General features: G+C 74.5%; 45 protein-coding genes and 1 pseudogene (2 of these 46 cut by a window edge). 21 read left to right on the top strand and 25 right to left on the bottom strand.

Annotated features, from left to right (window positions below):
- The 3 genes from CG736_RS11660 to CG736_RS11670 form a co-directional block, all read right to left on the bottom strand.
- Positions 1 to 5,340, bottom strand: the 5' portion of a protein-coding gene (locus CG736_RS11660; RefSeq protein WP_157815526.1) for a type I polyketide synthase. It extends 708 nt beyond the left edge of the window; only the first 5,340 of its 6,048 coding nucleotides appear in the window; the start codon lies at positions 5,338 to 5,340; its stop codon lies beyond the left edge, outside the window.
- Between the two features lie 17 nt (positions 5,341 to 5,357).
- Positions 5,358 to 8,318 carry a type I polyketide synthase gene (locus CG736_RS11665; RefSeq protein WP_100586116.1) on the bottom strand — a complete coding sequence of 987 codons (2,961 nt, stop codon included), beginning with the start codon at positions 8,316 to 8,318 and terminating at the stop codon, positions 5,358 to 5,360.
- A gap of 129 nt (positions 8,319 to 8,447) precedes the next feature.
- The gene (locus CG736_RS11670; RefSeq protein WP_100586117.1) at positions 8,448 to 9,455 is read right to left on the bottom strand and encodes an acyltransferase domain-containing protein; all 1,008 of its coding nucleotides are present in this window, start codon (positions 9,453 to 9,455) and stop codon (positions 8,448 to 8,450) included.
- A gap of 204 nt (positions 9,456 to 9,659) precedes the next feature.
- On the opposite strand from CG736_RS11670, the gene CG736_RS11675 reads away from it, so the two are divergent.
- The 6 genes from CG736_RS11675 to CG736_RS11700 all read left to right on the top strand — a co-directional run bounded on the left by CG736_RS11675 (position 9,660) and on the right by CG736_RS11700 (position 14,196).
- On the top strand, positions 9,660 to 10,718 hold the full coding sequence (locus tag CG736_RS11675; protein WP_232733940.1) for a ketoacyl-ACP synthase III family protein: 1,059 nt from the start codon (positions 9,660 to 9,662) through the stop codon (positions 10,716 to 10,718).
- 2 nt (positions 10,719 to 10,720) lie between these two features.
- A complete protein-coding gene (gene ccrA / locus CG736_RS11680; RefSeq protein ID WP_043910465.1) occupies positions 10,721 to 12,058 on the top strand; it encodes a crotonyl-CoA carboxylase/reductase in 1,338 nt (445 codons plus the stop codon).
- A gap of 6 nt (positions 12,059 to 12,064) precedes the next feature.
- Entirely contained in the window at positions 12,065 to 12,298 is a 234-nt protein-coding gene (locus tag CG736_RS11685; RefSeq protein WP_100586118.1) for a DUF6059 family protein, read from the top strand.
- Positions 12,295 to 12,609: a hypothetical protein gene (locus tag CG736_RS11690; protein WP_100586119.1), complete on the top strand. Its 315-nt coding sequence runs from the start codon at positions 12,295 to 12,297 to the stop codon at positions 12,607 to 12,609. Before CG736_RS11685 ends, CG736_RS11690 begins: the two co-directional genes overlap by 4 nt.
- Before the next feature lie 323 nt (positions 12,610 to 12,932).
- Positions 12,933 to 13,700, top strand: a complete 768-nt coding sequence (locus tag CG736_RS11695; protein ID WP_232733966.1) for an AfsR/SARP family transcriptional regulator — start codon at positions 12,933 to 12,935, stop codon at positions 13,698 to 13,700.
- Positions 13,701 to 13,755: 55 nt separating this feature from the next.
- Positions 13,756 to 14,196, top strand: coding sequence for a nuclear transport factor 2 family protein (locus tag CG736_RS11700; RefSeq protein WP_100586121.1), 441 nt, complete (start codon positions 13,756 to 13,758; stop codon positions 14,194 to 14,196).
- A gap of 34 nt (positions 14,197 to 14,230) precedes the next feature.
- Here CG736_RS11700 and CG736_RS11705 read toward each other — a convergent pair whose 3' ends face one another.
- Positions 14,231 to 15,322, bottom strand: a complete 1,092-nt coding sequence (locus CG736_RS11705) for a winged helix DNA-binding domain-containing protein (protein ID WP_100586122.1) — start codon at positions 15,320 to 15,322, stop codon at positions 14,231 to 14,233.
- Positions 15,323 to 15,355: 33 nt separating this feature from the next.
- On the bottom strand, positions 15,356 to 16,321 hold the full coding sequence (locus CG736_RS11710) for a YafY family protein (protein WP_100586123.1): 966 nt from the start codon (positions 16,319 to 16,321) through the stop codon (positions 15,356 to 15,358).
- 254 nt (positions 16,322 to 16,575) lie between these two features.
- Between CG736_RS11710 and CG736_RS11715 the strand changes: the two genes are divergently transcribed.
- Positions 16,576 to 18,048: an MFS transporter gene (locus CG736_RS11715; protein ID WP_198520453.1), complete on the top strand. Its 1,473-nt coding sequence runs from the start codon at positions 16,576 to 16,578 to the stop codon at positions 18,046 to 18,048.
- A gap of 73 nt (positions 18,049 to 18,121) precedes the next feature.
- Here the strand turns inward: CG736_RS11715 and CG736_RS11720 are convergent, their stop codons facing one another.
- The 6 genes from CG736_RS11720 to CG736_RS11745 form a co-directional block, all read right to left on the bottom strand.
- Positions 18,122 to 19,270 (bottom strand): epoxide hydrolase family protein, encoded by a 1,149-nt coding sequence (locus CG736_RS11720; protein ID WP_198520454.1) that lies wholly within the window; start codon positions 19,268 to 19,270, stop codon positions 18,122 to 18,124.
- A gap of 131 nt (positions 19,271 to 19,401) precedes the next feature.
- Complete coding sequence (locus CG736_RS11725; RefSeq protein ID WP_100586125.1) at positions 19,402 to 20,601, bottom strand: NAD(P)/FAD-dependent oxidoreductase; 1,200 nt, start codon at positions 20,599 to 20,601, stop codon at positions 19,402 to 19,404.
- 72 nt (positions 20,602 to 20,673) lie between these two features.
- The gene (locus tag CG736_RS11730; protein WP_100586126.1) at positions 20,674 to 21,870 is read right to left on the bottom strand and encodes a cytochrome P450; all 1,197 of its coding nucleotides are present in this window, start codon (positions 21,868 to 21,870) and stop codon (positions 20,674 to 20,676) included.
- Between the two features lie 154 nt (positions 21,871 to 22,024).
- Positions 22,025 to 23,197: a CapA family protein gene (locus tag CG736_RS11735; protein ID WP_100586127.1), complete on the bottom strand. Its 1,173-nt coding sequence runs from the start codon at positions 23,195 to 23,197 to the stop codon at positions 22,025 to 22,027.
- Between the two features lie 145 nt (positions 23,198 to 23,342).
- The gene (locus tag CG736_RS11740) at positions 23,343 to 24,419 is read right to left on the bottom strand and encodes an SDR family oxidoreductase (RefSeq protein WP_100586128.1); all 1,077 of its coding nucleotides are present in this window, start codon (positions 24,417 to 24,419) and stop codon (positions 23,343 to 23,345) included.
- Positions 24,420 to 24,470: 51 nt separating this feature from the next.
- Complete coding sequence (locus tag CG736_RS11745; protein ID WP_100586129.1) at positions 24,471 to 25,658, bottom strand: wax ester/triacylglycerol synthase domain-containing protein; 1,188 nt, start codon at positions 25,656 to 25,658, stop codon at positions 24,471 to 24,473.
- 418 nt (positions 25,659 to 26,076) lie between these two features.
- On the opposite strand from CG736_RS11745, the gene CG736_RS11750 reads away from it, so the two are divergent.
- Genes CG736_RS11750 through CG736_RS11760 form a run of 3 tightly spaced genes read left to right on the top strand, consistent with a single transcriptional unit; the run spans position 26,077 to position 29,534 of the window.
- Positions 26,077 to 27,822: an acyl-CoA dehydrogenase gene (locus CG736_RS11750; protein ID WP_157815527.1), complete on the top strand. Its 1,746-nt coding sequence runs from the start codon at positions 26,077 to 26,079 to the stop codon at positions 27,820 to 27,822.
- Entirely contained in the window at positions 27,819 to 28,676 is an 858-nt protein-coding gene (locus CG736_RS11755; RefSeq protein ID WP_100586131.1) for a 4'-phosphopantetheinyl transferase superfamily protein, read from the top strand. Before CG736_RS11750 ends, CG736_RS11755 begins: the two co-directional genes overlap by 4 nt.
- A 42-nt stretch (positions 28,677 to 28,718) precedes the next feature.
- Positions 28,719 to 29,534 (top strand): AfsR/SARP family transcriptional regulator, encoded by an 816-nt coding sequence (locus CG736_RS11760; RefSeq protein ID WP_232733941.1) that lies wholly within the window; start codon positions 28,719 to 28,721, stop codon positions 29,532 to 29,534.
- Positions 29,535 to 29,587: 53 nt separating this feature from the next.
- Here the strand turns inward: CG736_RS11760 and CG736_RS11765 are convergent, their stop codons facing one another.
- From CG736_RS11765 to CG736_RS11775, 3 genes are all read right to left on the bottom strand, one after another.
- Complete coding sequence (locus CG736_RS11765; protein ID WP_043910482.1) at positions 29,588 to 29,896, bottom strand: acyl carrier protein; 309 nt, start codon at positions 29,894 to 29,896, stop codon at positions 29,588 to 29,590.
- A gap of 94 nt (positions 29,897 to 29,990) precedes the next feature.
- Positions 29,991 to 31,316, bottom strand: coding sequence for an acyltransferase domain-containing protein (locus CG736_RS11770; RefSeq protein WP_100586132.1), 1,326 nt, complete (start codon positions 31,314 to 31,316; stop codon positions 29,991 to 29,993).
- A gap of 21 nt (positions 31,317 to 31,337) precedes the next feature.
- Positions 31,338 to 32,162, bottom strand: a complete 825-nt coding sequence (locus tag CG736_RS11775; RefSeq protein WP_043910483.1) for an AfsR/SARP family transcriptional regulator — start codon at positions 32,160 to 32,162, stop codon at positions 31,338 to 31,340.
- Positions 32,163 to 32,391: 229 nt separating this feature from the next.
- On the opposite strand from CG736_RS11775, the gene CG736_RS11780 reads away from it, so the two are divergent.
- Together CG736_RS11780 and CG736_RS11785 are read left to right on the top strand one after the other, a co-directional pair.
- On the top strand, positions 32,392 to 32,928 hold the full coding sequence (locus CG736_RS11780; protein WP_157815528.1) for a DUF1772 domain-containing protein: 537 nt from the start codon (positions 32,392 to 32,394) through the stop codon (positions 32,926 to 32,928).
- Between the two features lie 35 nt (positions 32,929 to 32,963).
- On the top strand, positions 32,964 to 33,743 hold the full coding sequence (locus CG736_RS11785; RefSeq protein ID WP_100586134.1) for a cyclase family protein: 780 nt from the start codon (positions 32,964 to 32,966) through the stop codon (positions 33,741 to 33,743).
- 100 nt (positions 33,744 to 33,843) lie between these two features.
- On the opposite strand, the gene CG736_RS11790 is transcribed toward CG736_RS11785, so the two are convergent.
- Positions 33,844 to 34,317: a nuclear transport factor 2 family protein gene (locus CG736_RS11790; RefSeq protein WP_043910485.1), complete on the bottom strand. Its 474-nt coding sequence runs from the start codon at positions 34,315 to 34,317 to the stop codon at positions 33,844 to 33,846.
- Between the two features lie 163 nt (positions 34,318 to 34,480).
- On the opposite strand from CG736_RS11790, the gene CG736_RS11795 reads away from it, so the two are divergent.
- Positions 34,481 to 36,040 carry a class I adenylate-forming enzyme family protein gene (locus tag CG736_RS11795; RefSeq protein WP_157815529.1) on the top strand — a complete coding sequence of 520 codons (1,560 nt, stop codon included), beginning with the start codon at positions 34,481 to 34,483 and terminating at the stop codon, positions 36,038 to 36,040.
- A 2-nt stretch (positions 36,041 to 36,042) separates the two neighbouring features.
- On the top strand, positions 36,043 to 37,506 hold the full coding sequence (locus tag CG736_RS11800) for an MFS transporter (RefSeq protein WP_198520455.1): 1,464 nt from the start codon (positions 36,043 to 36,045) through the stop codon (positions 37,504 to 37,506).
- Positions 37,507 to 37,566: 60 nt separating this feature from the next.
- On the opposite strand, the gene CG736_RS11805 is transcribed toward CG736_RS11800, so the two are convergent.
- The 8 genes from CG736_RS11805 to CG736_RS11840 are packed head-to-tail and all read right to left on the bottom strand — an operon-like array spanning position 37,567 to position 45,074.
- Positions 37,567 to 38,313, bottom strand: a complete 747-nt coding sequence (locus CG736_RS11805; protein WP_232733942.1) for an SDR family NAD(P)-dependent oxidoreductase — start codon at positions 38,311 to 38,313, stop codon at positions 37,567 to 37,569.
- On the bottom strand, positions 38,301 to 39,299 hold the full coding sequence (locus CG736_RS11810) for an aromatase/cyclase (protein WP_232733943.1): 999 nt from the start codon (positions 39,297 to 39,299) through the stop codon (positions 38,301 to 38,303). The genes CG736_RS11805 and CG736_RS11810 overlap by 13 nt, the downstream gene beginning before the upstream one ends.
- A 26-nt stretch (positions 39,300 to 39,325) precedes the next feature.
- Entirely contained in the window at positions 39,326 to 40,120 is a 795-nt protein-coding gene (locus tag CG736_RS11815; RefSeq protein ID WP_100586137.1) for an SDR family NAD(P)-dependent oxidoreductase, read from the bottom strand.
- A 60-nt stretch (positions 40,121 to 40,180) separates the two neighbouring features.
- Positions 40,181 to 41,227: an acyltransferase domain-containing protein gene (locus tag CG736_RS11820; RefSeq protein WP_232733944.1), complete on the bottom strand. Its 1,047-nt coding sequence runs from the start codon at positions 41,225 to 41,227 to the stop codon at positions 40,181 to 40,183.
- A gap of 4 nt (positions 41,228 to 41,231) precedes the next feature.
- The gene (locus tag CG736_RS11825; protein ID WP_100586138.1) at positions 41,232 to 41,495 is read right to left on the bottom strand and encodes an acyl carrier protein; all 264 of its coding nucleotides are present in this window, start codon (positions 41,493 to 41,495) and stop codon (positions 41,232 to 41,234) included.
- Positions 41,492 to 42,730: a ketosynthase chain-length factor gene (locus CG736_RS11830; RefSeq protein ID WP_100586139.1), complete on the bottom strand. Its 1,239-nt coding sequence runs from the start codon at positions 42,728 to 42,730 to the stop codon at positions 41,492 to 41,494. The genes CG736_RS11825 and CG736_RS11830 overlap by 4 nt, the downstream gene beginning before the upstream one ends.
- Complete coding sequence (locus CG736_RS11835; protein WP_100586140.1) at positions 42,727 to 44,019, bottom strand: beta-ketoacyl synthase; 1,293 nt, start codon at positions 44,017 to 44,019, stop codon at positions 42,727 to 42,729. The genes CG736_RS11830 and CG736_RS11835 overlap by 4 nt, the downstream gene beginning before the upstream one ends.
- Positions 44,016 to 45,074, bottom strand: a complete 1,059-nt coding sequence (locus CG736_RS11840; RefSeq protein ID WP_100586141.1) for a ketoacyl-ACP synthase III family protein — start codon at positions 45,072 to 45,074, stop codon at positions 44,016 to 44,018. The genes CG736_RS11835 and CG736_RS11840 overlap by 4 nt, the downstream gene beginning before the upstream one ends.
- A 431-nt stretch (positions 45,075 to 45,505) precedes the next feature.
- Between CG736_RS11840 and CG736_RS11845 the strand changes: the two genes are divergently transcribed.
- Together CG736_RS11845 and CG736_RS37020 are read left to right on the top strand one after the other, a co-directional pair.
- On the top strand, positions 45,506 to 46,744 hold the full coding sequence (locus tag CG736_RS11845; protein ID WP_100586142.1) for a sensor histidine kinase: 1,239 nt from the start codon (positions 45,506 to 45,508) through the stop codon (positions 46,742 to 46,744).
- Positions 46,745 to 46,841: 97 nt separating this feature from the next.
- Positions 46,842 to 47,292: pseudogene (locus tag CG736_RS37020) on the top strand (transposase family protein); the annotation flags it as partial.
- 182 nt (positions 47,293 to 47,474) lie between these two features.
- Here the strand turns inward: CG736_RS37020 and CG736_RS11855 are convergent.
- Positions 47,475 to 48,029: an RICIN domain-containing protein gene (locus CG736_RS11855; RefSeq protein WP_157815530.1), complete on the bottom strand. Its 555-nt coding sequence runs from the start codon at positions 48,027 to 48,029 to the stop codon at positions 47,475 to 47,477.
- Positions 48,030 to 48,706: 677 nt separating this feature from the next.
- Here CG736_RS11855 and CG736_RS36115 point away from each other — a divergent pair.
- From CG736_RS36115 to CG736_RS11865, 3 genes are all read left to right on the top strand, one after another.
- Positions 48,707 to 48,916 (top strand): transposase, encoded by a 210-nt coding sequence (locus CG736_RS36115; RefSeq protein WP_157815531.1) that lies wholly within the window; start codon positions 48,707 to 48,709, stop codon positions 48,914 to 48,916.
- 353 nt (positions 48,917 to 49,269) lie between these two features.
- Positions 49,270 to 49,407 (top strand): hypothetical protein, encoded by a 138-nt coding sequence (locus CG736_RS36120; RefSeq protein ID WP_157815532.1) that lies wholly within the window; start codon positions 49,270 to 49,272, stop codon positions 49,405 to 49,407.
- 102 nt (positions 49,408 to 49,509) lie between these two features.
- On the top strand, positions 49,510 to 50,529 hold the full coding sequence (locus CG736_RS11865; protein WP_100586145.1) for a PQQ-like beta-propeller repeat protein: 1,020 nt from the start codon (positions 49,510 to 49,512) through the stop codon (positions 50,527 to 50,529).
- Positions 50,530 to 50,619: 90 nt separating this feature from the next.
- Here the strand turns inward: CG736_RS11865 and CG736_RS11870 are convergent, their stop codons facing one another.
- Positions 50,620 to 51,243, bottom strand: coding sequence for a DNA-binding response regulator (locus CG736_RS11870; protein ID WP_083462206.1), 624 nt, complete (start codon positions 51,241 to 51,243; stop codon positions 50,620 to 50,622).
- A gap of 216 nt (positions 51,244 to 51,459) precedes the next feature.
- Here CG736_RS11870 and mce point away from each other — a divergent pair, with 216 nt between their 5' ends.
- Positions 51,460 to 51,897: a methylmalonyl-CoA epimerase gene (gene mce, locus CG736_RS11875; protein ID WP_232733945.1), complete on the top strand. Its 438-nt coding sequence runs from the start codon at positions 51,460 to 51,462 to the stop codon at positions 51,895 to 51,897.
- A gap of 368 nt (positions 51,898 to 52,265) precedes the next feature.
- Positions 52,266 to 57,671: the 5' portion of a type I polyketide synthase gene (locus CG736_RS11880; protein WP_100586146.1), read on the top strand. Its footprint extends 3,333 nt past the window's final position; 5,406 of the gene's 8,739 nt are visible here — the first part of the coding sequence; its start codon is at positions 52,266 to 52,268; its stop codon lies off the right edge, out of view.

Below are 57,671 nucleotides of genomic sequence, written 5' to 3' on the forward strand. Positions count from 1 at the left end.
CGCCGCGTCCGCCTTAGGCCGCAGCACCCGGGCCAGCCGGGCCGCCGTCAGGCCGGTCAGCAGGCCGTCGTCCAGGACGCCCGCGGCATGCACCACGGCGGCGGGCGGGTACTGCGCCAGCAGCGCGCCCAGCGCGTCCCGGTCGGTCAGGTCGCAGGCCTCGACGACCACCTCGGCGCCGCGCGCCGCGAGGTCCGCGGCCAGCTCCCCGGCGTTCTCGGCGTTCGGGCCGCGGCGGCTCACCAGCAGCAGCCGCCGCACCCCGTGCCGGTCCACCAGGTGCCGGGCCAGCGTGCCGCCCAGCCCGCCCGTCCCGCCGGTCACCAGCACCAGGCCGTCCGGGTCGAGCCGGCGCGGCAGGGTCAGCACCATCTTTCCGCGGTGCCGGGCCCGGCTGAGGTGCCGCAGCGCCTTCGCGCCGTCGTGGACGTCCCAGGTGGTCAGCGGCGGATGCCAGAGCGCTCCCCGTTCGAACAGGGCGATCAGCTCGTCCAGCACCTCGCCGATCCGGTCCGGCGCCACCCCCAGGATGTTGTACGCCTCGTAGTGGACGCCGGGGTGGGCGGCCGCGGTCGCCGCCGCGTCCCGGATGTCGGTCTTGCCCATCTCGGCGAACCGGCCGCCGTCGGCGAGCAGCCGCAGCGAGGCGTCGATCGCCTCGCCCGCCAGCGAGTTGAGCACCACGTCGACGCCCCGGCCGCCGCTGGTGCGGCGGAAGTGCGACTCGAAGTCGAGGGTGCGGGAGGACGCGATGTGCGCGTCGTCCAGGCCGAGTCCGCGCAGCAGGTCGTGCTTGTCGGGGCCCGCCGTGGCGTACAGCTCCGCCCCCAGGTGACGGCAGAGCTGGATCGCGGCGAAGCCGACGCCGCCGGTCGCGGTGTGCACCAGGACCGACTCGCCGGGCTTCACCCCGGCGATCTCCACCAGGCACTGGTAGGCGGTGATGTAGGTGATCGGCACGCCCGCGGCCTGCGCGAACGACCAGTCGGCCGGGACCGGGCGGACCATCCGCGCGTCGGCGACCGCGACCGGCCCGAGCGAGCGCTCGAACACGCCGAACACCCGCTGACCGACCACCAGACCGGTGACGGCGGAGCCGACCTCGGTCACCACGCCCGCGCCCTCGCTGCCCATGGTCTTCTCGCTGGCGACCAGGCCCAGGCCGACCGCGATGTCGCGGAAGTTCAGCCCGGCGGCCCGCACCGCGATCCGCACCTCGCCCGCGCCCAGCGGCGCGTCGGCCTCCGGGTGCGGCAGCAGCGCCAGATTGTCCAGCGTGCCCTTCGTCGTCACGTCCAGTCGCCAACTCCCATCCCGCGGAGGATCGTTGAGGTCCGCCGGGGCCGGCTCGGCCAGCCGCCGGGCGTACAGCCGACCGGCCCGGACGGCGACCTCCGGCTCGCCGCAGGAGAGCGCCGCGGGCAGCGCCGCCGCCGACGCCGGGTCCGCGTCCAGGTCGACCAGCAGCACCCGGCCCGGGTGCTCGGCCAGCGCGACCCGCAGCAGCCCGGTGACCGCCGCCTGGGCGACCCCCGACACCGGCTCGCGGCCGACCACGGCCTGCGCGCCCCGCGTCACCACCGCCAGCACGGACCCGGCGAACCGGGGGTCCGCCACCCAGCGCTGCAGCGCCTCCAGCGCCGCCGCCGCGCCCTCGCCCGGCAGCGCGCCCGCCGACTCGAAGGACACCGCCACCACCGGCGGCACCGGATCCGGCAGCGCGTCCAGGTCCGGGTACGCCGGGCCGGGGCCCAGCCCCCGCCCGACCGCCGCCCACCGCAGGGGCTCCGGCGCCGGCCCGTCCTGCACCGGCCGCCACACCACCTCCAGCAGCTCCCCGCGCTCGTCCGCGACCGGCCGCAGCGACAGCGAACCCACCGACGCCACCAGGTCGCCCCGCTCGTCGGTGGCCACCAGCGCGCAGCGCCCCTCCTCGACCGTCAGCGCCACCCGCAGCACCGCCGACCGGGTCGGACGGAGCGTCACGTCCCGCCAGGAGAACGGCAGCCGCAGCCCGGTGGAGCGCAGCACGGCCGGGTGCAGCGCCGCGTCCAGCAGCGCCGGGTGCGGGCCCGCCCACTGCCGTCCGTCCCGCACGCCCGGACCGGCCTCGACCTCCGCGAACAGCTCGGAGCCGCGCACCCACATCGCGCGCAGCCCGGTGAACGACGGGCCGTACCGGTAGCCGCGGGCCGCCAGCGCCGGGTAGGCGTCCCGCAGGTCGACCGGGGTCGCGCCGATCGGCGGCCACACCGCCGGGGCCGGCCGCGGCGACCCGGCCCGGGCCGTGAGCACGCCGCCCGCGTGCTCCTGCCAGGACCCGTCCGGCGCGGTGCGGGCACTGATCGAGACCGTCCGGCGGCCCGCCGGGTCCGCGGGCCGCACGACCACCCGCAGGTCCGCCTCCGCCGCGGCGGTCACCGGCAGCGGCGCGGTCACCGTCAGCTCCTCGACGGCGGGCAGGCCGAGCCGGTCGCCGGCCTCGGCCAGCAGCTCCAGGAACCCGGTGGCGGGCAGCAGCACCGCGTCGCCGACCCGGTGGTCGGCCAGCCACGGCTGCCGGGCCGCGGACAGCGCCCCGGCCAGCACCGTGGAGCCGTCCGGCAGGTCCAGTGCGTCCGGCAGCAGCGCCGGGCCGGACGGCCGGGCCGGACCGGACGGCTCCAGCCAGTGCCGGGTCCGTTCGAAGCGGTACCCGGGCAGCGCGACCGGCCGCCCCGCGGGCTGCGCGGCCGTCCAGTCGACCGACACGCCGGCGCCGTGCGCGGCGGCCGCGGCCGCCAGGAACTGGCCCGCGCCGCCGCTGCCCCGGCGCAGCGTGCCCAGCACCGTGCCGTCCGCGTGCAGGTCGTCGAGGATCTCCTGGACGCCCAGGGTCAGCACCGGGTGGGGGCTCATCTCCAGGAACACCCGGTGCCCGGCCCGGGCGAGTTCGCGCACCGCCGGGTCGAACAGCACCGGGTTGCGCAGGTTGTCGAACCAGTACCCGGCGTCCATCGGGGCGCCGTCGAGCAGCCGCCCGGTCAGCGTGGAGGCCAGTGCGACCTCGGCGGGACCGGCCGTCACGCCCGCCAGGTCCTCGGCGAGGGCCTCGCGCAGCACGTCCATGTCGGCGGTGTGCGAGGCGTAGTCGACGTCGATCCGGCGGGCGTCCACGCCGTCCCGCTCACAGGCCGTCAGCAGCCGCTCCAGGGCGGCGCTCTCGCCCGCCACCACGGTGATCGCCGGGCCGTTCACGGCCGCCACCGACACCGCGCCGCCGAAGCCAGCCAGCAGCTCCCGGGCCCGATCGGCGGGGAGCGGCAGCGACACCATGCCGCCGGTGCCCGCCACCGCGCGCAAAGCCCGGCTGCGCAGCGCGACGATCCGCGCCGCGTCCGCCAGTGACAGCACCCCGGCGACGTGCGCCGCGGCGATCTCGCCCTGCGAGTGGCCGACCACGGCGGCCGGCTCGACGCCGACCGAGCGCCACAGCCGGGCCAGCGACACCATCACCGCGAACAGCGCGGGCTGCACCACGTCCACCCGGTCCGGCAGGGCGCCGGTCAGGGCGTCCGTCAACTCCCAGTCGCAGTACGGGGCGAGGGCCTCCGCGCAGGCCTCCATCGAGGCCCGGAACACCGGGTGGGAGTCGATCAGCCCGACCGCCATGCCCTGCCACTGCGAGCCCTGCCCCGGGAAGACGAACACCGGCCGCACCGGCCCGGCCGCCGCCTCGCCCCGGCCGACGGCCGGAGACCGGTAGCGGCCCGGCGCGGCCGGCGCCGGCCGACCCTCGGCCAGCGACTCCAGGCCGGCCAGCAGCTGCGCGCGGTCGTCGGCGACCACGGTGCCGCGGTGCGCGAACCGGGTGCGCAGCGCCAGCGTGTGCGCGACGTCCGCGGCCCGCAGCCCGGGCCGGCGGTGCAGGTGCTCGACGAGGGCCGCGGCCTGGGTGCGCAGCGCGTCGGGGGTCGGCGCGGAGACCGTCCACGCGTACGGGCCGGCGGCCTCCGGCGAGGGCTCCGGCTCGGCCTCGGCGGGCGGCTGCTCCAGCAGCAGGTGGGCGTTGGTGCCGCTGATGCCGAACGAGGACACCGCGGCGCGCCGCGGCCGCCCGGTCTCCGGCCAGGGCCGGGCCGCGGTGAGCAGCCCCAGGCCGCTGCCGTCCCACTCGACGTGCCGGCTGGGGGTTCCCACGTGCAGCGTCGCGGGCAGTCGGCCGGCCCGCATCGCCTGCACCATCTTGATCACGCCGCCGACTCCGGCGGCGGCCTGGGCGTGCCCGATGTTCGACTTCAGCGAGCCGAGCCACAGCGGCTCCGCGCCGCTCCGGCCGGCCCCGTACACGGCGGCCAGGGCGCGCGCCTCGATCGGGTCGCCGAGCGGGGTGCCGGTGCCGTGCGCCTCGACCGCGTCGACCTGGTCCGGGGTCAGGCCGGCCCGCCGCAGCGCGTCGCGGACGACCTGCTCCTGGGCGGGGCCGCTGGGTGCGGTCAGGCCGTTGCTGGCGCCGTCCTGGCCGAGCGCGCTGCCGCGCAGCAGCGCCAGCACCCGGTGGCCGCGGGCGGCCGCGTCGGAGGCCCGCTCCAGCAGCAGCAGGCCCGCGCCCTCCGCCCAGGCGGTGCCGTCGGCGGCGTCCGAGAAGGCCTTGCAGCGGCCGTCGGGGGACAGCCCGTGCTGGCGGCTGAAGTCGATGAACAGACCGGGGGTGGGCATCACGGCGACGCCGCCGGCCAGCGCCAGGTCGCACTCGCCCTGCCGCAGCGCCTGCGCGGCCAGGTGGATGCCGACCAGCGAGGAGGAGCAGGCGGTGTCGACGGTGACGGCCGGGCCCCGGAGGCCGAAGAAGTAGGAGAGCCGGCCGGAGGCGACGCTGGTGCTGCTGCCGGTGATCCGGTAGCCGCCGGCGTCCGCGCTGTCGTCGGCCAGCCGCGGGCCGTAGTCCTGGGCCATCGCGCCGACGAACACGCCGGTGCTGCTGCCGCGCAGCGCGCGCTGTTCGAGTCCGGCCCGTTCGAAGAGCTCCCAGGCGAGTTCCAGCAGGATCCGCTGCTGCGGGTCGATGCCGGCGGCCTCCCGGGGGGAGATGCCGAAGAACCGGGCGTCGAACCGGTCGGCGTCGGCGAGGAAGCCGCCGTGCCGGGTGATCGAGCGGCCGGGGGTGCCGGGGGTGGGGTCGTAGAGCGCGTCGAGGTCCCAGCCGCGGTCGGTCGGGAACGGCCCGATGGCGTCGCGGCCCTCGTCGGCGAGCTGCCACAGGTCCTCGGGGGAGCGCACGCCCCCCGGGTAGCGGCAGGCCATCGCGACGATCGCGATCGGTTCGTCGGGGGAGCGGGGTGCGGTGTCGGCGTCAGTCATCGCTGCAGCGGTGTCCTTCATCGGTGGGATGCCCGGGGGCTCTGGCTGGGTGCCGCGGCCCGCAGGGCTTCGATCAGCCGGGCCGGGGTGGGGTGGTCGAACAGCACGGTGGCGGGGACCTTCCGGCCGAGGTCGCGGGAGAGCCGGGTGCACAGGGCGAGCGCGGCGCGCGAGTCCAGGCCCAGGTCGTTGAACGAGGCGTCGAAGTCGAGCGGGGCGCCGGCCGGCCGGCCGAGGATCTCCAGGGTGTGCCGGGGCACCAGTTCGGCCGGGTCGCCGCCGCCGGCCGGCTCCGCAGGCTCCTGCGCCGCCGGCTCGGCGGCCGGGGCGGCGGCGTCCGCCAGCCGGTACGGCAGGCGCTGGAACGCGTAGCCGGGCAGGTCGACGGGCACCACCGTCGGGCCGAAGTACGCCCGCCAGTCCACCGGCCGACCGAACACGTGGGCGGCGGCGGCCAGTTCGGCCAGCCCCCGGCGCTCCTCGGCGGTCGCCAGCGGCGCGGCGAAGACCTCCGCGCCGCCCCCGGCGACCTCCTCGGCCATGGTGCTCAGCCCGTGCCCGGGACCGACCTCGACGAAGAACCGCCCGCCGAGGGCGTGGGCGGCGCGCACCGCGTCGCCGAACCGGACGGTCGCGCACAGGTGGTGCGCCCAGTACGCGGCGCTGCCCAGCTCCTCCGGTCCGGCGGGGGCGCCCGTGACGGCCGACACCACCACCGGGCCGGACGCCCGGTGGAAGGTCAGCTTCTCCGCGAAGGCCCGCAGCTCGTCCTGGATTGGGGCCATCAGCGGGGAGTGCCCGGCCCGGCTGATCCGCAGCGGCCGGGTGCGGCGGCCGAGCGCCGCGAACCGGGCGGCCAGCGCCAGCACCGGTTCCTCGGCGCCCGACACCACCAGTGAGCGGTCGCTGTTCACGGCCGCCACCCCGACCAGGCCGGACTGCTCGGCGATCGCCTCGCGCACCTCGTCCTCGGCGGCCTGCACCGCGACCATCGCCCCGCCCGGCGGCAGGCTCGCGATCAGCCGGCCGCGCTCGACCACGAACGCCGCCGCGTCCTCCAGCGACAGCACCCCGGCCAGATGGGCGGCGGTGATCTCGCCCTGCGAGTGCCCGACCAGCAGGTCCGCCGCGATGCCGCGGGACTCCAGCAGCCGGTACAGCGCCACCTCCAGCGCGAACAGCACGGGCTGCGCGTACTCCAGCCGGTCCAGCAGGTCCTCGCGGTGCCACGCCACCTCGTGCAGGCCGGTGCCCAGCAGCGGCCCGACGACCTCCGCGACCCGGTCGAAGGCCGCCGCGAACTCCGGGTGCGAGCCGTGCAGTTCACGGCCCATGCCGGTGCGCTGCATGCCCTGGCCGGGCAGCAGGAACACCGTGCCGCCGGTGCCGCGCAGCCCGGTGCGCACCCCGTCCGGGTGCGCGCCGCGGGCCAGCGCCCGCAGGCCCTCGGCGAGCTCCTCCGGGCCGGCGCCGACCACCGCGGCGCGGTGCCGCAGCCCGGCCCGGGTGACGGCCAGCGACAGGCCGAGCGCCGCCGGGTCCGCGGCCCGGGGGCCCGACAGGTGCGCGGCCAGCCGCAGCGCCTGGCCGCGCAGCGCCGCCGGGGTGTGCCCGGACAGCACCAGCGGCACCGGGCCGGCCGGCCGGTCGGCCCGGTCAGGACGGTCGGGTGCAGGTGCAGGGTCGGGCGCGGGCGCGGCTGCGGCTGCGGGCGCAGGGTCGGGCGCGGCGCCCAGCACCACGTGGCAGTTGGTGCCGCCCAGGCCGAACGAGGAGACGCCGGCGACCGATCCGGGCCACGCGGTGCGGGTGCGGCACACCGCCAGGCCGAGTGCCGCCGGGTCGATCGCCGGGTTGGGCTCGGTGTAGTGCAGGCTCGGCGGCAGTTCGCCGTGGTGCAGGCCGAGCGCGGTCTTGACCAGCCCGGCCAGGCCGGCCGCGCCCTCCAGGTGGCCGATGTTGGTCTTCACCGAGCCGACCAGCAGCGGGCGGTCCGCGGGCCGGCCCGCGCCGAGCACCGCGCCCAGCGCGGCCGCCTCGACCGGGTCGCCGCTGCGGGTGCCGGTGCCGTGCAGTTCGACGTGGCCGACCTGCCGCGGGTCGACGCCGGCGTCCGCGTACGCGGCGGCCAGTACCCGCTGCTGGGCGTGCTGCCCGGGGGCGGTCAGGCCCGCGCCCCGGCCGTCGTTGTTGACGGCGCCGCCCAGCACCGTGCAGTAGATCCGGTCGCCGTCGGCGAGGGCCCGCGCCAGCGGCTTGAGCACCAGCACCGCGGCGCCCTCGCCGCGCACGATGCCGTCGGCGCGGGCGTCGAAGGTGCGGCAGCGCCCGGTCGGGGAGAGCGCGCCGAGCGCCTCGACCACCGCGTCGCCCTCCGCGGTGGGGTTCAGCTGGACCCCGGCGGCCAGCGCCAGCGTGCTCTCGCCCGCGCGGATGCTGCGCACGGCCTGGTGGACGGCGACCAGCGAGGACGACTGGCCGGTGTCGGTCACCAGGCACGGTCCGTGCAGGCCGAACGCGTACGACAGGCGGTTGGCCAGGAACGCCCGGCCGGTGCCGGTGAGGGTGTACGCGGACAGCGCGGCCGGCCCGGCCGCCCGGGCGAGGAAGGCGTGTTCGTCCGCGCAGGCGCCGACGAACACGCCGGTGTCGGTGCCGTGCAGGGCGTCGGGGGCGATCCGGGCGTCCTCCAGGGCCAGCCAGGCGAGTTCCAGCAGCAGCCGCTGCTGCGGGTCGGTGGCGGCGGCCTCGCGGGCCGACATCCCGAACAGCTCGGCGTCGAACAGCTCGGTGTCCTCCAGGTAGCCGCCCGGCCGGCGGCCGGCCCGCGGGCCGGTGCCGGGGGCGACCGCGTCGCGGCCCTCGGCGAGCAGCCGCCAGAACGCCCGCCGGTCGGGGGCGCCGGGGAACCGGCAGGCGAGGCCGACGATCGCCACCGGCCCGTCCGGGGCCGGTGGTTGCTGCGGTGGTGCGGACATCTGTCTCCTCCGTTCGGCGGACCGCCGGGGCCGGGCGGGGACCGGTCCCGGCAGGCGGGTTCTGGGCGACGCGGGTCTCGGGCGGGCCCGAAGCGGTCGGGGCCGGGTCCCGGGCGGTCGGGGCGGGTCTCAGGCGGTCGGGGCCGGGGCGAGCGGGCCGAGGACGGTGCGGTGGACGGCGGCGACCGCGTCCAGGTCGGCGCGGTCCCCGGACGGGCGGTCCGGCAGCAGCGGCAGGATCCGGCTGCGGCCGCGCAGCACCCCGGGGTGCCGGCGGGCCAGGGCGCTCAGGCTGTTGCCGGGGCCGGCCTCCACCAGCAGGCAGTCGTGGTCGGCGAGCAGCCGGTCCAGGGTGGGGGCGAACAGCACGGGCTCGGCGGCCTGCCGGGCCCAGAACACCGGGTCGACGGCCTGACCGGCCGTCAGGACGCCCCGGGTGTAGGCGGAGTAGAGGGTCCGGCCGGGCGGGCGCAGCGGGGTCGCCGTCCAGTCCGGCATCGACTCCTCGACGGCGCCGTCGACCAGCGGGCTGTGAAAGGCCTGCCGGGCGAGGGCGTCCCGGCAGGCCACGCCGCGCTCCCGGAGCGCGTCGGCGGCCCGGTCGAGGTGGTGGCGTTCGCCGGCCAGCAGCAGCTGCCGGGTGGCGTTCAGCGCGGCCAGGTGGACGTGTTCGCCGAGCAGGTCGGAGACCTCGGCGAGGGAGGCGGCGACGGCGAGCATCCCGCCGGGCGGGGTGTCGGCGAACACCCGGATCCGGTTGCGCATCAGCCGGAAGCCGTCCTCGGCGTCCAGGACGCCGGCCAGCGTCGCGGCGGCGAGTTCGCCGACGCTGTGGCCGAGCATCGCGACCGGTTCGACGCCCCAGCCGAGCACGGTCCGGCCGAGCGCCAGGTTCACCGCGTACAGCAGGGGCTGGGCCACCGTCACGTCGTCGAAGGCGGCGGAGGGCTCGGCCGCCAGCCACTCGGCGCGCAGCCGGGGCCCGTCGGGGCCGAGCAGCTCGAAGGCCCGGTCCATCGCCGCGGTGAAGACCGGCGACTGGCCGTACAGGCCGGCGGCCATCCGGGGGTGCTGGGCGCCTTGCCCGGGGAACAGCAGGGCGACCCGCAGGCGGCCCTGGTCGGTCGGTGTCTCCATCGCATGCCTCTCGTCGCGCGTCGAAGGCATTGCAACGGGCCGGCATCCAAGCTGGTACGAGGATCGATCCAGGCGCTGACCTCGGGCGATCCTCGAACTCCCTTGGACGGGCGGCCTGCACACTCGGCCCCGACCGGCGGGAGGCGCCGTCGGCCGCAGTACGGCGGCCGGGCGGGCCCGCCATTGCCTGGGAGGAGGGCCGCAGTGAGGGTCGACGGGCTGTACGTGTCGGGGACCGGGGTGGAACTGCCGGTGCCGATGGCCGCGGAGGCGGCGCGGGACGCCGGGCTGTGCGACGACTGGACGGTGCGGCGCACCCGGATCCGCTCGGTGTGCGTGTCCGAGGAGCCGGGGCCGGAACTGGCGGTGCGGGCGGCCCGGCGGGCGCTGGCGGCGGCCGGGGCCGGACCCGACCGGATCGAGCTGGTGCTGCACGCGGACACCTACCACCAGGGCCACGACCTGTGGGCGCCCGCCTCGTACGTGCAGCGCGGCGCGGTCGGCAACGCCTGCCTGGCGGTCGAGGTGCGGCAGCTCTCGAACGGCGGGATGGCGGCGCTGGAGCTGGGCGCGGCGTACCTGCTCGCCGACCCGGAGCGGGATTCCGTGCTGATCACCACCGGCGACCGGTTCTGCCTGCCGGGCTTCGACCGGTGGCGGACCGACCCGGGAACGGTGTGCGGCGACGGCGGGACGGCGCTGGTGCTGTCCGCGCGGGGCGGCTTCGCCCGGCTGCTGAGCCTGGTGACGGTGTCGGCGCCGGAGCTGGAGAGCATGGGCCGCGGCGACGACCCGTTCGGCGACGCCCCGCTGACGGCCCGCGCGCCGATCAGCATCGAGGCCCACCGGGCCCACCTGCTGCGGGAGTTCGGCGCCGGTGCGGTGCTGGAGCGGCTGCAGGCCGGGCAGCGGGAGGCCTATGAGCGGGCGCTGAAGGAGGCCGGGCTGGCGGCCGCCGACATCGACCGGTTCGTGCTGCCGAACCTGGGCCGCCCCAAGATGGACTTCCAGTTCTTCGAGCCGCTGGGGATCGACCCGGAGCGCACCACCTGGCCGTGGGGCAGCGGGGTCGGCCACCTCGGCGCGGGCGACCAGATCGCCGGCCTGGACCGGCTGGCGTCCACCGGCGCGCTGGCCGTCGGACAGACCTGCGTGCTGATCAGCGCGGGCGCCTCGTTCGCCTGGTCCGTCGCCGTGCTCCAGATCGTCGGCGACCCGGCCGGCGCCCCGTTCCCGCACCGCCCGTCCCCGCGAGGAGTCTGACCATGGACCGGATCCGTGACGCCCTGCTGTCCGGCGAGCGCGACCGGGCGGCGCTGGCCGCGCTGCCGCTGCCGGAGCACTACCGGGCGGTGACCGTGCACCGCGACCAGGCCGCCATGTTCGAAGGGCTGGCCGGCCGCGACAAGGACCCGCGCAAGAGCCTGCACGTCGAGGACGTGCCGGTGCCCGAACTCGGCCCCGGCGAGGCCCTGGTGGCGGTGATGGCCAGCTCCGTCAACTACAACACCGTGTGGAGCTCGATCTTCGAGCCGGTCCCCACCTTCGGCTTCCTGGAGCGCTACGGCCGCACCTCCCCGCTCGCCCGTCGGCACGACCTGCCGTACCACGTGCTCGGCTCGGACCTGGCCGGGGTGGTGCTGCGCACCGGGCCCGGGGTGCACGCCTGGCACCCGGGCGACGAGGTGGTCGCGCACTGCCTGTCGGTGGAGCTGGAGCACCCCGACGGCCACGACGACACCATGCTCGACCCGGCGCAGCGGATCTGGGGGTACGAGACCAACTTCGGCGGCCTGGCCGAACTGGCCCTGGTGAAGGCCAACCAGCTGATGCCGAAGGCCGCCCACCTGACCTGGGAGGAGGCCGCCGCGCCCGGGCTGGTGCACAGCACCGCCTACCGGCAGCTGGTGTCCCGCAACGGCGCGGGCATGAAGCTCGGCGACGTGGTCCTGGTGTGGGGCGCGGGCGGCGGCCTCGGCTCGTACGCGACGCAGCTCGCGCTGGCGTCCGGGGCGACCCCGGTGTGCGTGGTGTCCGACCCGGGGAAGGCGGAGGCGTGCCGGGCCATGGGCGCCGAGCTGGTGATCGACCGGGCCGCGGAGGGCTACCGGTTCTGGAAGGACGAGCGGACCCAGGACCCGCGCGAGTGGAAGCGCCTGGGCGCGCGGATCCGCGAACTGACGGGCGGCCGCGACCCCGACATCGTGTTCGAGCACCCGGGCCGGGAGACCTTCGGGGCGAGCGTCTACGTGGCCCGGCGCGGCGGCACCGTGGTGACCTGCGCGGCCACCTCCGGCTACCTCCACGAGTACGACAACCGGTACCTGTGGATGCACCTGAAGCGGGTGGTCGGCTCGCACTTCGCGAACTACCGGGAGGCCTGGGAGGCCAACGAGCTGGTCCGGCGCGGGGTGGTGCACCCGACGCTGAGCCGCGCCTACCCGCTGGCCGAGGCCGCGCAGGCCGTCCACGACGTGCACCGCAACGTGCACCGCGGCAAGGTCGGCGTGCTGGCGCTGGCGCCCCGGGAGGGCCTCGGCGTCACCGATCCGGGGCTGCGGGAGCGGCACGCCGGGGCCATCGACCGCTTCCGGGCCGGCTAGCCGGACATGCGGTACCTCCTCGGACTGGTCGTCAGGTACCTGATGCGACCCGGCTGGCGGGCCCTGGTCGTCTACGGCGCGCTGCACGTCCCGCCGCCGCCGCTCGACCCCGGCCCCGACGGCGGCGGGCCGCCCCCCGGGCACCCCGAACGGCTCTGCGCCGACCGGCCGCCCGACCGCCAGGAACGGCTGCTGTGGCGGCAGTTGACGGAGGACCGCTGGTTCGGGGACGGCCCGTGACCACGGGCGCGGGACCGGCCGGCGGCCTGCCCCCCGACAGCGTCCGGGGCGCCCGGGAGCAGATCACCGAGGCGGTCGCCGCCCTGCTCGTCCACGGCCGGGGGCTGGAGCTGGCCGCCTGGCTGATGCTCGACTCGGGCCAGAACGAGAACGAGAACGAGAACGAGCGCGAGAACGAGGACGAGGGCGAGAACGAGCGCGAGGTCGGCGGCGGGCGAGGGCACGGCGGCGAGGGCGCGAACGCGGCTGCGGGCGGCGGCCGCGGGCGGCGGGGCGGACGGGCCGGGGCGCGGGCGGTGAAGAGGACGTGAACGCGGACGGAGCACCGGGGTCCCGGACGGCTCCGAACCCCGGGCCGGGCTGACCGGCCCGCCCGCCGGGGCCCGCTGCACCGTCCGTCCGCCTCTCAAACCTCGTTTCGCGGATCGATCGGTCCGCCGGGGAGGTCCGAAAGATGCCCGTCCGGGCCCGGTCGGGTCCGGACGGGTATCCGGCGGTCCATTCGGAAGGCCGTTCGGTGTCCGGCAATCGGTCCGAAACGGCGCCTTTCTATATTCGGTACCGCCGCGCCCCACCGTCGGGAAGTAATGAGGTTCCTGTGCTGAGTTTCCGCATTCTCGGGCCCTTGGAAGTCATGAACGACCACCGCTCCTGCGCCCCCACGGCACCCAGGACCCTTGCCACGCTCGCCCTGCTGCTCCTGCGTGCCAATCACGTGGTGCCGCTGGAGACGATCATCAAGGAGCTCTGGAACGACCAGCCGCCGCGCAGCGGCGCGACCACCGCCCAGACGTACATCTACCAGTTACGCCGCCTCATCGACGAGGAGACCGGCGGCGACGCCAAGCAGGTGCTGGTCACCAGAGCCCCGGGCTACCTGCTGTCCGTCGACCCCCAGCAGGTCGACCTCTTCCAGTTCCAGCGCCTCACCGCCGAGGCGCACACCCTGCTGGAGGCGGGCCGCCCCGACCAGGCCGGGCCGAAACTCCGCCGGGCGCTGGACCTGTGGTCCGGCCCGCCGCTCGCCAACGTGGACGCTGGGCCGGTCCTGGAGGGCTACGTGGCCGCCCTGGAGGAGCAGCGCATGCAGACGCTGAACCTGCGGATCGAGGCCGACCTGCGGCTCGGCCGGCACCACCAGATGGTCGCCGAACTGCGCGCCCTGATCGTCGAGCACCCGTACAACGAGTGGTACCACAGCCTGCTGGTGTTCACGCTGGCCCGGATCGGCCGCCGGCACGACGCGCTGCAGGCGTACGCCCGCACCCGCCGGGTGCTGTCCGAGGAGCTGGGGCTGGCCCCGTCGCACGAGTTGCGGCGGATCCAGCAGGCGGTGCTGCACGACCACGAGATCGAACCGCCGCAGCCGATCGCGCCTTCGATCGAGTCTCGAAGCGCGTGAGGCAGCCTCGGCACCCAGGCCGGGCGGGCCCGGCACCGACAGGAGGAGCAACCGCATGACCACCGATTCGAGCACCATCGAGGTCGACGCCGAACTGCGGGCGTCGGTCGAGCAGTTCTACGCGCACCACATGCAGCTGCTGGACGCCGGACGGATCCCCGAGTGGGCGTCGTTCTTCACCGAGGACGGCACCTTCGCGGTCGACTCGCACCCGGAGCCGGCCCGCGGCCGCGGCCAGATCACGGCCGGCGCCACCCGGACCGTGGAGCAGCTCCGCGGCCAGGGCATCGCCCGCCGGCACTGGCTCGGCATGGTCGACATCACCCCGGCCGACGACACCACGGTCCGGGTGCGCAGCTACGCGCTGGTGTTCCAGATCACCGAGGCCGAGGGCGCCGCCGTGCGCTCCAGCACCACGTGCGAGGACGAGCTGGTCCGCGCGGGCGACTCCTGGCTGATCCGGGCCCGCACGGTGCGCCAGGACCGGCCGGCCTGATCCGGTCGGCCGACCTCACGCATCGTCGGCGCATCTAGCTCACGCCCTGGCCGTGGTCGGCGAACCGGACCGCCACGGCCGCCCCCGGCGGGGCCAGGAAGCGGGCCAACTGCTCGCCGGCCTCCGCCAGTTGCTCGCGCACCCGGTCGCTCGGCGGGTTGAACGGCCGGACCGTGACGGTGCCGTCGTCGGCGCGCCAGGTGCCCTCGACCAGGCCGTCGACGAGGAACGAGCCGGGCACGATGCCGTTGCGCAGGAACAGGTGCGGGCGGTGCTCGTCGCGGATGATGCGGGCCCGCCGGGCGTGCGAGAGCACCACGTTGTCGAAGTCCGGCAGGAACCGGACCGGGGCCGGCACGTCCGGGTCCGGCCGGGGCGCGTCCGGCAGGTCGAGCAGCTCGCCGCCGTGCTCGTCGCGCAGCCGCAGCAGGCCCGGCATCGCGTCGGTGATCTCGCGCAGCCTGGTCAGTCCGCTCCAGGCCTGCACGTCGGCGACGGTGGCGGGCCCGAACGCGGCCAGGTAGCGGCGGATCACGGCGGGCAGTTCGGCGGCCTGCAGCGGCGCGCCGAGCCAGGACTCCGCGGTGGCGTAGCGGGTCGCGCCGCCCACGCCCCACACCGCGCGCGGCGGCACCTGGACCAGCGGCAGCCGGGCCCGGACGACGTCGCCGAGCTGCCGGGGGAGCACTCCGGGCAGGTGCTCGGCCAGCGCGTCGCCGATCTCCTTGGGCGTCAGCGCCTTCTCGGCGAGCAGCCGGCGGCCGCGGTCGGCGACCGCGTCCGGGTCGCCGACCGCGGCGGTCAGCTTGGCGGTGACGTACATCCGGTCGATCACCCGCTGCACCAGCGGCCGCAGGGCCAGGCAGTCCGCGCTGCTGACCAGGTGCACGGTGCCGCGGAACATCAGCAGCCGGACCACCGAGCGGTCCTCCAGCAGCCGGGCCAGGTCCTTGTGGTCGAAGGCGCGCAGCCTGGTCCACAGGCCGACGTAGGGCGGCCAGGGCGCCTGGGCCTGCATGCCCACCAGGTGCTCGATCATCTCCAGGGCCGTCAGCCCGGCCGGTTCGAGCAGGTGTTGGCGGTGCAGGGTGGCGCGGCCCAGCGCGCGGTCGGACATGACGGCCATACAGGTTCCCCGTTCGGGTGGTGGTCGGTCGGCTCAGGCCTGCTGGTAGCAGGCCGCCAGCCGGGCGTGCTTTTCGGCGAACTCGCGGCAGGCGTCCCGCAGTTCGGGGGGTTCGAGGACGGTGAACGGGGCCCCGAAGGACCCCAGCCACTCGGCGATGGCGGCCGGGGACTCGCCGTACAGCCGGGCGACGCAGGCGTCCGGCCCGTCCGCGGTCAGCCGGCCCCAGCCGGCCGGGATCCGCTCGGCCATCCGTTCGAGCGGGGCGTGCAGCCGTACCCTGGCGCTGGCCTGGGTGAACGCCTGGCGCAGCCCGGAGGACACGAAGGCCCGCGCCCCGCCCTCGGGCAGCGGGCGGGGGTCGAAGCGGGGCCCGGTGGGGCTCTTCAGTTCCATCCGGTCGATCCGGAAGGAGCGCCAGTCCGCCCGGTCCGGGTCCCAGGCGACCAGGTACCAGCGGGCGTCGACCCGCACCAGGCGGTACGGGTCGACCTCGCGCCGGCTCTCGGCGCCGCCCCGGGACCGGTAGTCGAACCTGACCCGTTCGCGGTGGTGGCAGGCCGTGGCGAGCTCGGAGAGCACCGCCGCGTCGACGGCCGCGGCCTGCGGCCGGTCCAGCACGTCGACCTGCAGGGCGTCCAGGCGGCGTTGGAGCCGGGACGGCATCACCTGGCGGAGCTTGGTGAGGGCCCGCAGGGCCGGCTCGGCGATCCCGATCACCGGACCGGTCGCCCCGGACTGCAGTCCGAGCGCCACGGCCAGCACCTCCTCGTCGTCGAGCAGCAGCGGGGGCATCTCGGCGCCCGCGCCCAGCTGGTAGCCGCCGCCGACGCCGATCCGGGCGTTGACCGGGTAGCCCAGGACGCGCAGCCGGTCGACGTCCCGGCGCAGTGTCCGGGTGGTGACGTCGAGCCGCTCCGCCAGTTCCGCCCCGGTCCACTCCCGACGGGTCTGGAGCAGGGACAGCAGTCGTAGCAGTCGTGACGAGGTCTCCCGCATTGCGCCACCCTAACGTCGATTCAGGACAGGAACGGTCCTACATTGCGGCGGGAGCCGCCGCGGGCGAACTGCGGTGCGGGGTTCGCCGATTGGTACCCGGATCCGGCCAATGGGGGACCGTCCGCGTCCTACATCTCTCCTACGGTCTCCCCCGGAAGCGCAGTGGCGGACCCGTCGGGCGGGATCCGCGGGCCCGGCCGCAGCAGCGGCGGGGCGACGAATCACCGGAACTGGATCGAGAGCAGATGGCGACGATGGAGAAAACGACGAGTACCGCCGCACCGCGGTTGGGCCTGATCCTGCTGGCGTGCTGTGTCGGGCAGTTCATGGTGGTGCTGGACGCGTCGATCGTGAACGTCGCGCTGCGGCCCATCCAGGACTCCCTGCACCTGGCGTCGAACAGCCTGCAGTGGGTGATCAACGCCTACACGATCGTCTTCGCGGGCTTCCTGCTGCTCGGCGGCCGGCTCGCCGACCTGTTCGGCCGCCGGCGGGTGTTCGCGATCGGCCTGGCGCTGTTCACCGTGGCCAGCCTGGTCGCCGGCCTGGCGGTCGACGAGACCACCCTGCTGATCTCGCGCGGCCTCCAGGGCCTGGGCGGCGCGGTGCTCGCGCCCGCCACCCTGACCGTGCTGTTCACCTCGTTCACCGACCCGGGCGGCAAGGCCAAGGCGTTCGGCACCTGGAGCGCGGTCGCGGCCGGCGGCGGCGCGATCGGCGCGCTGGTCGGCGGCGTGGTCACCCAGTGGCTGTCCTGGCGCTGGATCTTCCTGGTGAACGTGCCGATCGGCGTGGCGCTGATGGCGCTGCTGCTGGTGGCCGTCCCGGAGTCCCGCAACGAGCAGGCCGACCGCCGGATCGACACCACCGGTGCGATCGCCGTCACGGCCGGCCTGATGGCCGGGGTGTACGGCATCGTCGAGGCGCACGACAAGGGCTGGGGCTCCGCGACCACCCTGGTCTCGCTGGTCGTCGGGGTCGCGCTGCTGGCCTTCTTCGTGCTCAACGAGGCCAAGTTCGCCAAGCAGCCGCTGGTGCCGCTCAGCATCTTCCGCAACCGCTCGGTGTCCGCCGCCAACGTGGTCTCCTTCACCACCAACGCGGCGCTGGTCGGCGTGCTGTTCCTGTTCACCCTGCTGATGCAGTTCGTCTACGGCTACGACTCGCTGCAGACCGGCCTGGCCTACCTGCCGCTGTCGCTGGCGATCGTCACCACGGCGCGCGGCGTCGCCCCGTCGCTGATCACCAAGCTCGGCCCCAAGCCGGTCCTGGTCGCGGGCACCGCGCTCTCGCTGGTCTCGTTGCTGTGGCTGTCCTTCTCGGTCGGCGGGGGCGGCTTCGTCAGCGACCTGCTCGGCCCCTCGCTGGTGTTCGGCGCCGGCCAGGGCATGGTGTCCTCCACCGTCACCATGGCGGGCACCGCCAAGGTCCCCTACACCCAGGCCGGTCTGGTCTCCGGCCTGCTGAACGCGAGCCGCCAGATCGGCGGCGCGCTCTGGCTGAGCGTGCTGGCCGCGGTGGTGGCCGGCTACGCGAACAGCCTGGTGCCGGGCGCCTCGGCGGACGGCTACGCCCGTGCCTTCCTGATCGCGGCGGTCTTCCCGCTGGCCGGTCTGCTGGCCGGCCTGGCCGTCCCCGGCGTCTCGCCGGAGGCACTGGCCGCGGCGAAGAACTGGTCGCAGCCCAAGAAGCCCGCCGCGAGCAGCGTCGGCGGCGACGCGGAGTAATCCCCCGGCTCCGCGGAGCGCGGCGGCCCGGCGGTGCGCAGGCACCGGCCGGGCCGCCGTGCTGCGTCCGGCCTCAGGCGCGGCGCAACGGGCGGAAGAACTCCCGGATGTCGCCGACCAGTTGGTCGGGGGACTGGAGGGAGGCGAAGTGGCCGCCGGTCTCGTACCTGGTCCACCGGGTGATGGTGTGGGAGAGCTCGGCCAGGGGCCGCAGCACCCGGTCGCCCTGGAAGACCGCGACGCCGGTGGGCACCGGGCCGGGGGCGGGGCGGGGGCCCCAGGCGTCGGGCAGCATCTCCCGGTAGAGGCGGGCGGCGGAGCCGGCGGTGCCGGTCAGCCAGAAGATCGACACGTCGCTCAGCACGTCGTCCCGGCGGATCGGGCCCTGCTTGGTGCCGGTCGGGTCCCAGTCGACGAACCATTCGAGGTTCCAGGCGAGTTGGCCGACCGGTGAGTCGTTCAGCGCGTAGGCCAGGGTCTGCGGCCGGGTGCTCATCTGGGTGGCGTAGCCGGAGCGCCCCTGCCACCAGCGGCCGTTGCGCTCGGCCTGCGCCAGCTCGGGGCCGGACAGCGCCGCCCGGTCGTCGGGTCCGGTCAGGGTGGCGGCCCCGACCAGGGCGTTGACGTGGACGCCGAGCAGCCGGTCGGGGGCGAGCCGGCCGACCTCGGGGGCGACCAGGCTGCCGAAGTCGCCGCCCTGGGCGCCGTAGCGCGGGTAGCCGAGCCGTTCCATCAGCTCGACCCAGGCCCGGGCGGTGCGCCTGACGCCCCACCCGGGTTCCCGGGTCGGGCCGGAGAAGGCGAAGCCCGGGACGGACGGGGCGACCACGTGGAAGGCGTCGGCCCGGTCGCCGCCGTGCGCGACCGGGTCGGTCAGCGGTCCGAGGACGTCCAGGAAGTCGTACACGGTGCTCGGCCAGCCGTGCGTCACCAGCAGCGGCACCGCGTCGGGTTCGGCCGAACGGGCGTGCAGGAAGTGGACGTTCTGGCCGTCGATCGTGGTGGTGAACTGCGGCACCGCGTTGAGCCGGGCCTCGTGCCGGCGCCAGTCGTACCCGGTGCGCCAGTACTCGGCCAGGTCGGCCAGGTAGTCCCGGTCGACGCCGTACGACCAGCCGACGCCGGGCAGCGCCTCGGGCCAGCGGGTCCGGGCGAGGCGGTCGTCGAGGTCGTCCAGCGCGGACTGCGGGACATCGATCCGGTAGGGGTGAATTGCGGTCACCTGGGCAGCATGTCCGGAATGGGTGACCCCGGCTGTCCGCCTTCGCCCGGCCCCGGGCAGATTGCCTCGAACGGGTGAAGCGACGGGGACCTCGCGGGCGAGGTCCCCGTGCCGCTCCACCCGTGCTCGGGTCAGCCGGCCGCGCCGACCGTCACCGGGCCGTCCCAGTCGATGTGGTGGTCGTGCATCCACAGCGTCCGCTTGCCGTCCACCTGCGGCTTCCGGAAGGTCCGGGCGATGAAGTAGTTGCGCAGCGCGGCCCGCACGCCGCCGCTCAGGTTGCCCTCGATGTTGCGCTTGCCCTGCGCGACGACCGCCTCCACCCGGGCCCGCCGGGCCCGTTCGAAGGCGCGGAAGGCCTGGTCGGTCCCGGGTTGGTCGCGCAGGCACTTGGCGAGCACCACCGCGTCCTCCATGGTGATGGACGCGCCGGACCCCGAGGTCGGGGACGCCGCGTGCGCCGCGTCGCCGATCACCACCATGCCGTCCCGGTGCCAGCGGGTCAGCGAGGGCAGGTCGCAGTTCAGGAACGGGGCGGGCAGTTCCGGGGTGGCCCGGATGATGTCGGCGACCGGCATCCGGTCGGCCCGCACCAGCTCCAGCAGTTCGCTCCGCCAGGCCTCGCCGCCGCGCAGCGCCGCCGGGTCGGGCCGGACCGCCTGCGGCGGGTTGGCGTACCAGCGCAGTTCGCCGCCCGGGGCCTGGGTGTACATGAAGAAGCAGTGCCTGCCGAAGAACATCCGGATGATCCCGGGCGCCTCGCCGGACGGGTAGTCGGGCACGAAGCCCCAGGCGTTCAGCACCCCGACGTAGCGCGGCCGGGGCGCGGCCGGGTCGATGATCTCCCGGACCCGGGAGTGCAGGCCGTCCGCGCCGATCAGCAGGTCGCCCTCGGCGCGGGTGCCGTCGGCGAACTCGGCGCGCACCGTGCCGCCGTCGCGGCGGGCGTCGACGATCCGCCTGCCGTACTCGATCGGTATGCCGCGCCGCTCTGCCTCGGTGCGCAGCGCGATGTACAGGTCGGAGCGTTCCACGGTGGTGTTGCCGGTGCCCCGGACCTGGTCGAAGGGGATGTCGCCGGACAGCCGGCGGCCGTCGTGCCGGTAGAACGCCATGCCCGGGGTGTCGAAGCCGACCTTGCGGACCAGGTCGGCCAGGCCGAGGCAGTCCGCCGCGTCCAGGCCGTTGGGGGCGATGTTCATGAACGCCCCGACGCCGTCCGCGGTGCGTTCGTACGCCTCGTACACGGTGCTCTCGAAGCCGGCCTTCTGCAGGGCCATCGCCACGACGGGGCCGGCGATGCCGGCGCCGATGATCAGCGCGCGCGCCATCTGGTGGTCACCTCTGTTCGGGGAGCGGGCGGGCGACGGCGTCGACCGCGGGGACGGGAGGGGCCGCTGTTCTCACCAGGTCACGGGGAGGGCGGCCAGCCGGTAGACGAAACCGCCGTCGCGGACCGTGACCTGCTCCTCCGGGACGGCGATGCGCAGGTCGGGGAGCCGGCGGGCGAGTTCGGCGAACACCAGCCGCAGTTCCAGCCGGGCCAGGTCGGCGCCCAGGCACAGGTGCCGGCCGAAGCCGAACGCGAGGTGCCGGTTGCGCCCGGCGCGGGTCGGGTCGAACGTCTCCGGGTCCTCGAACACCTCCGGGTCCCGGTTGGCCGCGGCGGTGGCCGGGTACACGCCGTCGCCGGCCGGGATCGCGCTGCCCCCGATCTCCAGGTCGGCGGCGGCGACCCGGGCGGTGGTCAGATCGGTGACGGTCAGGTAGCGCAGCAGCTCCTCGACGACGTCCTCGGCGAACGCCTCGTCGGTGGCCAGCGCCCGGAAGTGCTCCGGGTGCCGGAGCAGCGTCAGGACGCCCAGCGAGATCATCGAGGCCGTGCTGTCGTGCCCGCCGTTGAGCAGCAGCCGGGTCAGGTGGACGGTCTCGGTCAGGCCCAGCTGCGGGTTGCGCTGGATGATCCGCCCGATCATGTCGTCGCCGGGCTTCTCCAGGCGGTCGGCGACGTACTGCTCGAAGTAGCGGTCGAGGAAGGAGATCGCGGCGTGCCGCTGCTCGGGGGTGCGGGCCGCGTCGAACATGCCGCGGGTGGCGTCGTGCAGGCCGTCCAGGTCCTGCGGCGGTATCGCCAGCAGTTCGCCGATGACGGCGAGCGTCAGCGGCTGCGCGAAGTCGGCGGCCAGGTCGCCGGGGGCGCCCTTGGCGACGAACCGGTCCAGGTGCTCGGTCACCAGCTGCTGCACCCGCGGGTGCATCGCGCGCACCCGCTGCAGGGTGAACTCGGCCTTCACCATCCGCCGGTACGCGGTGTGCTCGGGCGGGTCCATGCCCAGCAGCGAGCCGTTGGTCCGCATCGCCGGGGGGATGGCGATCGGGGACGGGTACCCCGGGTGGGTCCGGTCGTTGCTCAGCCGGTCGTCGTTCAGCGCGTTCTTCACGTCCTCGTACCGGGTCACCACCCAGGCGTCCCCGCCGGCCGCCAGCGGCAGCCGCGGGACGCTCCCGTCGGCGCGCAGTCGCGCGTACTCCTCCGGGACGGCGAACGGACAGGGCCGGGCGAACGGGAACGTCGCGCTCTCCTCCGGTGCACCGGTCACGATGTGTGCTCCTGACGGTCATGGGTTCGGTCATGGCGGCGGCACTCCGCCCGGGCCGACTCGCCCGGCGTTCGGAGCGGGCCCAGCCTGTCCTACCCCCTTCGAGCCTGATTCGAATCCGTTTCGCCGCCGCCCCCGGTGGGCCCGCGCGGTCTCAGGACGGCGCCATGGTGAGTCCGTCGGCGGCGGCGCCGCGGCTCAGGACGATGGTGCGGATGTGGTCCAGGGCCCGGGCGAGGTCGGTGCGGTCCGGGTGGCGGCGGGCCGCCGCGGCGAGGTCGAGGACCCGGTAGGGCGGGCCGTCCATGAGCTGGGGGAGGAACTCGGCCCTGGTGACCGTCCAGCGGCGGCCGGGCCCGGCGGGCGGCGAGAAGGTGAACCTGGCGATCGAGCTCCAGTTGCCGCGCGGGTCCTCGGCGCCCGTGTAGTCGTACATCCGTCCGGCGATCTGGTCGCCCATGCCGTAGACGGTCCAGGTGCCGTTGACCTTCTCGTACGCCTGGGGGATGTGCGCGTGGGTGCCGAGGATCAGGTCGACGTCGGGTGCGTCGGGCTGCTGTTCGGCGGTCAACTCGCGGGTGAGGGTGAGCTGTTGGTCGTTCGGCTCGTCCTGCCACTCGGTGCCCCAGTGCATGCTGACCACGACGATGTCCGCGCCGGCCCGGCGGGCGGCCCGCGCGTCGGCGAGGATCCGGTCCCGGTCGATGAGGTTGACCGCCCAGGGCTGTCCCGGCGGCAGCGGGATGCCGTTGGTGCCGTAGGTGTAGGCGAGTTGGGCGACGGTGGCGCCGTGCACCCGCAGCAGGGCCGGGGCGCCGGCCTCGTCGGCGGTGCGGGCCGAGCCGGTGTGCGCCAGGCCCGCCGCGTCCATGGCGTCGAGGGTCCGGCGGATGCCGTCGGGGCCGTCGTCGAGGGTGTGGTTGGACGCCGTGTCGCACGAGGTGTAGCCGGTGTCCTTGAGGGCGCGGGCGAGCTGCGGGGGAGACTTGAAGGTCGGCCAGCCGGTGAACGGCCCGCCGTCGGCCCCGGACACGGTCTCCAGGTGACAGACGGCCAGATCCGCGGCGCTCACCACCGGCTCGACGTCCGCGAGCATCGGGGCGAAGTCGTAGCCGTGGCCGCCGGCGTCGTCCGCGGCCTGCCGGATGATCTCGGCGTGCGGCAGGACGTCGCCCGAGGCGAGCAGCGTGAACGGCCGCGGTCCGGCGGGGGAGGCGGCCGCCGTGCTGCGGGCGGGCTGCGGGCGGGCCTGCGGCGACGGCGGGGCGCCGCACGCCGCGAGGGCCGTGAACAGTGCGGCAGCCGTCGTCAGGGCCCGCAGGCGCATCGTGGAGCCTCCTCGCAGCCGGGGAACCCGGGCGGGCCCCCGACCAGGCAAGTGGCCGGTCGGCCGCGGCGGGCCGCCACACGGCGAGCGGGTCGCCCGGCCGCACCAGCAGGAACCCCCGGGCGGCCGAACTCGCCGGCGTTCCCTACGCCACCGGGCTCGGACCGGTGGCGTGCTCGTGCTTCCGGGGGCCGGGGACGACGTGCTTGCGCAGCAGCCACGCCATGTCGTTCGCGAACAGGGACCGGGCGGCGCCCCGGTCGATCTCCGGCACCCGGTGGCTCTCGGGCAGCGCGGAGGCCGGGAAGCTCTCGCCGTCGCCGAGCGCGAGCGCGCTCACGTAGAGGTTGCCGAGCGCCCGTCGCACGGACCGCCGCACGGTCTCCCACTGCGGGTAGGCCGTCAGCTCGGTGGTGAACGGGTCCAGCAGCGCAGGACGTCGGAACGGCAGCCCGGCGGCGGTCGCCGACGCGCCGAGGACGTCGACCCACTCGGCCACGGTCAGCGCGGACGGGCCGGCGGTGGCCCAGTGCTCGCGGGGCAGCGGCGAGCCCTCCACGGCCAGGCGGGCCAGCGCGGCGACGGCCGCCGCGACGTGGTCGCGGGGGACCATGTCCACCCGCTGCTCGGGCCGGCCGAAGACCGCCGGCAGCCCGGAGGCGACGAACATCATGATCCGGTGCATGTTCTGCAGCTCGGGCATCGCCCCGTCCGGCGAGTCGCCCATGATGATCGACGGGCGGACGATCGACCAGGGCTGCGTGCAGGACCGGATCCGCTCGTCGGCGGCGGCCTTCGACCGGTGGTAGGCGGACGGCCGTGACGAGCACACCGCGCCGACCGAGTCCTCCCTGGCGGCCTGCGCGTGACGCCCCGCGAAGGCCGTCGAGGCGTAGATCAGCGGGCAGCCGGCCGTCTCGGCGAGTGCGACCATCTCCGCCGCGCCGCCCTCGTTGACCGCGTGCAGGTCGTCGGCGGAGGCCGTGTAGCGGACGTTGCCGGCCAAGTGGACGATCACGTCGGCCTGTTGGGCGAGTTCCTTGAAATCTGGGCTGTCCAGGCCCAGCTGTGGAGCCCGCAGGTCGATGCCGACCTGTCGGTACGGCAGATCGATCGGGCGGCGTCCGGTCAGGGCCACGATGTCGAACGACTTGGCCATGGCCGGAACCACGGCCGAGCCGAGGACTCCTGAGATCCCGGTGACCAGGGCGACGGGTCGCATGAAGGGTGCTCCACTTCTTTCGTTGTCTTTCGTTGTCACGGCTCGACGCCGTCACATGCCGAGGCGTAAGGCGCGGCTCGGTTCGTGCTGGTGCAGGTCGACGAAAAGGTTCCGGGCCGTCTCGACCAGGAGTTCGCCCGGCAGGTTCTTCCGGTGGAAGACCGAACACCGGACGGTCGTCCCGGTGGTGGCGAACGACACGTAGGCGTCGAGCGCGAGCGAGGAGGGGGCGGAGTGCGCCATGGCGGCGCCGATCAGGCGGGCGTCCCCGATTTCCAGGTGCGGGAGGGTCGCGGAACTCGCGGTCAGCCCGACGTTCACGATGACCGGCCGGGCCGCTCTCCTGGCGAGGGCATTCGGCAGGCCGGCGAGAACGGCCCGTCGGGTGTCCCGTTCGTTCGTCCGGCGGGCATTGCCCGCCTGTCTGCGGACGCTCCGGAGCGCGTCGTCCGGCGACAGCGGATTCCCGGTCGGAATCCTGAGCAGATATCCGGCCGTGAAATTCCCGGGCGTGTACCGCTCGGAAGGGCGCCGGGTCGACATCGGGACGAGCAGCGTCGGGTGGCGCATGCCGACGGCCCGGACGGCGCGGGCGAGGGTGGCCAGGCACAGGTCGTTCACCGTGACGCCGCGGCGCTCCGCGGCCGCCGCGAGGTGCGACCGGTCGAGGTCCCTGAAGTGCCACCGCAGCGGCGCCGGGGAGTCCCCGGCCGCGTCCGCCGCCGGGCCCTCCCGGGTGGCGCGGACGTCCCTGGCGATGTTGACCACCGCCCGCGCGGTCGGTCGGCGGCGGGGACGGAGCTCCAGGGGTTCGTCCCGCGGATCGCCCAGCAGGGCCTGGAGGTTCTGGATCATGCCGACCCCGTCCTGGAGGGCGTGATTCGCGCGGTAGATCACCGTGAACCGCTGCGCGTCGTACCCGGAGAGGAACAGCAGGTCCCACTGCGGGGCCGGTTCGGCCGGGAACGGGCGGTCGAAGAGCTCGGTGACCGCGACCCGCACGGCGTCCTCGTCGGCGAGGTCCGGCCGGTGGGAGAAATCGACCGACGCGGCCTGCGCGGTGGCGCTCCACCTTCTCGATTTCGCGGAATCCGGGAAGGTGAGGCCGAGAGCGGGGAGTTCCGCCGCGCGCTCGCGAAGGTGCTCGCGCAGAGCGGCCGCTTCGGGGAGGCGTCCGGTGAACTCCAGGACGAATCCGGCGATCAGGCCGGGGGACAGGCCGAGGAACACCTGGTCCACCGGGCCGATACGTCGCACCCGCCGTTGCCGCGGCATTGTCATGGTGACCCTGGACTCTCTGCTGGTGCGAGGTGTTTGTGCGAGCTGCTCGTGCGAGCTGTTGGTGCGCGCTGTTCGTGCGGGGGGAAGGACGGCCGCCGTTGCGCACCGGTCGAGATCCTGCCCCGGCGAAATGTCGGATGCCAGGCTGATCACGCGATCGAGTGATCTATCGGTCGATCCGACAACAAGGTGGACGGGCGGCAGGGTATTTCCCGAGGTGACGCGGTCGGCGAGGCCGGGCGCGGCTGTCGTTCCCGCCGTCCCCGCGCGGCCTCCGGCCGGTGACGGGATTCCGGTCTAGTGGCGCTCCATCATCGCTCCACCGGGCGGCGGAAGCATGGAACGCCCGCCCGGTCATGCGTCCTTGGGAGCGGCAATGACGGATCGCATCATGGACACCACCACCGCCGCAGCGCGTCATGCGGCGGTCGAGACGGCGTACGGGGATCCGTGGGACAGAGCCAACCCGACCGGCTTCGCGGCCCTGCTCGACGCCGACGAGCGCGCCGAACTTCCGCGGGCCGCCGTCGAGTTGTACCACCGTCTCGGCATGAACGCGGAGTACGTGCCGGCCCCGCTGGGCGGCAGCCTGGAGCAGATCGACACCCTCGGGCTGATGCTGCGCCCGCTGTTCCGCCGCGACGCCACGCTCGCCGTCGGCGAGGCGCTGACCTCGCTGATGGGGGCGATGGTGGTGTGGCTGCTGGGCGACGCCGGGCAGCAGCGGCGCACCGCCCGGATGCTGCTCGACGGCGGCCAGGCCACCGTCGCCTACCAGGAGTTCAAGCACGGCAACGACTTCGTCGCCGACGAGTTCCGGGTCCGGCGCGCCGCCGACGGCACCCTGCTGCTCGGCGGGCGCAAGGCCGCCGTCAACAACGCCGACCGCGCCGGGCTGATGCTCAGCTACGCCCGCACGGTCGGCCCGCAGGACCCGGAGGACGGCTACTCGCTGCTGCTGCTGGAGCCCGGTGCGATGCCCGCCGCGTCCTGCGAGCGGCTGCCGCGCTACCGCACCGAGGGCACCCAGGGCCTCCAGGTCTCCGGACTGCGGTTCCAGGACTGCCCGGCGCCGGCCGGCGCGCTGGTCGGGGAGTGGGGCGACGGCATCACGCTCGGCCTGCGGGCCCTCCAGGTGAACTCCGCCGCCGTGCCGTCGATGATCCTCGGCATGGCGGACACCGGGCTGCGCACCGCCATCCGGTTCGCCGTCGGCGGTTCGGTCCACAACAGCCCTGCCAAGCTGTCCGGTTCGGCCCGCGGGGCGATCGCCGGAGCCTTGGTCGACCTGCTGGCCTGCGACAGCATCGCGCTCGCCGCGACCCGCGCGCTGCACGTGCTCCCCGAGGAGTGCAACGTGCTGGCCGCCGCCGCCAAGTACCTGGTCCCCAAGATCGTGGGGGAGACCTTCTACCGGCTCTCGGCGCTGATGGGCGACGCCTTCCACACCCGCAGCGGCGAGCACGCCATCTTCCAGAAGCACGTCCGGGACCTGACCATGGTGAGCTTCGGCCACGTCAGCAGCGCGGTCTGCCAGGCCACCATCGCGCCCTTCCTGCCCAGCCTGCTCGCCCACGACTGGCCGGCCGAACTCGCCGCCCCCGCCGAGCTGTTCCGCACCGACGGCACGCTGCCGCCGCTGGCCTCCGAGCGGCTCGCCGCGTTCGGCGGCCGGGACGGACTGATCGGCTGGATCGCCCGCTGCCGCCAGGAGCGGCGGGCGGCTCCGCCGGGCGACCCCGACGCCCCGCTGCTGCGCCTGCTCTCCGACCAACTGGCGCTGCTGGAAGCCGAGTTGTCCGCGATCCGGGAGGGCTGCCCGGCGCTGGACGGCCCCGACGGGCGGTTCGTCACCGACACCTCGGCGTTCCCGCTCACCGACCGCTACGCCCTGCTGCTGGTCGCCTGCGCCTGCCTGGGCGTCTGGCGGTGCGCCGACCCCGGCTCCTTCCTGGCCGGCCCCGGCTGGCTGGTGGCCGCGCTGGACCGGCTGCTGCGGCGGCTCGGCCACGCCGGGCCCCGGGTGCCGGACGCCGTCACGGCCGAGCTCGCGGCCGAGGCGCTGCGGCGCGCCCGCGGCGCGGTCGGCTACGACCTGTACGCACTGGAGCTGGCCGGATGAGCGGCGGCGCCGACCTGGTCTTACCACCGCGGCTGGTCACCGGAGCCGACGGCCCCTGGGAGCCCGTCCGCGCCGACCTCGACCGGCACGGCGTCGCCCTGGTCTACAGCCGGCTGGCCGACTGGCCCGCCCCGCCGGGCGGCGAGGACGAACTGCGGCGGCTGCTCGGCCGCGACTGGGCCCGCTACCGGGAGCTCGCCGGGCGCCCGAACGCCGACCGGTTCCGCGCGACCCGCCTGCTGCTCAAGCACGTCGCCGCCACCGCGGTGGGCGCCCACCCGCACGAACTGGAGCTCGCCTACGGCCTCACCGGGCGGCTCTACGTGCGAGGCTGCGACCAGATCGACCTCAACCTCAGCCACACCAAGGACGTCGCGCTGGTGGGCATCACCTCGCTCGGCCTGATCGGCGTCGACCTGGAGCACGAGGGGCGCCGGGTGCACGGCAGCGGCATCGAGCCGGTCATGTGCACCCCCGACGAGCTGCGCCGCCTCGCCGCCGCCCCCGAGTCGGAGCGCAACCTCCAACTGCTGCGCCGCTGGACGCTCAAGGAGGCCTACACCAAGGCGCTCGGCCAGGGCCTGGCGTTCCGGTTCTCGCACTTCGGCTTCGACCTGCCGGACTCCTGCGGCCGGGCCCGGCTGCTGCGCCCGGAGGGCGACCCAGTGGACGAGCACTGGTGGACCTTCCACACCCAGCGGTTCGCCGACGGCTTCCTCGCCGGGGCCGCCGTCCGCGACGACGGCCGCGGCCGCAACCTCGACACCGGACTCGCCACCGCCCTCGACCGCCGCACCGTCCAGGTGCTCTGGGAGCGGCAGTCGGCAGCCCACCAGCCGCCCGGCGGCGACTGACGAACACTCGCGCACGACCAGCAACGGGGGAGAACAACCGTCATGACCAGCGCAGTACCCAGCCGCATCCGCGTCGAGGTCCTCGGCCCGTTCGCGATCGGCGTCGACGGCCGCTCAGTGGTGCCCACCGCCAGCAAACCGCGCACCGTGCTGGCGCTGCTGAGCGTCCGGCCCGGCCAGGTGGTGCCGGCGTCGACGCTGATCCGCGAGCTCTGGTCCGGCCGCCCGCCGGCCAGCGCCGCCGCCACCCTGCAGACCTACGTCTTCCAACTGCGCCGGAGGCTGCGCGGCGCCGGCCTGTCCAGCCGCCTGATCAGCACCGTGCGCGGCGGCTACCGCCTGGAGCTGCGGCCGGAGGCCTTCGACGTCCACGAGTACCACTCGCTGGCCGCGCTCGGCGACCGCGCCGCCGCCCTGGGCGCGCACGAGGACGCGGCCCGGCTGCTCCGCGAGGCCCTGCGGCTGTGGCGAGGCCCCGGCGCCCTGCTCGACGTGGAACGCGGCCCGGCGCTCGAACCGGAGGCCCAGCAGCTGGAGTTGAGCCGCTCGGCGCTGACCGGGCGCCGCATCGACGCGGAACTCGCGATCGGCCGGCACGCCGAACTCCTCGGCGAACTGGCCGCGCTGACCGTCCAGGACCGGATGAACGAACGCCTCTGCGCCCAGCAGATGATCGCGCTCTACCGCTCGGGCCGCCGCCTCGACGCCCTGAGCACCTTCCAGCGGCTGCGCGCCGACATGGTCGCCGAACTCTCCGTCGAACCCGGCCCCGAGCTCCAGGAACTCCACCGCGCCGTCATCGACTCCGTCCCGGCCCTGGACCGCTTCACGGCGCCGATGCAGCTGCTGCCGCGCTGAGCGGCCCCGACCACCCCGGCGCGGGGACCCGCCGCTCACGGGCGCCGGCCCCGTCAGGCACCGCGTCGACCGCGGGCGTCGAGGTGCTCGGGGCGCGGCGCCCGGGGCACCCGCGGCAGCGTCGCCAGCATGTCCAGCAGCGACCGGGGGGTGTCGGCGTCCTCCAGCAGGTCGCGGGGCACCGTCAGCCCGAACTCCCGCCCGATCCTGGTCAGCAACTGGGCCACCGTCAGCGAGTCGTGGCCCAGTTCGTACAGCGGTACGTCCAGGTCGTCCGGCCCGATCGGGCCGCCCGGCTCCGCACCGCCGCACTCGCGCAGCAGGCGGGACAGCGCCGCCACGTCGATCAGTTCGTCGGCCATCGGTGCTCCCTCTCTCCCGGTGGCTCCCCGCCCGCGGCGCGGAGCGGATGTCCGCCCGTCCGGGGCCGCCGATGCTCGGAATCGGCCGCCCCGGTCAGCCGGTGCTTCGGATCGCCTCGAAGTCGAGGCGATGGCCGCTCAGCCAGAGGCCGGCGGCGGCGGACAGCGCGGCCCGCTGGTCGTCCGCGCCGCTGCCGGGCCGGGCCCGCAGCGCGCTGAAGGTCCGCGCGGCCGCCGGATGGCGGCGGACCAGGGCGCCGAGCCCCGGCCCGGGGCCGGTCTCCACGCACGCCCAGTCGCCGTCCGCGAACAGCGCGTCCAGCGCGTCGCGCAGCCGTACCGGGGTGGCCGCCAGGCCGGTCCAGTGGAGCCGGTCCTGGGCCGCGTCGACGGGCAGCCTGGCGCCCACCGACGGGGAGTAGAGCGGCAGTCGGGGCGGTCGCAGGGCGGTGACGGGCAGCCGCTCGGCCACCCTGGCGCAGGCCCCGGCCAGGTGCGGGGTGTGGTAGGCCGCCTCGGTGCGCACCGGCAGGCACTCGTACCCGGCGCCGGTCAGCCGGTCGGCGGTGTCGGCCAGGGCGTGCCCGGGGCTGGCCAGCACCGTCTGGGCGGGGCCGTTCAGAGCGGACACCGCGACCCCGTCGGTCAGTTGCCCACGCACCTCCTCGACGCCGGCGGCCACCACCAGCATCCCGCCGGGGGCCAGCGCGGCGGCCTCCTCGGCCAGCAGCGCCAGCAGCCGCACCGCGTCCTCCAGCGCCATCACGTCGGCCAGCACGGCGGCGACCAGTTCGCCGATCCCCTGGCCGAGCAGCGCGGCCGGGCGCACCCCCCAGCCGACCAGCAGCCGGGCCAACGCGTAGTCCACGGCGAACAGTTGGACCAGGGAGTGGTGGATCCGGGCGGCGCGCTCCGCACCGAACGCGTCCCGGCGGGTGCGGGCGGCGGGTTCGGCCAGCCAGTCCTCGCGGGCGCCGCGGCCGGCCAGGCCGAGCACCTCGTCGGCGGCCCGGGTGAAGACCGGGTCCCACGCGTACAGGCCGCGGGCCATCCGGGGCCGCTGGGCGCCCTGGCCGGGCAGCAGCAGCACCACCGGCGGCGGCGCGGCGCCGACCTGCCGGACCTGCGCGGCCCTCGTCGACGGGCCCGGCTCGCCCAGCAGCGCCAGCGCCTCGGTGCAGTCGGCGGCCACCACCGCCCCGCGCACCGGCCCCGGTTCGGCCTGCCCCCAGGCCTGCGCCACCTGCGCGAACCCGGACTCGCCGCGGGCCCGCAGCCAGCGCCGCAGCGAGCGCCGGACGTCCTGCTCGCCCCGCGGGTCGGCCGCCGACCAGACCATCAGCCGGGGACGCCGGGCGGCGCCCCGGTCCGCCGCCACGGGTGCGGGGCCGCTGAGGCCGCCGCCGCGGACGATCTGCATGACCCTGCCCCCCGCCTTCGGTCAACCGGTCAGTTCGTGGGCCGGCGCCCAGCGTCCGACGCCGTCCAGTTCGGGCGAGGACTCCAGGATCGCCCGCTGGAGGTGCTGCAACCGGGCCGACGGCTCCAGCCCGAACTCCTCGATCAGGGTGGCGCGCAGCCGCTGGTAGATGTCCAGGGCGCGCCACTGCCGGCCGCACCGGTACAGCGCGATCATGTGCAGCGCGTGCAGGTTCTCGTGCCAGGGGTGCTCGGCGGCCAGCACGGCCAGCTCGCCGAGGAGCGTGTGGTGGCGGCCGAGGCGCAGGTCCGCCTCGATGCGGCGTTCCAGGATGCCCAGCCGGGTCTCCTCCAGCCGCATCACCTCGATCGCCAGCCGCGGCCCGGTCTGCACGTCGGCCAGCACGGGGCCGCGCCAGAGCGCCAGCGCGGAGCCGAGCAGCCGGGAGGCGGCCTCCGGGTCGTTGGCCTCCTGGGCCCGGCTGCCGGCCGCCGCCAGCCGCTCGAACTGCTGGACGTCGGTCTCCTCGCCGCGCAGGTCCAGCAGGTAGCCGTTGTAGCGGGTGGCCAGCACGGTCTTGGCGCCGGCCGCCGGGTCGGCGTGGTCCTGGGCGGCGAGCGCCCGCTGCACCTGGCGCCGCAGCTGCAGGATGTAGGTCTGCAGGGTGGTGGCCGCGCTCCGGGGCATCGAGTGGTCCCAGAGCTCCTCCATCAGCGAGGTCACCGGGACGACCTGACCCGCCGAGAGTGCCAGCAGGGCCAGGATCTGACGGGGCTTGGCGGCGCTCGGCGCGACCGATCTGCCGTCCTCGGTGGCCTCGAACTCGCCCAAGACGCGGACCTTCATGATGGCGGTACCCCCTGTGTTCCCACGATCTTGGGATCTCATTCTCGAAGGCGGGGAAGCCTTCCGGACAGTGTCAGGGTCACGGAAAAACCGTGACTCCGTCACAGGTGCACCCGGTCGCCGGTCACGACCCCGACGGGCCGTCACGGGCCGGGCCGCCGGTCTTGAGCAGGTCTCTAGCACCAGCACCGACCCTTCCTCCACGACTATTCACGAAGGAGGCGGCACCGTGCCGTTCCGCGTCTTCCTCCACCTGGCCGCCCTGTCGGCCGGGCTCTTCGCCGGCTTCTGCTTCTGCTACGCGGTCGTCGTCACGCCCGCCCTGGAGCGGCTGGACGACGAGGCGTACGTGACGACGATGCGCCGACTCAACGAGGCGGTGCCGGGCGTGCTGTTCTTCCTGGTGATCGTGGGTTCGGTGGTCTGGCCGCTGGCCGCGTTCCTGGTCCGCACGCCGTGGCGCGGCGCCGACACCCGGGTCTGGCTGATCGGGGCGGCCGCACTGCTCTCCCTCACCGCCTTCGTGGTCTCGCTGGCCGTGGAGGTGCCGATGAACACCCAGCTGGCCGACGCGGTCACCACCACCGCGGACCAGTTCCACCAGGCCCGGGCGGCCATCGAGCACTCCTGGAACAACTGGCACGTGGTGCGCACCGTCTGCGCGGTGCTCTCGACGGTGCTCCTGGTCGGCGCCTGCCTGACCCCGGACCGGGCCGGCAGCGCCCAGCCCGCGGCGCCCAGCACCGCACCCGTCCGAAGCAAGTGAACGACGCCCCGTCAATCCGAAAGGGCCGAGCGGCCATGCGACTTATCGACCTCTCCGCACCGGTGGACGCCTCCGGCTGGGAACCCGAGCCGGTCAAGCACACGGTGATGTCGGCCGCCGAGGGCGCCCGGCACATGACCGACGGCATGCGCGAGAACTTCGGCATCGACCTGCGCCCCGAGGAGCTGCCGGGCGGCGAGTTCCTCACCAACGACATGCTCTACCTCTCCTCGCACACCGGCACCCACGTGGACGCCCCCGCGCACTACGGCACCCGCGCCGACGGGCAGGTGGCCCGCACCATCGACGAGATGCCGCTGGACTGGTTCGACCGGCCCGCGTTCGTGCTGGACGTCCGGGACACCGCGGGCCGCACCGTGGACGCGGCCGCCGTGGAGCTGGCCCTGAAGGCCATCGACTACCGGCCGCAGCCGATGGACATCGCGCTGTTCCGCACCGGCGCCGCCGAATGGGCCGGCAGCCAGCGCTACTTCACCGACTTCATCGGCCTGGACGGCTCGGCCGTGCGGTACCTGATGGACCTGGGGGTGCGGGTGATCGGCACCGACGCGTTCAGCCTGGACGCCCCGTTCGGCGCCATCATCGAGAAGTACCGGGCCACCGGCGACCCCGGCGTGCTCTGGCCGGCGCACTTCGCCGGCCGGGAGCGCGAGTACTGCCAGATCGAGCGGCTCTCCAACCTGGAGGCGCTGCCCGCGCCGCACGGCTTCTCGGTGACCTGCTTCCCCGTCAAGATCCGGGGCGGCGGCGCCGGTTGGACCCGCGCGGTGGCCCGGGTCGCCGACCCGGAGTGACCCGGCGGCCGACGCCGGCGGCGACCTGGTGACTCCCCGCGCACGTGTGCCCGGTACGGCGGCGAGCCGTACCGGGCACACGTGCGTGCGCAGGCGGTCGTCAGTCGCGCGGCGGCAGGTCGTCGCGCAGCACGTGCCGGCTGCGGATCCGCCAGCCGCCGTCCGGCTGGCGCACCAGCACGTCCTGGCAGGACGTCATGCAGTAGATGCCGGTGGGCTGTCCGGGCAGCGTGGTGAAGACCGCGACGTAGGAGCGGGTGCGCACCACCGTCGCCGCCTCGTCCTCGGGCTCGACGGCGAGCATGGTCATCACGTGCCGGCGGGTGACGCCGGTGGGCCTGCGGGCCTCCTCGGCGGCCAGGGTGGCCGTCTCGATCGTCTCCCGCCCGCGGACCGGCGCCGGGAGGGCGTTGCTGTCGAACTCGCCGTCCTCGGTGAAGCCGAGCGCCCAGGTGCGGGCGTCGCCGCCGTCCACGGCCTGCATGTGGCGGGCGTAGAACTGCTGGATCGCGATGTACAGCTGGGCGTCGGCGCTGCTGCTCAACGGCGCGACGGGGCTGAACAGGTCGGTCATGGGGGCTCCTCGCCGGATGGGTGTGCGGATGCAGGGCGAGGGTGCCAGCCGGTTCTGGAGCCGCAGCGGAGCCGGGGCGGCTCCGGCGTCGGTCGAGCGGCTGTCGAGTGGACCGCCCGACGATGACGCGGAGGTCTGTCCCCGTGTGCCGCAGGAGGCGAACATGGCCGAAGTCACTGCCCCGTCCGAGACCGCCGCGGCGGTCAGCAGCGGTGGTCCGCTGCCCGACGTCCCGACCGGCACCGCCGACCGGTTGCTCTCCCTGGCCGCCGCCGCCCGCCCGGACGCGCCCGCCGTGATCGTGCCCGGCGGCGAGGAGTTGACCTTCGCGCAGCTGGACGAGCGCGCCGACGCCTACGCCCGGGGCCTGCGCCGGCTGCTGGGCGACTCCGGCGCGGTGGTGCTGCTGTCCGCCGCGATGGCGCCCGACTTCGGTGCGCTGTACCACGGCATCATCCGCAGCGGTAACACCGTCGCCCCGGTCAACCCGTTCTATCCGCCGCACCTGCTGAAGCACGTCGCGGCGCTCTCCGGCGCCCGGGCCGCCATCGTCACCCCCGAGGCGCGCGACCGGTTGGCCGCGTTCGGCGGCGAACTGCCGCAGCTGGAGCACCTGTTCACCATCGGCGAGGGCGCCCGGGCGCTGCTGCGCCAGGACGGCGCGCCGGCCGGCGACGGCACCGGGACTGCCTGCCTGCTCTTCACCAGCGGCTCCACCGGCAGCCCCAAGGCCGTCCGGCTGAGCCACCGCAACCTGCTGACCGGCGCCGCCCAGCTGGCCGCCGCGCACGGCCAGGGACCGGACTCGCTTGTGCTCAACGGCCTGCCGATCTACCACCCGATGCACCTCAACGCCTCGCTGCACGCGGGCGCGACCCATGTGCTCTCCGGCCACGACATCGGCGACGCGCTGCGGCACGCCGACGACCACCGGGCCACGCACTTCTACACCCTGCCGTTCCGGCTGGTCGCGGCCGCCAACGCGCCCGAGCCGCCCGGCCCGGCGCCGCGCGCGCTGCGGATGCTCTCCACCGGCGGCGCCCCGCTGCGCCCCGCCGTGCTGCGCAGGCTGGAGGAGCGGATCGGCGCGCCGGTGCTCCAGGGCTACGGCCTGTCCGAGACCTCCTCGCTGGCCACCTCGGACCGGCTGGACACCCGCTGCCCCGGCTCGGTGGGCCGCCCGCTGCCCGGCAGCCGGCTGCGCGTGGTCGACCCGCGCACCGGAGTCCCGCTGCCCGCGGGCGAGTTGGGCGAGATCCAGGTCCAGGGCCCGAACGTGATGCAGGGCTACCTGGCCACCCCGTCGGCGGTGGACGCCGAGGGCTGGCTCTCCACCAGCGACATCGGCCGACTCGACGCGGCGGGCAACGTGTTCTTCCTGGACCGGGTGCGCGACGTCTTCGAGGCCGCCGACGGCGCCCTGGTCTCCCCCGGGCAGATCGAGGCGCTGCTGGACGAGCTGCCCGAGGTGGCCGAGAGCGCCGTGGTCGACGCCCCGGCGGGCGACCGGGTGCGGCCCGTCGCCTACCTGGTGACCCGCGGGCCGGCCGACGCCGCCGACCTGCTCCGCCGCGCCAACTCCGATCTGACGGAGCACCAGCAGCTGCTCCGCGTCCGGCTGGTGGACGCGCTGCCCCGGCTGCCCAACGGAAAGCTCGACCGCTCCACGCTGCGCGGGACGGCCCGCGAATCGGCGACGACCGAAAGGATGGCAACCTCATGAGCATGAGCAGTACCGCGCGCACCTCGCTGGTCACAGGTGTCGTGGTCTTCATGATCTCGCTCGACAACCTGGTGGTGACGACCGCACTGCCGCAGATCCGCGAGCATCTGCACATCGGCATCGACGGCCTGGAATGGACCGTCAACGCCTACACCCTGACCTACGCCGTGCTGCTGCTGACCGCCTCGGCGGTCGCCGAGCGGTTCGGCCGGCGGCGCTTCTTCATGATCGGCATCGGCCTGTTCACCCTCGGCTCGCTGCTGGCGGCGCTCTCCTCCGACGTCGCGCTGCTGGTGGCCGGCCGGGCCGTCCAGGGGCTGGGGGCGGCGGTCCTGCTGCCGCTCACCCTGACCCTGGTGGCGGCGGCCTACCCGCCCGAGAAGCGGGCCGCCGCGCTGGGCATCTGGGGCGCCGTCGGCGGGCTGGCGGTGGCGCTCGGCCCGCTGGTCGGCGGAATGATCGTCAAATGGGCCTCCTGGCAGTGGATCTTCTGGATCAACGTGCCGATCGGCGTGGCCATGCTGGTGCTCACCCCGCTCTGGCTGAGCGAGCAGCGCGGCGAGCCGCGCCCGCTGGACCTGCCCGGCACGGTGCTGGCCAGCGCCGGCCTGCTCGGCGTGGTGTACGGCCTGATCCGCGGCCCGCAGGCGGGCTGGACGGCCGCCGGCGTGGTGCTGCCGCTGGCCGCCGGCCTGCTGCTGCTCGTCGCCTTCCTCTGGTGGCAGCAGCGCACCCCCCACCCGATGCTGCCGCTGCGGCACTTCCGCAACCGCACCTTCGCCGCCGTCAACGCGGTGTCGCTGCTGATGTACTTCGGCATGTTCGGCTCGATCTTCCTGATCACCCAGTACCTCCAGGACGTGCAGCACGCCGGGCCGCTCGGCGCGGGCGTGCGGCTGCTCTCCTGGACCGGCCTGACCATGATCGGCGCCCCGCTGGGCGCGGTGCTGGCGGGCCGGTACGGTGGGCGGGCGCTGCTCACCGTCGGCCTGGCGCTGCAGGCGGCCGGGCTGGTGTACCTGGCGCTGGTGGTCGGCACCGACACCGGCTACCCGGCCCTGGTGCCCGGCTTCGCGCTCAACGGCTTCGGCATGGGCCTGTTCTTCGGGCCCAGCGCGGACGTGGCGCTCGGCGCGGTGGAGCGCTCCGAGGAGGGCATCGCCTCGGGCACCAACAACACGGTCCGCGAGCTCGGCGGGGTCTTCGGCGTCGCGGTGCTCTCCTCGGTCTTCACCGCGCACGGCGGCTACGGCAGTGCCGCCGCGTACGTCGACGGGATGCGTCCGGCGGTCTGGATCGGCGCGGCGGTGGTCGCCGCGGGCGCCGTGGCGGCGCTGTTCGTCGACCGCGACGCCGCCCGGTCGAAGGCGCCGGCGGAACCGGAGGCGACGGCGGCGGCGGAGGCCGAGCCGGAGGGCCACCCGGTCGGGTACCTGGCGATCGTCGACGAGCGACCGACGGTGTGACCGCATGACGGAAGGGGGCGCGGACCTGTGGTCCGCGCCCCCTTCCGCATGGCCGGCGGGTCAGTGCCCCATGCCGCCGTCCACCTCGATCACCGCGCCGTTCACGTAGGAGCTCTCCTCGCCGGCCAGGAACGCCGCCACCGCGCCGATCTCCTCGCCGCGGCCCGCGCGACCGGAGGCGAGCTTCGGCAGGAACTGCCCCCACAGCCGCTCGTTCGCCGCCAGCGCCCTGCCCATGCCCCGGTCGACGACGCCCGGGGCGAGGCAGTTGACGGTGATGCCGTCGGCGGCCACCTCCAGGGCGGTGACCCGGGTGAGCGCCTCCACCGCCGCCTTGGTCGCGCAGTACGCGCCGGCGCCGGGCATCGGCCGGGTGGAGAGCGCCGAGGAGAGCGTGATGATCCGGCCCCAGCCGCGCTCCCGCATCAGCGGCACGGCGGCCCGCAGGCAGTGGAAGGTGCCGCTCAGGTTGATCGTCACCGCCTCCGCCCAGGCCTCGGGCGACATCGCGGCCACCGGCCCCGGCGCGTTGACGGCGGCGTTGGCGACCACGATGTCCAGGGCGCCGAACCGGTCGACGGCGGACGCCATCGCCCGCTCCACCGAGTCCGGGTCCCGCACGTCGGTCTTGTGGAAGTGCACCCGGTCGCCGCCCAGCGCCAGCAGCGGTTCGGCGGCGGCCTCGTCCCGGGCGGCGCAGACCACCCGGGCGCCGCGGGCCAGCAGCGCCTCGGCGATCGACTCGCCGAGGCCCCGGTTGGCGCCGGTGACCACGGCGGTGCGGCCGGTCAGGCTCAACGCGTCCACGCCGCCCCCTGCTGCTCGGCGGCCTGCTGAGCGGCCTGCTGGGCGATCTGCTCGGCGAACTCCTTGGCGTGCCGCAGCGTGGTGGTGCTGTTGGCGCCCAGGTTGTGCCGGACCCGGGCCCGGGCGTCGGCCAGGCTGGTGCCCGGGCCGAGCAGCCGGGCCACCCCGTCCACGTCCAGGGTGACGCCGTGCCAGGAGGTGATCCGCACCCCGGCGCCGTGCGGCTCGACCGTCCAGCGCCCGGTGTGCGAGGCCAGTGCGGCAGGCAGCACGGTCTGCTTGTAGACCAGGGTGTGCTGCTCGGGGCGGAGCACCCGCAGCGAGACCGTGGTGTGCTCGGAGCCGTCGGGGGCCCGGGTGACCATCTCCATCCGCTGGACGTCGCCCTGCTCGGTCAGGTCGAGCCGGTCGACGTGCGGGAGCCGCTCCGGCCACAGCTCGGCCCGGGCCAGGAACTCGTAGACCGCCTCGGCCGGCCCCTCGGCGTCCACCGAGTCGGCGAAGGCGAACCGCAGCGGCTCGCCGTCCGGTGCGGGGGTCACGGCGCGGCTCAGCGCCTCCAGTTCGGCGGTGCTGTTGCGCTCCACCGCCTGCCCGATCCAGTCCGCCGCCGCCGCGTCGTCGTCCACGGTGGTCCAGTCGTGCAGCAGGGTGACCTCGGAGCCGCCGTCCGGCGCCGCGTCGACCTGCCACTCGCCGCCCATCGAGGCGACCGGCGGCGAGGAGACCACCTGCCGGAAGGTGATCCGGCGGGCCGCCGGATCCAGCGTGCGGCGCGAGGTCCAGTCCCGGACCTCGCCGTTGGCCAGCGCCCACAGGTGGATCAACTGCTGCTCACCGTCCGGTACTTCGGTGACCTCGGCGTGCACGGTCGGGGTGAAGACCTGCGGCCACTGGCCGGCGTCGGCGAGCAGCGCGTAGACCCGGTCGGGATCGGCCGGCACCGTGGTGCGGTGCCGGGTGGTGCGGATGCGTGGTTCAGCCACGGCGAAGCTCCTTGGGGAAGGGTCGGTCAGTAGTTGCCCAGGCCGCCGCAGACGTTGAGCGCCTGCGCGGTGATCGAGGCGGCCGTGCGGGTCGTCAGGTAGCCGACCAGGCCGGCCACCTCCTCGGGGGTGGAGTAGCGGCCGAGCGGGATCTTCGCGTGGAACTTCTCCAGCACCTGCTCCTCGGTGATCCCCCAGTGCGCGGCGTAGCCCTGCCGGACCCGCTCCGCCATCGGGGTCTCCACGTAGCCGGGGCAGACCGCGTTCACGGTGATCCCGCTGCCGGCCAGCTCCAGGCCGAGGGCCTTGGCGAAGCCGACCACTCCGTGCTTGGAGGCGGAGTACGGTGCGGCCAGCATCACGCCCTGCTTGCCGCCGGTGGAGGCGATGCTGATGACGCGTCCGTGCCCGGACTCCCGCATGCCGCCGGTGGTCAGCACCTCGCGGGTGACCCGGAAGACCGCGGTGAGGTTGGTGGCGATCACGTCGTCCCAGAGCTCGTCCGGGAGTTCGGCGGTGATGCCGCCGCCGCCCCGGCCGGCGTTGTTGACCAGGATGTCCAGCGGGCCGTACGCGGCGACCGCGGCCTGCACCAGGGCGCGCACCGCGGCGCCGTCGCGCACGTCGGCGGCGCTGCCCCGGACCTCCAGGCCGCGACCGCGGAGCTTCTCCACGACAGTCGCCACCAGCTCGGCGTCCCGGGCGCAGAAGTACACCGGGTGCCCGGCCTCGGCGAGGTGCTCGACGACGGCCAGGCCGATGCCGCTGGTGCCGCCGGTGACCAGGGCGGGCCGGCGTTGGGGGGTGGTCTTCTCGACCATGGTGGGGCTCCCTGAGGTTGGGGTCGGGCTGTCGTCGAAAGCCCTCGGTGGAAAGGGGGTTCAGGCCCGGGCGGCGGCCGGGGCGAGGTCGTCGAGGCCGAGCGGCCGCACCGGGTGGCCCTCCTCGACCAGGGTGCGCACCGCCCGCAGCACGTCGAGGCGGTCCGCCTCGGGCTGCCGGGCCCGGGTGCCGAGCAGCGGCGCCACCGCGCTGCGCCCGCTCGCCACCTCGCGGTGCCGGCGGGCCAGTGCGGTCAGGCCCTGCCCGGGCCCGGCCTCGACCAGCAGGTGCGGGCCGCGGCTCAGCAGCGCGTCCAGGGCCGGGGCGAACAGCACCGGCTCGGCGGGCTGCATCGCCCAGAACACCGGGTCGCAGGCGGAGCCCGGGTCGAGCTCCCCGCCCGTCCGGCCGGAGTAGACCGGTATCCCGGGCGGGGCGAGGCGCACCCCGGCGAACCCGGGCAGCGCGCGGCGGCAGCGGTCGGCCAGCGACGGGCTGTGGAACCCGCTGGTCGCCCTGGCCCGCATGCAGGTGTGGCCGGCCGCCCGCAGCCGCCGCGCGACCTGCTCCAACTGCGGGTCCGGGCCGGCCAGCAGCACCTGCTGCGGCCCGTTGACCGCGCCGACCACCACCTCGGCGGTGAGGTACGGCGCCAACTGCGCGGGGTTGGCGGCGACCGCGAGCATCCCGCCGGGCGGCGCGTCGGCGATCAGCTCGACCCGCTCGGCGAGCAGCCGGACGGCGTCCGGCAGCGACATCACGCCGGCCAGCACCGCGGCCACCGCCTCGCCGGCGCTGTGCCCGACGAACGCGGCGGGCCGCAGCCCCCAGGCGGTCAGCATCCGGGCGAGCGCGTAGTCCACCGCGAAGATCAGCGGCTGGGCCCGGGACACGTGGTCGAGGTCCACCGCGGGCCGCTCGGCCAGCCAGTCGGCGAGCGCCTGCTCGCCCAGCGGGCCGAGCAGCCCCAGCACCTCCTCGAAGGGCTCGGTGAACGCGGGCACCCGCCCGTACAGGCCGCGCGCCATGTTCGGGTACTGCGAGCCCTGGCCGGGCAGCAGCAGGGCGACCGGGCGCGGCGGCCGCAGTCCGGTGTCGGCGTCCACCAGGTCAGACGCCCTCGGCCGACGGCTGCTCCCCGCCGTTGACCACGGTGAGGAACTCCCGGGGCGTCTCCGCCGAGGCGGCGTCGTCGTCCAGCTCGACGCCGAAGTCGCGCTGGATCACGCCGATGGCCTGGAGCAGCGCCAGCGAGTCGTAGCCGAGCTCCGGGAACGGGACGTCGAGGATGTCGCCGGACAGGTCGACGGACTCGTCGGCGCCGGCGTTCTCGCGCAGGATCCGGGTCAGGGTGGGCAGGTCAAGGACGCTCATCGGGCGGTCTCCTCGGAATCGGTGGTGTCGTTGCAGCCGCGCAGGACCAGCGCGGAGTTGAAGCCGCCGTAGCCACGGGCCAGCACCAGTGCGGTGCGCAGCCGAGCCGGGCGCGGCGCCCCGGTGACCAGGTCGATGCGGTGCTCGGCGGCCGGCGCGTCGACCGGCGCGGTCGGCGGGATCAGCCCGTCGCGGATCGCCAGCAGCGCGGTGGCGACGTCCAGCGCGGCGCCGCCGAAGAGCCGCCCGGTCATGCTCTTGGGCACCGTGACCGGCACCCCGTACGGGCCGAACAGCTCGGTCAGGGCGTCGGACTCGATGCGGTCCAGCTCGGGCACGGCCGCGCCGTCGGCGAACACCACGTCCACCTCGTCCGGGCCGATCCCGGCGTCGTCGAGGGCGAGCCGGGCGGTCCGCAGCAGCCCGGGCGGGCGTCCGCTGTCCGGCGCCGGGTCCAGGGTGGCCGCGTACCCGGCGACCTCGCCGTACCGGCGGGCGCCGCGGGCGCGGGCCTGCTCGTCGTCCTCCAGGACCAGGATGGCGCCGCCCTCGCCGGGCACGTAGCCGCCGGCGTCGGAGGCGAACGGCAGGTAGGCGCGGTCCGGGTCGGCCGCGGTGGAGAGCAGCCCGGTGGCGATCTGCGGCGCCCAGCCCCACGGGCAGAGCGCCCCGTCGACCCCGCCGGAGACCACCACGGGCGTGCCGCGGCGGATGTGCCGCCGGGCGTGGCCCAGCGCGTCGATGCCGCCGGCCTGCTCGGTGACCAGCACCCCGCTCGGCCCGCGCAGGCCGTGCCGGATGGAGATCTGGCCGGAGTTGACGGCGTAGAACCAGGCGAACGACTGGTAGGCGCTGACGTGCTCCTTGCCCTGCGACCAGAGCGCCTGCAGCTCGCGCTGGCCGAACTCGACGCCGCCGCCGGAGGCCGCGGTCACCACTCCGGCGCCGTAGCGCGGCAGTTCCTCGGGGCGCAGCTCGGCGTCGGCGATGGCGCCCTCCGCGGCGAACAGCGCCAGCCGGGTCATCCGGTCGGTCTGCGGCAGCAGTCGGCTGGGCAGGTGCTCCGCGGCCTCGAAGTCCGGTATCTCGCCCGCCACCCGGGACGGGTAGGAGGACGCGTCGAACCGGGTGAGCGGGCGCAGTCCGCCGCGGCCGGCCAGCGTGGCCCGCCAGTAGGCGTCGGTCCCGAGGCCGTTGGGGGCGGCCACCCCGATACCGGTGACGACGGCGGTCATGGCATTCTCCGATCCGGGCGGGCCAGCACCATGGCGCTCTGGAAGCCGCCGAAACCACTGCCGACGCTGAGCACCGCGTCGGTGCGCTGCACCCGGGCCTGGAGCGGCACGTAGTCCAGGTCGCAGTCCGGGTCCGGCTCGTGCAGGTTGGCGGTGGGCGGCACCGTGCTGTGCTCCATCGCCAGCGCGCAGGCGGCGATCTCCAACGCGCCGATGGCGCCCAGCGAGTGGCCGATCATCGACTTGATCGAGCTGACGGGGGTGCGGTAGGCGTGCTCGCCCAGGCTGACCTTGAACGCCGCGGTCTCGTGACGGTCGTTCATCTTGGTGCTGGAGCCGTGCGCGTTGATGTAGTCCAGGCTGTCGGGGCCGAGCCGGGCCTCGTCCAGGGCGGCGGTGATCGCCGCGGCCATCTCGACGCCGTCCGCCTTCAGACCGGTCATGTGGTAGGCGTTGCAGCGCGAGGCGAAGCCGGCGATCTCGGCGTAGATCCGGGCGCCGCGGCGCCGGGCGTGCTCCAGCTCCTCCAGCATCAGCACCGCCGAACCCTCGCCCAGCACCAGGCCGTTGCGGGTCCGGTCGAACGGCCGGGAGGCGTGCTCCGGGTCGTCGTTGCGGGGCGTGGTGGCGTGGATCGCGTCGAAGCAGGCCGAGGTGATCGGCGAGATCGGCGCCTCGGTGGCGCCGGCCACCATCACGTCGACGGAGCCCTCCCGGATCAGCTCGGCCGCGTGGCCGAGCGCGTCCAGGCCGGAGGTGCAGCCGGTGGAGACCACTGCGGCCGGGCCCTCGGCGCCGGCCAGCCGGGCCACCTCCACCGCCATCGAGCTGGGCACGAAGTGGCGGTACAGGTCGCGGACCGCGTAACCGTGGTCGACCTCCCAGTGCCGGCCGCCGTCGCTGACCACCACGTACTCCTGCTCCAGGCTGGTGGTGCAGCCGACCGCGCAGCCCAGCGTGGTGCCGATCCGGCCGGGGTCGAGCGCCGCCACGGCCAGTCCGCTGTCGGCCAGCGCCTCGCGCGCCGCGACCACCGCGAACTGTGCGGCCCGGTCCAGCCGGCGGATCTCCTGCGGGCTCAGGCCCTCGCGAACCGGGTCGAAGTCGACCTCGGCGGCGACCCGGGAGCGGAACGGCGAGGGGTCGTAGTGGGTGATGGTGCGGGTGGCGGAGCGGCCGGCGGTGAGCAGCTCCCAGTACGCCTTGATCCCGATTCCCCCGGGGGCCACCGCCCCCAGGCCGGTGATCACCACCCGCCGGTCCGGCCTGCTCTCTCGGTGTCTCGTCACGCTGCTCCCGTGCCCTTTCCGCTCGGGCGCGGCGGCCCGAGCACCTCGATGACCGCGCACGACCAGGTGAAGCCGGCGCCGATGCCGACCAGCAGCACCAGTTGGCCGGGCCGCAGCGCACCACTGCGCCGCAGGTGGTCCAGGCCCGCGAACTGGTCCCCGGCGCCCAGGTGGCCGACGGCGCGGCTCCACGGCCAGGTGGACCGTTCCGGGTCGATGCCGAACGGTGTGAAGAAGGCCGCCTCCAGCCGTCGCCGGCCCAGGTGCGGCAGAACGAACCAGTCGATGTCGGCGAGCTTGTTGCCCGCCTCGTCCAGCGCCGTCTCCAGGGCCCGGCGCTGCCCGGCCGAGACCAGCGCGGTGCACCGGCCGACCCCGGTGCGGGAGACGAAGGCGCGCTTGGTGGTCTCCATGTCGACCACCGGGCGGTGCGCGAAGGGGGCGGCGCCGAACGGGTCGTCACCGCGGTGCATGCCCTCCAGCTCCGGGGCGGAGACCGTGGCCAGCGAGCGCAGCCGGGCGAAGCCGTCGCGGTTGGACAGCAGCAGCGCGGAGCCGCCGTCGGCGTAGTGGGTGCCCGGGTCGCCGTTCCAGCGGTCGAACCCGGGCGCCTCGAACCGGTCGCCGGCGGTGAGCAGCGCGTGCCTCCGCCCGGGCGCGGCGGCCAGGTAGCCGGCCGCCAGCTCCAGCGCGGCCATCCCGCCGTTGGAGAGCTGGCGGATCTCGACGGCAGGGCACGGCACGCAGCCCGGCGCGTCGGCCAGCACCTCGCGCTGGACGTAGGAGGCGGGCGCCCACAGGTCGTGGCCCTGGTAGTAGACGGTGGCGTGCAGCAGCAGGTCGAGCCCGGGCGAACCGGCCTCGGCGAACGCCCGGCGCGCGGCCCGGGCCGCCAGTTCGGGGCCTGACGGGCCGTCGGACACGGTCACCGCCAGGGCCTCGGTGCGGTCGGCGATCCGCCCGTCCAGCCGCCCGGCCGCGACGGCGGCCCGGACGTCCTGCGCGGGCGGCAGCTCGGTCGCGCCTCCCGCGATGAAGATCTCCGGGTATCTCACGCCCAGACCTCCCCCGTTCTTGAGCAGTGCGGTCGTCACCCGTCGCGGTCGTCACGCGTCGTGGTGGTCGTGCGTCGTGGTGGTCACCCGTCGCGGTCGTCACGCGCCGTGGTGGTCATGCGTCGTGGTGGTCGTGCGTCGTGGTCGTCGGGCAGACCGTCGGGGTGCCCGACGACCCGCGGCCGGAACGATCCGTCGGACGGGCTCTCACCTCGCGCCGCGACGGCTCCGCCATGGTGCGCACGAAACCTCGAACCCGACTGGATTCCCGTCGGAGCCCGTCGACCACCGGTGACCGGCGACCGCCGACGAAGGATGAACGCGGTGATCGCCGAGGGGGGTGGACTGCCAGGTAAGCGGGCCTATGCTTCGTCCGGAGAGTCTCAAGATCGAATGGGACGTCAGGCTGCTGCGGGACACATGGGGGACCGTTGACCGGACGCACTCGACACACCGGGCCGACCGGCCGCCACCACGAGGGCGAGCGGGCCTCCGGCGGACGGCAGCTGCCCGACGATTTGGACGGGACGGCCGGACCGTCCGCGCTGCTGGCCCGACTGATGGGCGGGGTCCCGCCGCGCCGACTGGCGCCGGCGCTGCTCGCCGTCATCATGGCCGGCTTCGTCGCGCAGAGCATGGTGGACATCTGCATCGGCATCTCCGGATCGCTCCGGCTGACCGGCCTGATGGTCGACTTCCTGCTGATCGCCGGCCTCCAGGTGGTGCACTGCCTGCCGTGCGCGGCCGGCCTGCGCCGACGGTTCGGCCACTGGACGCTGGCGTTACAGGCGGCGCTCGCCTTCGCGCCGCTCTACCTGGCGCACTGGAACACCGGCGCGATGATGGGCTTCGCCGGGGCGTCGGTGCTGCTCGTACTGGCGGGGCGGGACGCCTGGATCGGGTACGGCGTCTTCCTGCTGGTGCTGGCGCCGACCGGGCCGGTGCTCGGCATGCCCGCGGCCGGGTCGGTCTACCTGGTGGTGGCCAACCTGCTCTCCTCGCTGGTGCTCTACGGCATCACCAGGCTGGTGGAGCTGGTCGACCGGCTGTACGAGGCGCGCTCCGCGATGGCCGCCATGGCGGTCGAACGGGAGCGCCAGCGGTTCGCCCGCGACCTGCACGACCTGCTCGGCTACAGCCTCTCCACCATCACGGTGAAGTGCGAGCTGACCTCCGCGCTGGTCCGGGTCCGGCCCGAGCAGGCGCTCTCCGAGCTCACCGACGTGCTGGCGATCTCCCGCCAGGCGCTGGCCGACGTGCGCACGGTCGCCCGCGGCTACCGGGAGATGTCACTGCTCACCGAGATCGAGTCGGCCCGCGGGGTGCTGGCGGCGGGCGGCATCCGGGCACAGGTGGACGTCTCGGCGCCGGCGCCGTCGGGCGAGGCGAACACCGTGCTGGCCACCGTGCTGCGGGAGAGCGTCACCAACCTGCTGCGACACAGCAAGGCCGAGGTCTGCCGGATCGAGTTCACCACCGAGGGCCCCAACCTCCGCCTGCTGGTGGCCAACGACGGGGTGCACACCGAGCGCATCGGCACCCGGGAACCCGGCACCGGCCTGGCCAACCTGGCCGACCGGATCGCCGGCGTGGGCGGCCTGCTGGAGGTCGGCACGATCGAGGGCACCGACTGGTTCCGGCTTGCCGTCCAGGTGCCCGCGCAGTACTGAAGGTTGTCCGGTGAGGCCGAGGCCGTGGCATTTCTCCTGTACGGGTGGGGTGCTGAGGATCGGGCAGCTGTGGGCGGCGACGTTCACGGGTCTGCGGATGCGGCAGTTCGAGGGCCTGGTGAAGGTGATGCAGGAGCGGGGCGGCAACGGACCCGCCGGCGGTCGTCCTTGATGCCTGCCGCCGGCGGAGCGGGTGCTACTGGTAGCGGTTTTACTACCGGACGAACCTGACGATGCGGCAGCTGGGCTGCTCGGCGTCTGCTCGGCGTCTGCACGGCGACGGTGTGCGGCGTCGTGCAGTGCCTCGGCCCGCTGCTGGCAGTGGAGCCCGTCCGGCCGCCGGCCACGGGTGTCGAGCGGTTGTGGATCGTGGACGGCACGCTGGTGCCGGTGCGCGGCGGGAGGAGGACACCACCGAGCACCGACGCATTCGCGCCCGCGTCGAGCACGCCTTCGCCCGCATGAAGAACTACAGGATCCGCCGCGACTGCCGACAGAAGAACGACGGCCTGCACCATGCGGTGCAGGCCGTCGCCCACATGCACGACCGGTGTGCCAGATCTCCAGGACGGCCATGTCGCGGTCGACCGAAGCGATGCGGATGTTGTCGCATCCGGATGGAGGTCGGCGCCGAGACGGTCGGGAATCAGGACGCCTGGGCCAAGGACGCCATCCCCGCCGCCCACCGGCGACCCCGGAGCGCCGCAGCCGCCGGCCCGAAAGGTCGAGGTTAGTACACGTACCAGATCTGGTCGGCGAAGTTGGCGCAGTCGTACTGGAAGGCGCCGCTGTTGTTGGCGGTGCCCTGTACGACCAAACACTTCCCGCTGTTCATGTTCTGGAGGTGATACCGGTATCCGCCGTCGGGCAAGGGGTACCAGAACTGGTCGGGGAGGTTGGCGCAGTCGTACTGGAAGGCGCCGCTGTTGTTGGCGGTGCCCTGTACGACCAAGCACTTCCCGCTGTTGCTGTTGACGAGCTGGAACGCCGTTCCGCTTGAATTCCAGCGCTCGAACCACTGCTGGTCGGCGAGGTTGGCGCAGTCGTACTGGAAGGCGCCGCTGTTGTTGGCGGCGCCCTGTACGACCAGGCACTTCCAGCTGTTCGTGTTCTGGAAGTGCTCGGTGCCTGCGGTGAGCCCGGTGAGCTGCGCGCTGCTGCTCCGGGAGGTGATCTGCGCCTGTGCGCTCTCGGCCGAGGCCGAACTGGCCGGCCCGATCAGAGCGGCGGAGATGAGAGTGGCCCCCAGTGCTGCGGACCCCCCGGCCCGAAGTGCTTTCTTCACGACCTGAAGCATTGACCCCTCCATTTACTTCCAGCCTTGATGTCACGTCCATTGGGGCGTGACTTTTGAACTGTACATGAAGACGACTTTGGAGAGTAGGACTTTTCGGTAATTGCAGATTCCGGTTCGTGTCGATTCGATTGGATCGATCGGAGGAGATTCCAATTGTCCCGGTTGATCACCCTTATGGGAATATCTTGGAAATTATCGTGAATAAATTGGCGTCATGAAAAACCCGGCTGGTCGGCGCGGTGGTGCGGGTGCGCTCGGCGAGGTCGGGGCAGGCTCCACTTCTCCCGATCGCGCAAGTCCCAGGTCGTCCGCACCAAGGCGGCGGGCACCGGCGCGTCCACCACCGCGCGGAGGCCGAAGAGGGCGCCGGCCGGACGGTGGGCCGGGCCGAGGAGGAGCCAGGGGCCGCCGCGCTCAAGCGACTGGAGCGGACCCGGGCAGCCGGCGCCGAGCCGCGTCCGTGCTGGACGTGCCGGGCTCGATCGGAGGGGGGAGGGTTCGTTGCTGGAGCCGGCGGAGCAGGCCGGCCCGGATCCGGAGTGCCCGCGGTGCGAGCGGGGCGGCGCGGTCAAGGACTGGGGCCCGCTGGTGCTGCGTGTCCCGACCGGGCGCGAGCGGATGGCGGTTCTGGTCCCCACCCGGACGATCCGTGGCGGGATGGCCGAGTGCTTGCGCGCCTCGCGCTGACCGTGGTCAAACGCACCGACGACACCACGGACTCCGTCGTGCTACCCAAAAGGCGGCTGGTGGAGCGGACGTTCGCGTGGCTGATGCGCTCACGTCGCCTCGCTCGCGACCACGAGGGCCGCGCCGACACCTCGGAGGCGATGATCCGGTGGTCGATGAGCGTGGTCATGAGCCGCCGACTCACCTGACGGCCGCACTGAACATGCCCGGCTTATCCTTCGCCGGCCGCCCCTGCGCGACCAGCCGCTTCGCCTCCGACCGCACCCTTCGACCTTCGCCGGAACGGCTTCCAGGGTGGACCGCAGGGGGCCGTCTGTGCGCTGCTGCATGCCCGAATAATTGACGCGTACATGGCTGCGCGTCTGGTCCCGGACAGTCCGATGGGAGACAGTCGAAGGCCCTTCCGGGGCGCTGGCGGACGGGCGAAGCTAGTGATCGCCGCCAGGGAAACCGACCGGGCGGCGAACCGGAGAGAGTGCCAACCGCGGGGCGCTGGACCGGAACTCCCCTTGCTGGAACCACTGCTGAGGAAGTCACCGACATGCTCGCTCGTCTCGCCAAGATCACCGCGGTCGCTGCTCTCGCCTTCGCCGCCCTGCTCGCCGCCCCCGCCGCGTTCGACTCCGCCTCCTCCGCCGACACCGTCACCGTGGCGGACGGCAGCCTCGGCTGGGGCTGAGCCCGAGGGGTCGACCCCCTGAACACCGGCCGCCGGTCGAACTCCCGGCGCCGGCAAGCGGATGCGACCGCTGTTCCTGCAGGACAGCGCTACAACAACATCGTGGACAGCGCCCCGGCCCCCCTGTCGCACTCGTCGTCGACGGTGGTGGACCAGAACGGGACGGTGCGGGTCTACCGCCGTGGTGCGGACAGTCACGTCTACGAGAACCACTTGGACAAGGGTGGTTCGTGGTCGGGCTGGTGGGGCATGGGCGGCAACGTGGCGGGTCAGCCGGCGGCGACGGTGGCGAAGGACGGGACGATCATCGTGGTTGGCATCGGTCCTGACCACGTCCTGTACGAGGCTGATCTGCGTCCGTTCCAGGGTTGGAACAAGTGGATGGATCTGGGTGGCAGCAACCTGGACAACAACCCGGCTGCGATCACGGACAACAACGGCATGGTCCGGGTGTATGCGCACGGCACGAACGGCCACCTGTACGAGAAGACCGTTGTGCCGGGTCAGTCGTGGTCGGTGACGTGGGACATGGGTGGCAGCTACAACCTGGTGGGTTCGCCCGCGGCGACTGTCGCGAAGGACAACACGGTGATCGTGGTCGCGATCGGCTCCGACCACAAGCTCTACGAGAACGACCTGCGGCCGAACCAGAGTTGGAGCGTCGGCATGGATCTGGGCGGAAGCAACCTGGACAACAACCCGGCCGCGGTCACCGACAACAACGGCATGGTCCGGATCTACGCGCACGGCACGAACGGCCACCTGTACGAGAAGACCGTTGTGCCGGGTCAGCCGTGGTCGGTGACGTGGGACATGGGCGGTGGCAACAACCTGGTCGGTTCGCCCTCGGCGGCGGTCGGTCAGGACAACACGGTGATCGTGGTCGCGCACGGCGCCGACCGCAAGCTGTACGAGAACGACCTTCGGCCGAACCAGAGTTGGAACGTCGGCATGAACCTCGGCGGTGACATCCTCGACGGTTCGCCGTCGACGGTGACCGACACGGACGGCAAGGTCCGGGTCTACTCGGGCGCCACCAACGGCAACGTCTTCGAGAAGTCCGTCATCCCGGGCCAGCCCTGGTCCGTGATGTGGAGCCTGGGCGGCAACTTCCCCGCCTGATCGCCGGTCACCCCGGCAACCGGCCTGGTCGGCCGGGATGTTCTCGGCCCTGGCCGGTCCGGCAGATCCTGCCGGGCCGGCCTTCGGCGATCAGTGACCGTGGTGGTCGAGCCAGCCGGCCTCGCGGGCGATCCGGACGGCGTCCACCCGGTTGCGTGCGTTGAGCTTCATCACCGCTGCTGTGAGGTAGTTGCGGACCGTGCGGACCGAGAGGAAGAGCCGGTCGGCGATCTCGTCGGCCTCCGCGCCGTGTCCGGCCTGTCGCAGCACCTCGGTCTCGCGCTGGGTCAGCGGGTTCTCGGCCCCGGCGTCGAAGGCGGAGAGCGCGAGCTGCGGGTCGACCACCCGTTCGCCGGCCGCCACCGCCCGGATCGCCTCGCTGAGTTGACGCGGCGGCACGTCCTTGAGGATGAAGCCGGAGACCTTGCACTCCAGGGCGCGGCGCAGGGTGCCGGGCCGGCCGAGGCTGGTCAGGATGAGCGCGCGGCACTCGGGGAGCTGGTCGTGCAGCTGCGCGGCGGCGCTCAGGCCGTCCAGGCCGGGCAGGTCGACGTCGATGACCGCCACGTCGGGTCGCACCCGCAGCGCCTCGGACACGATCTGGTCGCCCCTGGCGAGCTCGGCGACCACCTCCAGGTCGTCCTCCAGGTTGAGCAGGGCGACGAGCGCGCCGCGGAGCATGGACATGTCCTCGGCGAGCAGAATCCGGATCACGCGCGTCCTCCCCGGCCCTGAGCGGGCGACCTTACCGACCTCGCCCTCAGGGTACGAGATCTCGGGCCGTCCGGAGTCCGGGTCGCCGCAGAACCGCTTGAGCGCCGCTTGAGTCGGCCTGGAGAATGCCTTGACAATTCCTGGTGAATTCCCCGGTGGGCCTGTTCACCCGGGCATTCTCTGACTTACTCTCGACGCATGACGGACACTCTAGCAATGGCGGGAACGTCAATCGGCCTGCGCCGTATCGACCACGTCGGTATCGCGGTCCCCGACCTCGACGAGGCCATCGACCGGTACCAGCGCGTCTTCGGAATGCAGTGTGTGCACGTGGAGGAGAATGTCGAGCAGGGCGTGCGCGAGGCCATGCTCGCGGTCGACCCGCTGGACGCCGAGGGCAGCCGCATCCAGCTGCTCGCCCCGCTCTCCCCGGACTCCGTCATCGGGCGCTTCATCGGCAAGTCGGGCCCCGGGCTGCAGCAGCTGGCCTACACCGTGACCGACCTGGACGCGGCCTGCGACGAGCTGCGGATCCGTGGCGTGCGGCTCCTCTACGACACTCCGCAGCGCGGCACCGCGGGCTCCCGGGTCAACTTCGTCTTCCCCAAGGACGCCGGCGGCGTGCTGGTGGAGCTGGTCGAGACGGCCTGCTGACCCCCTGCACCCCCTGCACCCCCTGCACCACCCGCAACACCTGCACCAATCCCATCCCCCCACGCGAGGCCCCGGGCGACTGCCACCCGGGGCCTCGTCGTTTCCGCAGGTGGAGGCGGATCCGCCGGAGTGCTGAGCCGCTCCGGCCGTCCTCGTCCCACCAGATGTTGATCACCCCGACCGCGTCTCAACCTTTTGGTTGAGTTTTCGGCCCGACTGAATCAAACGGACGACGCAAAAAGGTTCGACCGTTATGCCGAAGACACCCGACAAAGTCCGCCCATAAGCTGCGGGCGCCGAGGAGCGGGAATTTTTCTGACAACCCTCCGTAGGCGGCAAGTCGGCAACCCGAATTCCTGGAGCGAAAGATGGCGAAGGCCGGGCACCGCAGCGAGTACACAACACTCGTCGACCACTACCGGGCGGTTTTCCTCGAGCACCCTCAGGACCGGACGTACCGGTTCCTGCCGGACGGGGAGGGCGCCCCGTTCTGCCTGACCAACGCCGAGCTCGACCAGCGGGCCCGCGCGCTCGCCGTGCTGCTGCGCGAGCGGGTGGGGGCCGGCGAGCGGGCGTTGATCGTCTGCCCGCCCGGGCTGGACTACGTCGTGTCGTACTACGCCTGCCTGTACGCGGGGGTGATCGCGGTACCGGTCTACCCGCCGGATCCGACCCTGCTCAAGCGCACCCTGCCCCGGCTGGTCGGGGTGGTGGAGGACGCCAGGCCGAAGGCGGTGCTGGCCCCGGCCGCGGTGACCGCGACGGCGGACCAGTTCGCGGCGTACGTCCCGTCGTTCGCCGAGCTGCTCTGGGTCAGCGTGGACGAGATCGACCTGACCGCGGCCGACTCCTGGCAGCGGCCCGACATCACCGGCGACTCCCTCGCCTTCCTGCAGTACACCTCCGGCTCCACCAGCAGCCCCAAGGGCGTGATGGTCGGTCACGCCAACCTGGTGCACAACCTGGCGGCGCTCAACCGCCGTTTCTTCGACGCCACCCCGGACGACCACATGGTCATCTGGCTGCCGCCGTACCACGACATGGGCCTGATCGCCGGTCTGCTGGCGCCCGCCTTCGGCAACTACCCGGTCACCTTCATGCCGCCGTTCGCCTTCCTGAAGCGCCCGCTGCGCTGGCTGGAGGCGATCTCGACGGCCGGCGGCACGCTCAGCGGCGCCCCCAACTTCGCCTACGACCTGTGCGTGGCCAAGAGCACCGAGGAGGAGCGGGCCGCGCTCGACCTCAGCAACTGGCGCGTCACCCTGAACGGCGCCGAGCCGGTCCGGCTGGAGAGCATGGACCGGTTCGCCCGGGCCTTCGCGACGTCCGGGTTCCGCCGCCGGGCCTTCATGCCCGGCTACGGCCTGGCCGAGGCCACCCTCGCCGTCACCGGCGGGCACCTCGGCGAGCGGCGGGCGGTGCGCAGGTTGCAGGCCACCGCGCTCGCCGAGCAGGCCACCGCGGTGGACGCGGTGGACGGCGAGGAGTTCCGCACCGTCGTCGGCTGCGGCCCGTCGCTGGAGGACCAGCAGCTGGCCATCGTCGACCCGGTGACCCGGCGCCGGCTGCCGGACGGCAAGGTCGGCGAGATCTGGCTGGCCGGTCCGAGCATGGCGCACGGCTACTGGGCGCGCCCGCAGGAGACCGAGAACATCTTCCGGGCCACCATCGACGACACCGGCGAGGGTCCGTTCCTGCGCACCGGCGACCTGGGCTTCCTGGACGGCACTGAGCTCTACGTGGCCGGCCGCGCCAAGGACCTGATCATCATCGACGGCCTCAACCACTACCCGCAGGACATCGAGCGCTCCATCGAGTCGGTGGACCCGGGGCTGCGCCAGGGCTGCGGCATCGCCGGAACCCGCGAGATCGACGGCGCCGAGCGGCTGATCATCGTGCACGAGGTGGGCGGCAGGCCGCAGGACCTGGACGCCGAGGCCGTCTTCGCCGCGATCCGGGCCCGGGTCGCCGAGGTGCACGGCATCCCCGTGCACACCATCGCCCTGGTGCGGCGCGGCGGGGTGCCCAAGACCTCCAGCGGCAAGCTGCAGCGCTCGCTCTGCCTGGACACCTACCTGGCCGGCAACATGCGCCCGCTCGCCGTCTGGACCGCGGACGGCAACGTGCCCACGGCCGCCGAGCCCGCTGCCGAGCCCGTCGTCGAGCCCGTCACCGCCGCCGAGCCCGTCGTCGAGGACGCGCCGCAGGCCCCCGGCGCCCAGGAGATCGAGGCCTGGCTGACCGAGCGGCTGGCCCGCACCCTGGACTGCGACCCGGCCGGCATCGACCGCACGGCGCCGATCGCCGGGCTGGGCATGCGCTCGGTCGACCTGGTCTCGCTGATCGGCGAGCTGGAGCGCCACCTGGGCCGCACCCTCTCGGCCACCCTCGCCTGGGCCTACCCGACCGTCGAGGCGCTCGCCGCGCACCTGGCCGGCGCCGAGCCCGCGGCGGTCGGGGCCCCGCAGGACTCCGAGCCCGCAGAGCCCGCCGAGCCCGCGTCCGTCCCGGCGTTCCTGACCCCCGCCGCGACCGCCGAGTACGCCGCCGAGCCGATGGCCGTGGTCGGCATCGGCTGCCGCTTCCCCGGCGGCGCCAACGGCCCCGAGGGCTTCTGGCAGCTGCTCACCGAGGGCCGTGACGCCGTCACCGAGGTGCCCGAGGACCGCTGGAAGCTCGCCGACTACGCCACCGACGACCCCGCCGAGCCGGGCCGCACCACCAGCCGCTGGGGCGGCTTCCTGGACGACGTGCACGGCTTCGACGCGCAGTTCTTCGGCATCTCCTCGGCCGAGGCCGCCCGGATGGACCCGCAGCAGCGGCTGCTGGCCGAGGTCGCCTGGGAGGCGCTGGAGGACGCCGGCCTGCCCGCCGAGCAGCTGGCCGGCACCGCCACCGGGGTCTTCGTCGGCATCTCCAGCTTCGACCACGGTGTGCAGAACTTCCACGAGATCGAGAAGATCGACGCTTACACCGGCACCGGCAGCGCGCTGAGCATCGCCGCCAACCGGCTCTCCTACCTGTTCGACCTGCGCGGTCCCAGCATGGCCGTGGACACCGCCTGCTCGTCCTCGCTGGTCGCCGTCCACCAGGCCGCCGCCGCGCTGGCCTCCGGCGAGTGCACGCTGGCGCTGGCCGCGGGCGTCAACCTGATCCTCTCCCCGGCGCTGGCCGTCAACTTCTCCAAGGCCGGGGCGATGGCCTCGGACGGTCGCTGCAAGGCCTTCGACGCCCGCGCCGACGGCTACGTCCGGGCCGAGGGCTGCGGCGTGGTGGTGCTCAAGCCGCTCGGCCGGGCGCTCGCCGACAAGGACCGGATCTACGCCGTGGTGCGCGGCAGCGCCGTCAACCAGGACGGGCGCAGCAACGGCATCATGGCCCCGAACCCGCTCGCCCAGGAGGCAGTGCTGCGCGCCGCCTACGACGCGGCCCGGGTCCGCCCCGAGCAGGTGCAGTACGTCGAGGCGCACGGCACCGGCACCCTGCTCGGCGACCCGATCGAGGCCCAGGCGTTGTCCGCCGTGCTCTGCGCGGACCGCGCCCCGGAGCAGCCGATGCTGATCGGCTCGGTCAAGTCCAACCTCGGCCACATGGAGGCGGCGGCCGGCATCGGCGGCCTGATCAAGGCCGCGCTGGCGCTCAGCCACCGCTCGATCCCGGCCAGCCTGCACTTCGAGACCCCCAACCCGCACATCCCGTTCCGGGAGCTGGCACTGCGGGTGGTCGACCGGGCGCAGCCCTGGCCCGTCACCGCCGGCCCGGCGCTGGCCGGCGTCAGCTCCTTCGGCTTCGGCGGCACCAACGCGCACCTGGTGCTGGAGGAGGGGCCGCGCACCCGTCCGGCCGCGCCGGCCGCCGGCGACGCGGCCGCCGTCCGGCCGCTGCTGCTGTCGGCCCGCGACCCGCAGGCGCTGGCCGCGCTCGCCGAGCGCTACCGCGAGCTGCTGGACCGCGCGGACGGCGCGCCGCTGACCGCCACCGCCGCGACCGCCGCGCTGCGCCGCACCCAGCACCCCGAGCACCGCCTCGCCGTGCTGGGCAGCACCGTCGAGGAGTGGCAGGCCGGGCTGGCCGCGTTCCTGGCCGGCGAGGAGCACCCCGCGCTGCTGCACGGCAGCCGGGTGCTCGGCCGCACCTCGCGCACCGCGTTCGTGTTCTGCGGCCAGGGGCCGCGCTGGTGGCCGGTGGCCGCCGACCTGATGGACGAGCCGGTGTTCCGTGCCGTCCTGGAGCGCTGCGACGAACTGCTGCGCCCGCACACCAACTGGTCGCTGCTGGCCCAACTCGCCGCCGGGCAGCAGGAGTCCAGGCTCACCGACACCGCCGTCGGCCAGCCCGCGCTGTGCGCCGTGCAGATCGCGCTGGCCACCCAGTGGCAGGCCTGGGGCGTGCGGCCGGACACCGTGGTCGGCCACAGCGTCGGCGAGATCGCCGCCGCGCATGTCGCCGGGGCGCTCACCCTGCAGGAGGCGCTGCTGGTGGCGCTGCACCGCGGCCGGGTGCTGCACTCGGCGGTCGGCCGGGGCCGGATGGCCGTGGTCGGCGTCGGCTTCGACGAGGCCGAGCGGCTGGTGGCCGGCTCCGGCCTGGCCCGGGTCTGGGTCGCCGGGGCGAACGGCCCGCAGTCGGCGGTGCTGTCCGGCGACGGCGCCGAGATCGAGGAGCTGGCCGCCCGCCTGACCGCGGACGGGCTGTTCTGCCGGGTGCTGGAGTCGGTCGAGTTCCCCTCGCACTGCCCGCTGATGGACCAGCCCGCCGACGACCTGCGCCGCCTGCTGGAGGGCCTGGCGCCGCGCCCGACCAAGGTGCCGTTCCTGTCCACCGTGCACGGCCGGCTGCTGGACGGCGCCGAGCTGGACGCCGCCTACTGGGGCGCCAACCTGCGCAGCCCCGTGCTGTTCGACCAGGCGGTGTCCGCGCTGGTGGAGTCCGGCCACGGCGCGTTCGTCGAGGTCGGCCCGCACCCGACGCTGCTCGGCCCGATCGCGGACCGGCTCGGCGCGGACGGCGCCGACGGCGTGGCGGTCGGCTCGCTGCGCCGCGACGAGCCCGGCCGCCCCGCGCTACTCGCCGCGCTGTCCCGACTGCACTGCGCCGGCCACCCGGTGGACTGGAGCCGGCTGCTCCCCGTGGGCGGCCCCAACCTGACGCTGCCGTCCTACCCCTGGCAGCACCAGCAGAGCCGGCTCACCGACGGCCCGGCGGTCCGCCGCCGCACCGCCGGCGGCCACCCGCTGCGCGAGACCGCGCTGCGTTCCGCCGTCGAGCCCCGCACCCTGCACTGGAGCGCCACCGTGGACCGGGCCGGCTTCGGCTGGCTGGCGGACCACCAGGTCGGCGGCACCGCCGTGCTGCCCGCCGCGCTGCTGCTGGACGCCGCGCTGGCCGCCGCCCGGGAGGCGCTGGGCGAGCAGCGGGTGACGCTGGAGAACGTCGCGCTCACTGCCATGAACGTGCTGCCCGACGAGGCGGCCGACGCCACCTGGCAGTTGGTGCTGCAGCCCGGCGCCGGGAACACCGGCTCCTTCCGCCAGCTGTCCGGGCCGACCGGCGGGGCCGCGGCGGACGGCGGCTGGACCGAGGCCGCCACGGGCCGCTACCGGGCCGCCGACGAGGCCGCGCCGGCCTCCGTCGACCTGGCCGAACTGCGGGCCCGCTGCGCCGAGCCGGTCGAGGCCGAGGGCTTCTACCGGGCGATGGAGCGCGCCGGGATCGGCTACGGCCCCGCCTTCCAGGGCGTGCGCACGCTGCGGCGCGGCACCGGTGAGGCGCTC

The organism is Kitasatospora sp. CB02891 (assembly GCF_002803145.1).
Classification (GTDB): domain Bacteria; phylum Actinomycetota; class Actinomycetes; order Streptomycetales; family Streptomycetaceae; genus Kitasatospora; species Kitasatospora griseola.

Coding starts and splice junctions, on each gene's coding strand:
- CG736_RS11740 (WP_100586128.1), bottom strand. CDS start 24,419: ATGCGACCCGTCGCCCTGGTCACCGGGATCTCAGGAGTCCTCGGCTCG.
- CG736_RS11695 (WP_232733966.1), top strand. CDS start 12,933: ATGAACGACCACCGCTCCTGCGCCCCCACGGCACCCAGGACCCTTGCC.
- mce (WP_232733945.1), top strand. CDS start 51,460: ATGGCGGGAACGTCAATCGGCCTGCGCCGTATCGACCACGTCGGTATC.
- CG736_RS11830 (WP_100586139.1), bottom strand. CDS start 42,730: ATGACCGCCGTCGTCACCGGTATCGGGGTGGCCGCCCCCAACGGCCTC.
- CG736_RS11710 (WP_100586123.1), bottom strand. CDS start 16,321: ATGCGGGAGACCTCGTCACGACTGCTACGACTGCTGTCCCTGCTCCAG.
- CG736_RS11750 (WP_157815527.1), top strand. CDS start 26,077: ATGACGGATCGCATCATGGACACCACCACCGCCGCAGCGCGTCATGCG.
- CG736_RS11705 (WP_100586122.1), bottom strand. CDS start 15,322: ATGGCCGTCATGTCCGACCGCGCGCTGGGCCGCGCCACCCTGCACCGC.
- ccrA (WP_043910465.1), top strand. CDS start 10,721: ATGGACCGGATCCGTGACGCCCTGCTGTCCGGCGAGCGCGACCGGGCG.
- CG736_RS11725 (WP_100586125.1), bottom strand. CDS start 20,601: ATGGCGCGCGCGCTGATCATCGGCGCCGGCATCGCCGGCCCCGTCGTG.
- CG736_RS11760 (WP_232733941.1), top strand. CDS start 28,719: ATGACCAGCGCAGTACCCAGCCGCATCCGCGTCGAGGTCCTCGGCCCG.
- CG736_RS11685 (WP_100586118.1), top strand. CDS start 12,065: ATGCGGTACCTCCTCGGACTGGTCGTCAGGTACCTGATGCGACCCGGC.
- CG736_RS11785 (WP_100586134.1), top strand. CDS start 32,964: ATGCGACTTATCGACCTCTCCGCACCGGTGGACGCCTCCGGCTGGGAA.
- CG736_RS11670 (WP_100586117.1), bottom strand. CDS start 9,455: ATGGAGACACCGACCGACCAGGGCCGCCTGCGGGTCGCCCTGCTGTTC.
- CG736_RS11700 (WP_100586121.1), top strand. CDS start 13,756: ATGACCACCGATTCGAGCACCATCGAGGTCGACGCCGAACTGCGGGCG.
- CG736_RS11815 (WP_100586137.1), bottom strand. CDS start 40,120: ATGGTCGAGAAGACCACCCCCCAACGCCGGCCCGCCCTGGTCACCGGC.
- CG736_RS11825 (WP_100586138.1), bottom strand. CDS start 41,495: ATGAGCGTCCTTGACCTGCCCACCCTGACCCGGATCCTGCGCGAGAAC.
- CG736_RS11765 (WP_043910482.1), bottom strand. CDS start 29,896: ATGGCCGACGAACTGATCGACGTGGCGGCGCTGTCCCGCCTGCTGCGC.
- CG736_RS11800 (WP_198520455.1), top strand. CDS start 36,043: ATGAGCAGTACCGCGCGCACCTCGCTGGTCACAGGTGTCGTGGTCTTC.
- CG736_RS11790 (WP_043910485.1), bottom strand. CDS start 34,317: ATGACCGACCTGTTCAGCCCCGTCGCGCCGTTGAGCAGCAGCGCCGAC.
- CG736_RS11665 (WP_100586116.1), bottom strand. CDS start 8,318: ATGTCCGCACCACCGCAGCAACCACCGGCCCCGGACGGGCCGGTGGCG.
- CG736_RS11775 (WP_043910483.1), bottom strand. CDS start 32,162: ATGAAGGTCCGCGTCTTGGGCGAGTTCGAGGCCACCGAGGACGGCAGA.
- CG736_RS11735 (WP_100586127.1), bottom strand. CDS start 23,197: ATGCGCCTGCGGGCCCTGACGACGGCTGCCGCACTGTTCACGGCCCTC.
- CG736_RS11755 (WP_100586131.1), top strand. CDS start 27,819: ATGAGCGGCGGCGCCGACCTGGTCTTACCACCGCGGCTGGTCACCGGA.
- CG736_RS11795 (WP_157815529.1), top strand. CDS start 34,481: ATGGCCGAAGTCACTGCCCCGTCCGAGACCGCCGCGGCGGTCAGCAGC.
- CG736_RS36120 (WP_157815532.1), top strand. CDS start 49,270: ATGCTCGCTCGTCTCGCCAAGATCACCGCGGTCGCTGCTCTCGCCTTC.
- CG736_RS11715 (WP_198520453.1), top strand. CDS start 16,576: ATGGAGAAAACGACGAGTACCGCCGCACCGCGGTTGGGCCTGATCCTG.
- CG736_RS11770 (WP_100586132.1), bottom strand. CDS start 31,316: ATGCAGATCGTCCGCGGCGGCGGCCTCAGCGGCCCCGCACCCGTGGCG.